The 55,804-nt window shown below is 62.1% G+C and carries 55 protein-coding genes (2 of these 55 running past the window's edge); 25 read left to right on the forward strand and 30 right to left on the reverse strand.

All coding sequences use genetic code 11. The features are described 5' to 3' along the window. Together uvrC and VH564_RS03665 are read right to left on the reverse strand one after the other, a co-directional pair. Nucleotides 1–1,807, reverse strand: the 5' portion of a protein-coding gene (gene uvrC, locus VH564_RS03660) for an excinuclease ABC subunit UvrC (RefSeq protein WP_423338439.1). It extends 233 nt beyond the left edge of the window; the window shows 1,807 of its 2,040 coding nt (coding positions 1–1,807); the start codon lies at nucleotides 1,805–1,807; the stop codon falls past the left edge of the window. Continuing rightward, complete coding sequence (locus tag VH564_RS03665) at nucleotides 1,804–2,571, reverse strand: SDR family oxidoreductase (RefSeq protein ID WP_423338440.1); 768 nt, start codon at nucleotides 2,569–2,571, stop codon at nucleotides 1,804–1,806. The genes uvrC and VH564_RS03665 overlap by 4 nt, the downstream gene beginning before the upstream one ends. Before the next feature lie 364 nt (nucleotides 2,572–2,935). Between VH564_RS03665 and VH564_RS03670 the strand changes: the two genes are divergently transcribed. Further along, the gene (locus VH564_RS03670) at nucleotides 2,936–3,568 is read left to right on the forward strand and encodes an outer membrane protein (protein WP_423338441.1); all 633 of its coding nucleotides are present in this window, start codon (nucleotides 2,936–2,938) and stop codon (nucleotides 3,566–3,568) included. Nucleotides 3,569–3,759: 191 nt separating this feature from the next. On the opposite strand, the gene VH564_RS03675 is transcribed toward VH564_RS03670, so the two are convergent. Both VH564_RS03675 and VH564_RS03680 read right to left on the reverse strand, forming a co-directional pair. Next, the gene (locus VH564_RS03675; RefSeq protein WP_423338442.1) at nucleotides 3,760–4,353 is read right to left on the reverse strand and encodes a glutathione S-transferase family protein; all 594 of its coding nucleotides are present in this window, start codon (nucleotides 4,351–4,353) and stop codon (nucleotides 3,760–3,762) included. Nucleotides 4,354–4,384: 31 nt separating this feature from the next. Then, a complete protein-coding gene (locus tag VH564_RS03680; protein WP_423338443.1) occupies nucleotides 4,385–5,269 on the reverse strand; it encodes a 23S rRNA (adenine(2030)-N(6))-methyltransferase RlmJ in 885 nt (294 codons plus the stop codon). A 21-nt stretch (nucleotides 5,270–5,290) separates the two neighbouring features. Here VH564_RS03680 and VH564_RS03685 point away from each other — a divergent pair, with 21 nt between their 5' ends. From VH564_RS03685 to VH564_RS03695, 3 genes are all read left to right on the forward strand, one after another. Continuing rightward, nucleotides 5,291–7,474, forward strand: coding sequence for a molybdopterin-containing oxidoreductase family protein (locus VH564_RS03685; protein ID WP_423338444.1), 2,184 nt, complete (start codon nucleotides 5,291–5,293; stop codon nucleotides 7,472–7,474). Continuing rightward, on the forward strand, nucleotides 7,471–8,064 hold the full coding sequence (locus tag VH564_RS03690) for an NUDIX domain-containing protein (protein ID WP_423338445.1): 594 nt from the start codon (nucleotides 7,471–7,473) through the stop codon (nucleotides 8,062–8,064). The genes VH564_RS03685 and VH564_RS03690 overlap by 4 nt, the downstream gene beginning before the upstream one ends. Nucleotides 8,065–8,168: 104 nt before the next feature. After that, entirely contained in the window at nucleotides 8,169–9,347 is a 1,179-nt protein-coding gene (locus VH564_RS03695; RefSeq protein ID WP_423338446.1) for an alpha-D-ribose 1-methylphosphonate 5-triphosphate diphosphatase, read from the forward strand. Here the strand turns inward: VH564_RS03695 and purN are convergent, their stop codons facing one another. Both purN and purM read right to left on the reverse strand, forming a co-directional pair. Next, nucleotides 9,348–10,037 (reverse strand): phosphoribosylglycinamide formyltransferase, encoded by a 690-nt coding sequence (purN, locus tag VH564_RS03700; RefSeq protein WP_423338447.1) that lies wholly within the window; start codon nucleotides 10,035–10,037, stop codon nucleotides 9,348–9,350. Beyond that, entirely contained in the window at nucleotides 10,034–11,107 is a 1,074-nt protein-coding gene (gene purM / locus VH564_RS03705) for a phosphoribosylformylglycinamidine cyclo-ligase (protein ID WP_423338448.1), read from the reverse strand. The genes purN and purM overlap by 4 nt, the downstream gene beginning before the upstream one ends. Nucleotides 11,108–11,326: 219 nt before the next feature. On the opposite strand from purM, the gene VH564_RS03710 reads away from it, so the two are divergent. From VH564_RS03710 to ppx, 4 genes are all read left to right on the forward strand, one after another. Further along, the gene (locus VH564_RS03710) at nucleotides 11,327–12,454 is read left to right on the forward strand and encodes an AI-2E family transporter (protein WP_423338449.1); all 1,128 of its coding nucleotides are present in this window, start codon (nucleotides 11,327–11,329) and stop codon (nucleotides 12,452–12,454) included. Between the two features lie 7 nt (nucleotides 12,455–12,461). After that, nucleotides 12,462–13,175, forward strand: a complete 714-nt coding sequence (hdaA, locus tag VH564_RS03715) for a DnaA regulatory inactivator HdaA (RefSeq protein ID WP_423338450.1) — start codon at nucleotides 12,462–12,464, stop codon at nucleotides 13,173–13,175. 61 nt (nucleotides 13,176–13,236) lie between these two features. After that, complete coding sequence (locus VH564_RS03720) at nucleotides 13,237–15,438, forward strand: RNA degradosome polyphosphate kinase (protein WP_423338451.1); 2,202 nt, start codon at nucleotides 13,237–13,239, stop codon at nucleotides 15,436–15,438. Between the two features lie 10 nt (nucleotides 15,439–15,448). After that, entirely contained in the window at nucleotides 15,449–16,969 is a 1,521-nt protein-coding gene (gene ppx, locus VH564_RS03725) for an exopolyphosphatase (RefSeq protein ID WP_423338452.1), read from the forward strand. 150 nt (nucleotides 16,970–17,119) lie between these two features. Here the strand turns inward: ppx and VH564_RS03730 are convergent, their stop codons facing one another. The 5 genes from VH564_RS03730 to VH564_RS03750 all read right to left on the reverse strand — a co-directional run bounded on the left by VH564_RS03730 (nucleotide 17,120) and on the right by VH564_RS03750 (nucleotide 23,710). After that, a complete protein-coding gene (locus VH564_RS03730) occupies nucleotides 17,120–18,478 on the reverse strand; it encodes an esterase-like activity of phytase family protein (protein ID WP_423338453.1) in 1,359 nt (452 codons plus the stop codon). A 111-nt stretch (nucleotides 18,479–18,589) separates the two neighbouring features. After that, entirely contained in the window at nucleotides 18,590–19,657 is a 1,068-nt protein-coding gene (locus tag VH564_RS03735) for an adenylate/guanylate cyclase domain-containing protein (RefSeq protein ID WP_423338454.1), read from the reverse strand. A 97-nt stretch (nucleotides 19,658–19,754) separates the two neighbouring features. Further along, the gene (gene rnd, locus VH564_RS03740; RefSeq protein ID WP_423338455.1) at nucleotides 19,755–20,906 is read right to left on the reverse strand and encodes a ribonuclease D; all 1,152 of its coding nucleotides are present in this window, start codon (nucleotides 20,904–20,906) and stop codon (nucleotides 19,755–19,757) included. Between the two features lie 84 nt (nucleotides 20,907–20,990). Further along, a complete protein-coding gene (locus tag VH564_RS03745; protein WP_423338456.1) occupies nucleotides 20,991–22,382 on the reverse strand; it encodes a multicopper oxidase family protein in 1,392 nt (463 codons plus the stop codon). Nucleotides 22,383–22,471: 89 nt separating this feature from the next. Beyond that, nucleotides 22,472–23,710, reverse strand: coding sequence for an MFS transporter (locus VH564_RS03750; RefSeq protein WP_423338457.1), 1,239 nt, complete (start codon nucleotides 23,708–23,710; stop codon nucleotides 22,472–22,474). 226 nt (nucleotides 23,711–23,936) lie between these two features. Here VH564_RS03750 and aspS point away from each other — a divergent pair, with 226 nt between their 5' ends. After that, entirely contained in the window at nucleotides 23,937–25,727 is a 1,791-nt protein-coding gene (gene aspS, locus VH564_RS03755; RefSeq protein WP_423338458.1) for an aspartate--tRNA ligase, read from the forward strand. Between the two features lie 163 nt (nucleotides 25,728–25,890). Here aspS and VH564_RS03760 read toward each other — a convergent pair whose 3' ends face one another. Together VH564_RS03760 and VH564_RS03765 are read right to left on the reverse strand one after the other, a co-directional pair. Next, entirely contained in the window at nucleotides 25,891–26,112 is a 222-nt protein-coding gene (locus VH564_RS03760) for a hypothetical protein (protein ID WP_423338459.1), read from the reverse strand. 126 nt (nucleotides 26,113–26,238) lie between these two features. After that, the gene (locus VH564_RS03765; RefSeq protein WP_423338460.1) at nucleotides 26,239–27,429 is read right to left on the reverse strand and encodes a hypothetical protein; all 1,191 of its coding nucleotides are present in this window, start codon (nucleotides 27,427–27,429) and stop codon (nucleotides 26,239–26,241) included. 228 nt (nucleotides 27,430–27,657) lie between these two features. Here VH564_RS03765 and parC point away from each other — a divergent pair, with 228 nt between their 5' ends. Next, entirely contained in the window at nucleotides 27,658–29,937 is a 2,280-nt protein-coding gene (parC, locus tag VH564_RS03770; RefSeq protein WP_423338461.1) for a DNA topoisomerase IV subunit A, read from the forward strand. A 19-nt stretch (nucleotides 29,938–29,956) separates the two neighbouring features. On the opposite strand, the gene VH564_RS03775 is transcribed toward parC, so the two are convergent. From VH564_RS03775 to hemB, 6 genes are all read right to left on the reverse strand, one after another. Continuing rightward, nucleotides 29,957–30,349, reverse strand: a complete 393-nt coding sequence (locus VH564_RS03775) for a type II toxin-antitoxin system death-on-curing family toxin (protein WP_423338462.1) — start codon at nucleotides 30,347–30,349, stop codon at nucleotides 29,957–29,959. Next, a complete protein-coding gene (locus VH564_RS03780; protein ID WP_423338463.1) occupies nucleotides 30,346–30,567 on the reverse strand; it encodes an AbrB/MazE/SpoVT family DNA-binding domain-containing protein in 222 nt (73 codons plus the stop codon). The genes VH564_RS03775 and VH564_RS03780 overlap by 4 nt, the downstream gene beginning before the upstream one ends. 65 nt (nucleotides 30,568–30,632) lie before the next feature. Beyond that, a complete protein-coding gene (locus VH564_RS03785; protein ID WP_423338464.1) occupies nucleotides 30,633–31,520 on the reverse strand; it encodes a DMT family transporter in 888 nt (295 codons plus the stop codon). Continuing rightward, nucleotides 31,521–32,294, reverse strand: a complete 774-nt coding sequence (locus tag VH564_RS03790; protein WP_423338465.1) for an arginyltransferase — start codon at nucleotides 32,292–32,294, stop codon at nucleotides 31,521–31,523. A 163-nt stretch (nucleotides 32,295–32,457) separates the two neighbouring features. Further along, entirely contained in the window at nucleotides 32,458–32,916 is a 459-nt protein-coding gene (locus VH564_RS03795) for an RDD family protein (protein WP_423338466.1), read from the reverse strand. Between the two features lie 435 nt (nucleotides 32,917–33,351). Next, nucleotides 33,352–34,365, reverse strand: a complete 1,014-nt coding sequence (gene hemB / locus VH564_RS03800) for a porphobilinogen synthase (RefSeq protein WP_423338467.1) — start codon at nucleotides 34,363–34,365, stop codon at nucleotides 33,352–33,354. Between the two features lie 132 nt (nucleotides 34,366–34,497). Between hemB and VH564_RS03805 the strand changes: the two genes are divergently transcribed. The 3 genes from VH564_RS03805 (at nucleotide 34,498) to VH564_RS03815 (ending at nucleotide 36,066) form a co-directional block, all read left to right on the forward strand. Then, the gene (locus tag VH564_RS03805; protein ID WP_423338468.1) at nucleotides 34,498–34,935 is read left to right on the forward strand and encodes a DUF6163 family protein; all 438 of its coding nucleotides are present in this window, start codon (nucleotides 34,498–34,500) and stop codon (nucleotides 34,933–34,935) included. A gap of 130 nt (nucleotides 34,936–35,065) precedes the next feature. Beyond that, on the forward strand, nucleotides 35,066–35,581 hold the full coding sequence (gene ldtR / locus VH564_RS03810; RefSeq protein ID WP_423338469.1) for a transcriptional regulator LdtR: 516 nt from the start codon (nucleotides 35,066–35,068) through the stop codon (nucleotides 35,579–35,581). Between the two features lie 212 nt (nucleotides 35,582–35,793). Next, entirely contained in the window at nucleotides 35,794–36,066 is a 273-nt protein-coding gene (locus VH564_RS03815) for a hypothetical protein (RefSeq protein WP_423338470.1), read from the forward strand. A gap of 317 nt (nucleotides 36,067–36,383) precedes the next feature. Here the strand turns inward: VH564_RS03815 and VH564_RS03820 are convergent, their stop codons facing one another. Continuing rightward, on the reverse strand, nucleotides 36,384–36,626 hold the full coding sequence (locus VH564_RS03820) for a hypothetical protein (protein WP_423338471.1): 243 nt from the start codon (nucleotides 36,624–36,626) through the stop codon (nucleotides 36,384–36,386). Nucleotides 36,627–36,772: 146 nt separating this feature from the next. Further along, nucleotides 36,773–37,150: a winged helix-turn-helix transcriptional regulator gene (locus VH564_RS03825; protein ID WP_423338472.1), complete on the reverse strand. Its 378-nt coding sequence runs from the start codon at nucleotides 37,148–37,150 to the stop codon at nucleotides 36,773–36,775. A gap of 93 nt (nucleotides 37,151–37,243) precedes the next feature. On the opposite strand from VH564_RS03825, the gene VH564_RS03830 reads away from it, so the two are divergent. Then, complete coding sequence (locus VH564_RS03830; RefSeq protein ID WP_423338473.1) at nucleotides 37,244–38,308, forward strand: SDR family oxidoreductase; 1,065 nt, start codon at nucleotides 37,244–37,246, stop codon at nucleotides 38,306–38,308. A 238-nt stretch (nucleotides 38,309–38,546) separates the two neighbouring features. Here the strand turns inward: VH564_RS03830 and pqqE are convergent, their stop codons facing one another. The 6 genes from pqqE to VH564_RS03860 all read right to left on the reverse strand — a co-directional run bounded on the left by pqqE (nucleotide 38,547) and on the right by VH564_RS03860 (nucleotide 42,992). Next, entirely contained in the window at nucleotides 38,547–39,665 is a 1,119-nt protein-coding gene (gene pqqE / locus VH564_RS03835) for a pyrroloquinoline quinone biosynthesis protein PqqE (RefSeq protein WP_423338738.1), read from the reverse strand. Nucleotides 39,666–39,670: 5 nt separating this feature from the next. After that, a complete protein-coding gene (pqqD, locus tag VH564_RS03840; protein WP_423338474.1) occupies nucleotides 39,671–39,970 on the reverse strand; it encodes a pyrroloquinoline quinone biosynthesis peptide chaperone PqqD in 300 nt (99 codons plus the stop codon). After that, the gene (pqqC, locus tag VH564_RS03845) at nucleotides 39,967–40,770 is read right to left on the reverse strand and encodes a pyrroloquinoline-quinone synthase PqqC (RefSeq protein ID WP_423338475.1); all 804 of its coding nucleotides are present in this window, start codon (nucleotides 40,768–40,770) and stop codon (nucleotides 39,967–39,969) included. Before pqqC ends, pqqD begins: the two co-directional genes overlap by 4 nt. Next, nucleotides 40,733–41,638: a pyrroloquinoline quinone biosynthesis protein PqqB gene (gene pqqB / locus VH564_RS03850; RefSeq protein WP_423338739.1), complete on the reverse strand. Its 906-nt coding sequence runs from the start codon at nucleotides 41,636–41,638 to the stop codon at nucleotides 40,733–40,735. The genes pqqC and pqqB overlap by 38 nt, the downstream gene beginning before the upstream one ends. Nucleotides 41,639–41,669: 31 nt before the next feature. Further along, entirely contained in the window at nucleotides 41,670–41,765 is a 96-nt protein-coding gene (gene pqqA / locus VH564_RS03855; RefSeq protein ID WP_423338476.1) for a pyrroloquinoline quinone precursor peptide PqqA, read from the reverse strand. 309 nt (nucleotides 41,766–42,074) lie between these two features. Beyond that, the gene (locus tag VH564_RS03860; RefSeq protein WP_423338477.1) at nucleotides 42,075–42,992 is read right to left on the reverse strand and encodes a DUF1003 domain-containing protein; all 918 of its coding nucleotides are present in this window, start codon (nucleotides 42,990–42,992) and stop codon (nucleotides 42,075–42,077) included. A 566-nt stretch (nucleotides 42,993–43,558) separates the two neighbouring features. Between VH564_RS03860 and VH564_RS03865 the strand changes: the two genes are divergently transcribed. The 6 genes from VH564_RS03865 to VH564_RS03890 all read left to right on the forward strand — a co-directional run bounded on the left by VH564_RS03865 (nucleotide 43,559) and on the right by VH564_RS03890 (nucleotide 49,293). Then, nucleotides 43,559–44,863, forward strand: coding sequence for a L,D-transpeptidase family protein (locus tag VH564_RS03865; protein ID WP_423338478.1), 1,305 nt, complete (start codon nucleotides 43,559–43,561; stop codon nucleotides 44,861–44,863). A gap of 161 nt (nucleotides 44,864–45,024) precedes the next feature. Then, nucleotides 45,025–46,323 (forward strand): serine hydroxymethyltransferase, encoded by a 1,299-nt coding sequence (gene glyA / locus VH564_RS03870; protein ID WP_423338479.1) that lies wholly within the window; start codon nucleotides 45,025–45,027, stop codon nucleotides 46,321–46,323. A 9-nt stretch (nucleotides 46,324–46,332) separates the two neighbouring features. Next, nucleotides 46,333–46,809: a transcriptional regulator NrdR gene (gene nrdR, locus VH564_RS03875; RefSeq protein ID WP_111220512.1), complete on the forward strand. Its 477-nt coding sequence runs from the start codon at nucleotides 46,333–46,335 to the stop codon at nucleotides 46,807–46,809. Between the two features lie 3 nt (nucleotides 46,810–46,812). After that, entirely contained in the window at nucleotides 46,813–47,892 is a 1,080-nt protein-coding gene (ribD, locus tag VH564_RS03880; protein ID WP_423338480.1) for a bifunctional diaminohydroxyphosphoribosylaminopyrimidine deaminase/5-amino-6-(5-phosphoribosylamino)uracil reductase RibD, read from the forward strand. Next, the gene (locus VH564_RS03885) at nucleotides 47,892–48,512 is read left to right on the forward strand and encodes a riboflavin synthase (protein WP_423338481.1); all 621 of its coding nucleotides are present in this window, start codon (nucleotides 47,892–47,894) and stop codon (nucleotides 48,510–48,512) included. The genes ribD and VH564_RS03885 overlap by 1 nt, the downstream gene beginning before the upstream one ends. A 211-nt stretch (nucleotides 48,513–48,723) precedes the next feature. Further along, nucleotides 48,724–49,293, forward strand: coding sequence for a cytochrome b (locus VH564_RS03890; protein WP_423338482.1), 570 nt, complete (start codon nucleotides 48,724–48,726; stop codon nucleotides 49,291–49,293). Nucleotides 49,294–49,303: 10 nt separating this feature from the next. Here VH564_RS03890 and VH564_RS03895 read toward each other — a convergent pair whose 3' ends face one another. Together VH564_RS03895 and VH564_RS03900 are read right to left on the reverse strand one after the other, a co-directional pair. Then, nucleotides 49,304–49,852, reverse strand: a complete 549-nt coding sequence (locus tag VH564_RS03895; protein WP_423338483.1) for a GNAT family N-acetyltransferase — start codon at nucleotides 49,850–49,852, stop codon at nucleotides 49,304–49,306. After that, nucleotides 49,849–50,352, reverse strand: coding sequence for a cupin domain-containing protein (locus VH564_RS03900; RefSeq protein ID WP_423338484.1), 504 nt, complete (start codon nucleotides 50,350–50,352; stop codon nucleotides 49,849–49,851). The genes VH564_RS03895 and VH564_RS03900 overlap by 4 nt, the downstream gene beginning before the upstream one ends. 183 nt (nucleotides 50,353–50,535) lie before the next feature. On the opposite strand from VH564_RS03900, the gene ribH reads away from it, so the two are divergent. The 3 genes from ribH (at nucleotide 50,536) to VH564_RS03915 (ending at nucleotide 53,920) form a co-directional block, all read left to right on the forward strand. Continuing rightward, on the forward strand, nucleotides 50,536–50,991 hold the full coding sequence (ribH, locus tag VH564_RS03905; protein WP_423338485.1) for a 6,7-dimethyl-8-ribityllumazine synthase: 456 nt from the start codon (nucleotides 50,536–50,538) through the stop codon (nucleotides 50,989–50,991). Nucleotides 50,992–50,994: 3 nt separating this feature from the next. Beyond that, complete coding sequence (gene nusB / locus VH564_RS03910; protein WP_423338486.1) at nucleotides 50,995–51,477, forward strand: transcription antitermination factor NusB; 483 nt, start codon at nucleotides 50,995–50,997, stop codon at nucleotides 51,475–51,477. 298 nt (nucleotides 51,478–51,775) lie between these two features. Next, entirely contained in the window at nucleotides 51,776–53,920 is a 2,145-nt protein-coding gene (locus VH564_RS03915) for a sodium-translocating pyrophosphatase (protein ID WP_423338487.1), read from the forward strand. Between the two features lie 54 nt (nucleotides 53,921–53,974). Here the strand turns inward: VH564_RS03915 and VH564_RS03920 are convergent, their stop codons facing one another. Next, a complete protein-coding gene (locus VH564_RS03920) occupies nucleotides 53,975–54,484 on the reverse strand; it encodes an outer membrane protein assembly factor BamE (protein ID WP_423338488.1) in 510 nt (169 codons plus the stop codon). Nucleotides 54,485–54,695: 211 nt separating this feature from the next. On the opposite strand from VH564_RS03920, the gene VH564_RS03925 reads away from it, so the two are divergent. Together VH564_RS03925 and VH564_RS03930 are read left to right on the forward strand one after the other, a co-directional pair. Then, a complete protein-coding gene (locus VH564_RS03925) occupies nucleotides 54,696–55,289 on the forward strand; it encodes a ubiquinol-cytochrome C chaperone family protein (RefSeq protein ID WP_423338489.1) in 594 nt (197 codons plus the stop codon). Between the two features lie 9 nt (nucleotides 55,290–55,298). Beyond that, nucleotides 55,299–55,804: the 5' portion of a YceD family protein gene (locus VH564_RS03930; protein ID WP_423338490.1), read on the forward strand. The gene runs 55 nt beyond the window's last position; 506 of the gene's 561 nt are visible here — the first part of the coding sequence; its start codon is at nucleotides 55,299–55,301; the stop codon falls past the right edge of the window.

Below are 55,804 nucleotides of genomic sequence, written 5' to 3' on the forward strand. Positions count from 1 at the left end.
GCGCCTCGTCGCGCATCCGCTGGATGAAATAGAGCACCGGATCGCGCGGCGGCAGGGTGAAGTTGTCGCCGGATGGCGGGAAAAATCGCTCGCGGCCTGCCTCGCGGTCGACACCCTTGGCGACGCCGATGGCGATGACGCTGTCGGTGATCCCGAGTTCGTCGAGAATGGCGCGCACGGCGGTCATCTGTCCCTGGCCACCATCGATCAGGATGATGTCCGGCCAGGCCGGGAAGGGGGCGTCGGTCTGGTCCTCGCTCTGCACCTTGGTCCGGTCCGGGAGGCCTTCCTCCTTCAGCAGGCGTGAGAAACGCCTCATCATCACTTCGCGCATCATGCCGAAGTCGTCTCCGGGCGTGATCTCCGTCGATTTGATGTTAAACTTGCGGTACTGGCTTTTGACGAAGCCTTCGGGCCCGGCAACCACCATGCCGCCGACGGCATTGGTGCCCATGATGTGCGAGTTGTCGTAGATCTCGATCCGCTGCGGCACGTAGGGGAGCTTGAAGGTCTCCTTGAATCCTTCGAGCAGCCGCGACTGCGAGGCGGTCTCAGCCAGCTTGCGGCCGTGCGCCTCGCGGGCATTGCCGACGACATGGTCGACCAGGTCCTTCTTCTCGCCGCGCTGCGGTACGAGGATGGCAATCTTGTAGCCCGCTTTTTCCGACAGCGCGGCGGCCATCAGATCGAGCTCCTCGATCGTCTCCGACAACAGGATCTGCCGCGGCACCGGCTTGTCGTCGTAAAACTGCGCCAGGAACGAGTTCAGCACCTCGGCCCCGGTCAAGGCCGGATCGGCACGCGGAAAATAGGCGCGGTTTCCCCAGTTCTGGCCGGTGCGGAAGAAGAACACCTGGATGCAGGAAATGCCGCCCTCGTGATGGATGGCGAAGATGTCCGCTTCCTCGACGCCGGCCGGATTGATTCCCTGGTGGCTCTGGACATGCGACAGTGCCGAAAGGCGGTCGCGGTAGACGGCGGCGCTCTCGAAATCGAGATTTTCGGCAGCCGCGTTCATCTCCTCGGCAATGTGGGATTTGACGTTCTGGCTCTTGCCGGAAAGAAAATCCTGGGCTTCCTTCACCAACTCGCCATAGCCCTCATCGCTGACCTCATGGGTGCAGGGGGCGGAGCAGCGTTTGATCTGGTGCAACAGGCAGGGGCGGGTGCGGGTCTCGAAAACGCTGTCGGTGCAGGTCCGCAGCAAAAAGGCGCGCTGCAGCGAGTTGATGGTCCGGCCAACGGCGCCGGCAGACGCAAAGGGGCCGAAATAGGCGCCCTTGCGGCTGCGCGCACCGCGATGCTTGAAGATCGCCGGAGCGCGGTGGTCGCCAGTGATGAGGATATAGGGAAACGACTTGTCGTCTCGCAGCAGCACGTTGTAGCGCGGCCGTAGCCGCTTGATCAGATTGGCTTCCAGCAGCAGCGCTTCGGTTTCCGTGCGGGTGGTGACGAACTCCATGTTCGCCGTCTCGCGGATCATCTTGCCGATGCGGTTGGAATGGCCACGCCCGAGCGCGTAGTTGCTGACGCGCTTCTTCAGGCTGCGGGCCTTGCCGACATAGAGCACGTCGCCGGCCTCGTTGAACATACGGTAGACGCCCGGCGCATTCGGCAGGCGCTTGACGAATTCGCCGATCAGTTCGGCGCCCTTCAGGCCAGTCTCGTTCTTGCCGCCTTCATTCCAGTCGACCGCCGCCACCAGAGCAGGGAGGGCGCTATCGCCACCCTCGACCTCGACGTCTTCCTCAACGTCGTCCGATTCGTCATAGAGAACGCCGCCCTCGGGCAGCTTTCTTGCATTCATTCCGCAGTCTCCGGCACGTCAGGCGTTTCCCAAGCCAGATGCTGGCCGCCATCAAGGGCAATCATTTGGCCCGTGATCGAGGGCGTGTCAAAAAGAAAGCGGATAGTCCGGCCGAATTCCTCGAGACCGGGACCGGCCTTCATGATTAGCCCGTCGATCTGCGCCTGAAAATCCTCCGGCGACTGTCGGCTGCTCGCGAGTGTCGGGCCGGGACCGATGGCATTGACGCGGATCCGAGGCGCGAAGGATTGGGCCAGTGTCTGTGTGGCTGTCCAGAGAGCCGACTTTGACAAGGTGTAGGAATAGAATCGCGGATTGAGCGCCCAAACCCGTTGATCGATCATATTGACGATCAGGCCCTGTACGCCCTCCGGCAATTGCCTCGCGAAATCGGCCGAAAGGATGGACGGTGCCCGGACATGCACGGCGAAATGGGCGTCGAAAGCTTCGCCGTCAAAATTCGATGCGTCGTCGCGACGAAACACCGAGGCGTTGTTGATCAGCAGATCCAGGGGGCCGAGGACAGATTTCGCCTGCTCGACGAGACTCAGAACCTCCGAATTATTTTGCAGGTCGGCCTTGACCTGAATCGCCCGAATGCCGCTCTGCCGCAGTTCAGCCACCAGCGCCTCGGCTTCATCAGTCGAACGGTTCGAGTGAATGGCAATATTGAATCCATGGGATGCCAGATCGCGCGCGATTGCACTGCCTATCCGGCGGGAAGCGCCGGTGATCAGCGCGCTTCGAAGTCTGTTGTCTGCCAAAATCTTGCCTTTTCACTGCGTTGAACCAGTTAGCACTTATATAGGGTGGCGATAGACCATATCAAAAGGTCGGAATGCACGGCATCGAGCGGCAGCTCTGCTGTGTAAAACGTGATCTATAGTTGAGTAAAATTAAGTATATTCGCTTTAATGATTTGTTATGGTTAACGAATGTCCTGTGGCGCTAAAGCAACATCGAATTTCAGCCATGTCGCTGCCACAATGATTTCACATTTTAGCTCTTCCAAATCCGCAATTGCATTCCAAATTACAGTCATCCGGGAGGGACAATCCAGGAATTGCTCGGGGCGCTCGATCTCTAGGACAGTAGGCGACGCCGCGAGACTTATTAGGAGAATTAAGTATGCGTAACATCATCACGACCCTCATGGCTTCGGCTTTCGTTATCGGCGGTTTCTCTGCAGCAATGGCTGCCGACGCAGTCGAGCAGATTCCTCAGCCTCCCGTTGCTCAGGACGCCCCGGTTGTCAGCAACTGGGCCGGCTTCTACCTCGGCGCCGCTGGCACGTACAACATGGGCAAGATCCGCGGCCAGGGCGGTAGCGCTGACGCTTGGGGCGGCCAGGTTTACTCGGGCTACAACTGGCAGGACGGCCAGATCGTGTACGGTATCGAAGGTGACGTAGGCTACTCCGGTGCCGACAACACCCGCAACGGCATCACGGGCAAGCAGCAGACCAACGGCTCCGTTCGCGGCCGCCTCGGCTACGACTTCAACCCCTTCATGCTGTACGGCACCGCCGGTGTTGCTGCTGGTCAGCTGAAGATGTCCGACGGCACGTCGTCCGACAAGAACACCGCTGTCGGCTGGACGGTTGGTGCTGGTGCCGAAACCATGGTCACCAACAACATCTCGGCCCGTCTCGAATATCGCTACACCGATTTCGGCAAGAAGAACTTCGACCTCGACTCGGGCAATGTATCGCGCGGCTACGACGAGAACAGCGTCAAGGTCGGTATCGGCTACAAGTTCTAAGACTTCGATAGATACTAAGGAAGAAGCCGGGCTCGTCCCGGCTTTTTTCGTTTCTACAGTTCCGGGATTTTATCGCGGGCGAATTGCCCGGTCGGCGACAAAGCCGGAAATGCGGAGAAGGACGTGCAGCCTTGCCGGCCGGTTTCCGTGCGTCGCTTGCGGCTAAGGCGATTCGGAGTGGGCGCAGCGGTCTATTGCGGCTTCAGCTCCGCGAAGGCGGGGAAGCGCTTTTCGAAATCGCGCAGCCAGTAAACGAGCGCCTTGTTATTGTCTTCCCATTCACCGGCGAATCGCAGCTGCAGGTAGCCAAGCATGGCGGCCATGGCGAAGTGTCCGCCGTTCAGCTTGCGGCCGAGCTTCGGCGGTTCGTCGTTTAGATAGCCAAGGGTCCGCTCCACCTTGGCCCACTGGCGGTCGATCCAGGGCTGGAAGACTTTCTCTTCCGTGCGGAGTCGGCGTTCGTAGACGATCGACAGCAGGCAGTCGCAGGTGCCGTCGCAAAGCGCCTCGAGGACATCGGCCTTGGTGCGCTTTGCCTGGCTGCCGGGATAGAGCCGCTTGCCTTCCATGCGTCCGAAATAATGGTTGATGCCGCGGCTGTCGAAGACCGCGACCCCGTCGTCGGTAAGGAGCGTCGGGATCTTGCCGAGCGGGTTGTTGTCGATGAGAACGGAAGGGCCGGCGTTTGTGTCGACGCTGATTTCCGTGAGCTTGATATCGAGATAGCGAGCCGCCATCCTGACCTTGGACGAGTACGGCGATGTCGGCGAGCAGAGAAGCTTCATGGCTGTCTTTCCAATGGGGAAGGGGGAAATCTCAGATATCTTCGTCTGCCTCCGGCTTGCGGGCTGACTGTTCGCCGCGCAGCCAGAAGGCCCGGTTCGAGGAAAAACGGTCCTGCGCCAGGATTTCTTTCAGTACCGGCAACAGCGCGTGCAACTCGTCCTTCAGCGTGAAGGGCGGGTTGACGATGACGAGACCGGAGCCGGACAGTCCGGTGAAGTCGCGCTCGGTGCGAACCGCCAGCTCGGCGCAAAGCATCTTTGGAATTTCGAGCGCCTGCAGCGCCTCGTGGAAAGCCTTGATCGGCGCATCCTTCTTCAGCGGATACCAGAGGCAATAGGTGCCGCCGGGAAAGCGGCGATAGGCACGCGCCAGACCCTCGACCAGCCGGTCATATTCGCCTTCGATCTCGAAGGGTGGATCGACCAGCACGATGCCGCGCTTTTCCTTCGGCGGCAGATGGGCGCCGAGCGCCAGCCAGCCGTCGAGCTCCGTCACGCGCACCTGGTGGTCGCCCTCGAACAACCGGTGCAGGCGCTGATGGTCCTCTGGGTGAAGCTCCATCGCCGACAGGCGGTCCTGCGGCCGGAACAAGAGGCTCGCGAGCTTCGGCGAGCCGGGATAGAATTGCAGTCCGCCCTCTGGATTGAGCGTGTGGATGGCGGTGAGGTAGGGCTCGAGCAGGGCGGCTGCCTGCGGCGGCAGATCGGCGGCCATCACCCGGCCAATGCCATCGAGCCACTCGCCGGTCTTCTGCGCTTCCTCCGACGACAGGTCGTAAAGTCCGATGCCGGCGTGAGTGTCGAGCACCCGGAACGCCTTGTCCTTCGTCTGCATGTAGCGGATCAGCCGGGCGAGGACCGCATGCTTGAAGACATCGGCGAAATTGCCCGCATGGTAGATATGCCGATAGTTCATTGTCGGTGATGCCTGCATGAAATGTTGCGATGCACCGGTTTTTGTCTTTTGGCCGGCTTCGTCCTGAAATATACGTATGCGATGAACATTGCGACCCCCATTCCGGCAAAAGCCAAAATCGGCCACACGGCCTGTCCGCACGACTGTCCGTCGACCTGCGCGCTCGAGATCGAGATCTCCGAGGAGGGCCGCATCGGCCGCGTCCGCGGCGCCGGCGACCATTCCTACACGTCGGGCGTCATCTGCGCCAAGGTCGCCCGCTACGCCGAGCGGCTCTACCATCCGGATCGCCTGATGAAACCCGTCCGTCGCCTCGGCGCCAAGGGCGAGGGGCGCTGGGGGGATATCTCCTGGGACGACGCGCTCGACGAGATCGCCAACGCCTTCGTCAAGGCGGAGACGAAGGATGGAAGCGAAGCGATCTGGCCCTATTTCTACGCCGGCACGATGGGCTGGGTGCAGCGCGACTCGATCGAGCGGCTGCGCCACGCCAAGCGCTACTCCGGCTTCTTCTCGTCGATCTGCACCAATCCGGCCTGGACCGGCTTCACCATGGCGACCGGCGTGTTGCGCGGCCCCGATCCGCACGAGATGGGGCGCACCGATTGCGTTGTGATCTGGGGCACCAATGCGGTCGTCACCCAGGTCAACGTGATGACCCACGCCATCAAGTCGCGCAAGGAGCGCGGCGCCAAGATCGTCGTCATCGACATCTACGACAATCCGACGATGAAGCAGGCGGACCTCGCGCTCATCGTCAAACCGGGCACCGACGCGGCGCTCGCCTGCGCCGTCATGCACATCGCCTTCCGCGACGGCTATGCCGACCGTGCCTATATGGCCCGATACGCCGACGATCCCGCCGGCTTAGAAGCCCATCTGCAGACCCGCACGCCGGCCTGGGCCGCAGATATCACCGGCCTTTCGGTCGAGGAGATCGAGGCCTTCGGCGCGCTCGTCGGCCAGACGAAAAAGAGCTATTTCCGCCTCGGCTACGGCTTCACCCGCCAGCGCAATGGCGCAATCGCCATGCATGCGGCAGCCTCCATCGCCACCGTTCTCGGCTCCTGGCAATATGAGGGCGGCGGCGCCTTCCATTCCAACAGCGCTATCTTCCAGATGAACAGCGCCGAACTGACCGGCCGTTCGATGAAGGATGACGACGTCAGGATGATCGACCAGTCGCAGATCGGCCGGGCGCTGACCGGCGATGCCGACGCCCTGCGCCACCGCGGCCCGGTCACGGCGATGCTGATCCAGAACACCAATCCGGTCAACATCGCGCCGGAACAGCGGCTGGTGAAGCGCGGCTTTGCCCGCGACGACCTCTTCGTCGCCGTGCACGAGCAGTTCATGACCGACACCGCCGCCATGGCCGACATCGTGCTGCCGGCGACGATGTTCGTCGAGCATGACGACATCTATCGCGCCGGCGGCCAGAACCATATCCTGCTCGGCCCGAAACTGGTCGAGCCGCCGGAAACGGTGCGCACGAACCTCTTCGTCATTGAGGAACTCGCCAAGCGCCTCGGCGTCGCCGACCGGCCGGGCTTCGGCTTCACCGCCCGCGAGATGGTCGACCGCATTCTCGCCGCCAGCCACCTGCCGGACTACGACTATTTCCTCGAGCACAAATGGTTCGACCGCCAGCCGGATTTCGACAAGGCGCATTTCATCGATGGCTTTGCCCATCCGGACGGAAAATTCCGCTTCCGCCCTGACTGGAGCAATCAGCCGGCACCGAACCGCCCGCCGAAGTCGGTCGGTCTGCTCGGTCCGCATGCCGAGCTGCCCGTCTTCCCCGACCAGGTCGACGTCATCGAAACCGCTGATGCGGAACATCCCTTCCGCCTGGCAACCTCGCCGGCGCGCAATTTTCTCAACTCCAGCTTCGCCGAGACCAAGACCTCCCGCCAAAAGGAAGGGCGCCCGGAGGTGATGATCAATCCCACTGATGCCGCAGCGCATGGAATCGTTGCTGGTGATCTCGTGCGGATCGGCAATGGTCGCGGCGACATTCGCCTGCATGCGCGCATTACCACGGAGGTCAAGCCCGGCGTTCTGATTGCCGAGGGCCTTTGGCCGAACAGTGCGCATGTCGATGGCGAGGGGATTAATGTGCTGACGGGCGCCGATCCGGTCGCGCCCTATGGCGGGGCGGCGGTCCACGACAACAAGGTCTGGTTACGCAGGGATGCCCAATGACGAAATTTGAAAAGGCCGGGGTCGAGATCGTCGGCAAGACGACGCTGTCGAAAGGCTGGACCGAGCTCAGCAGCTACGACATCGACTATACCGCCTCCGACGGCCAGACCCACCGCCTTAAGCGCGAGATCTATCACCGCACGCCGGCGGCAACCATCCTGCTCTACGATGTCAAGCGAGAGACGGTGGTCCTGGTCCGCCAGTTCCGCCTTGCCGCCCATCTGAATGGCGATCCGGGCTGGATGATAGAGACGCCAGCCGGCCTGCTGGATGGCGACGAGCCGGAAGCAGCCATCCGCCGCGAGGCCATGGAGGAAACCGGCTATCGTATCCGTGATGTCAGGTTCCTGTTCAAAGCCTACATGGCGCCCGGTGCTGTCAGCGAGGTCGTCCATTTCTTCGCCGCCGCCGTCGACAGCGGGGATCGCGTCTCCGCTGGTGGGGGCCTTGCCGAGGAGCATGAAGACATCGAGGTCATGGAGGTGCCGCTGTCGGAGGCGCTGGATATGATCGCCGCCGGCGTCATCATCGATGGCAAGTCTATCATGCTGCTGCAATGGGCAGCATTGAACAGTGGCAGCCTCGCCTGAGCCGCGTAAGATTTCCTGTCTAGCGACCGAGGCTTCATGAAACGGTCATCGACCCACACTAAGGCCAGCCGGTCGATAGCCGTCGTATCCAAGGAGATTCTCTCATGTGGCTCAGCAATTTCAAGCTTGTCCTTGTTGATGAGGTTATCGAGGCCGGTGCCGTCAGGATCGAGGACGGCGTTATCGCCGAGATCAGGGCCGAGCCGGTGACCGATGCGACCTTCGAGGGCGGCGGCCGGCTGCTGATGCCCGGTTTCGTCGATTTGCATGGCGACATGATCGAGCGCGAGATCGCACCACGGCCGAATGCGATGATGCCGATCGATTTCGGCATCCACGAGCTCGACAAGAAGCTCGCCGCATCCGGCATCACCACGGCCTATGCCGCGCTGTCGTTTGCTACCGAGAGTGTCTACGGCCACATCCGCTCGCTGGAAAACACCCGCGCCATCATCGAGAGCATCCACCGCCTGAAGGATGGCCTGCTGGTCGACCACCGCGTCCACGCCCGCTACGAGATCACGAATCTTGCCGCCTCGGCCGTCCTGCAAAAACTCATCGCCGACGACCTCATCGACATGGTGTCGCTGACAGACCATACGCCCGGCCAGGGCCAGTATCACGATATCGAAGGCTACACGGGGCGGATGGCCGCGCAGCGCGGCATCTCGATCGCCGCCGCCGAGGAGGTCGTCGCCAGGCGCATTGCGCTGCGGAGCAATCCGGAGGTCGAGGCGCGGCTGCGCGAAATCACCGATCTTTCGCTGAAGCACCGGCTGTCGCTCGCCTCCCATGACGACGACAGCGTGGAGAAGGTGGTCGAGATGCACGGATTTGGAGTCACCATCAGCGAATTCCCCGTGACCATCGAAGCGGCCCGCGAAGCTTGCCGGCTTGGCCTGTGGACGCTGATGGGCGCCCCGAACGCGCTGCGCGGCCTGTCGATGATCGGCAATCTCAGCGCTCTCGATGCCGCCGGCGCCGGGCTGTTGAACATTATCGCCGCCGATTACCATCCGGCCGCCTTCCTCTCGGCGACCTTCAAGATCGCTGCGGCCATCGATGGAAACCTGGCGGCGGCGGTTGCCATGGCCAGCCGCAATCCGGCAAGGGCGGCGGGACTGATGGACAGGGGCGAAATCGCGATCGGCCAGAAAGCCGACCTGATTGCAGTCGAGCCCGGCGCCGTGCCGCGCGTGCGGACTACTTTTCGCGGCGGCCGCGTCGTCTACAGCGACGGCACGCTGCATCCGCATCGTCTGCATCCGGCGCTGGTCGCCTGATCAGACCTTGTCGGGATCGACCAGCAGCGCGATCAGCTTCTTCAGGGCTGGTGGGATCAACGTGCCGCCAGCTTCCGGGGTCGTGACCGTGACGCCCTTTTCCATCCGCACCTTGCCTTCTGAAATCAGCTTGAGCGCCAGCGGATAGAGCTGGTGCTCGACCGTCAGCACCCGCTTCGCCAAGGTCTCGGCCGTGTCGTCGACCAGGACGGCCACGGAGCCCTGGCCGATGACCGGCCCCTCATCCATGCCCTCGGTCACGAAGTGCACGGTGCAGCCGACGATCTTCATGCCGGCGTCGAGCGCCCGCTGGTGCGTGTGAAGACCCGGAAACAGCGGCAGCAGGGATGGATGGATGTTGATGATCCGCCCCTGGTAGCGTTTGATGAACGCGCCGGTGAGCAGCCGCATATAGCCTGCAAGACAGAGGATGTCGGGCTGCAGCTTGTCGAGCTCGGCAAGGATCGCAGCCTCGTGGGCTTCCTTGCTTTTGAAATCGCCGCGCGGAATGGCAATCGCCGGTATGCCCTCCGCCGTCGCCTTGGCAAGACCGCCGGCCTCGGCCCTATCGGAGATGACACCGACGATCTCGGCCGGATAATCGGGCGCCTGTGCCGCCTTGATCAGCGACATCATGTTGGAGCCGGTGCCGGAGATGAAGATGACGGCGCGCTTGCGCGTATCGCTCATAGGGCAAGGGTTCCCTGATAGACGGTGCCGGCAGCCCCTTCGGCGCGACCGATCATCCGGCCGAGAACGATGACGGCTTCGCCTTCGGCCTCGAGCGACTTGGTGACGGCATCGACATTTTCGCTGGCGACAACCACGATCATGCCGACCCCGCAGTTGAAGGTCCGCAGCATTTCATGAGCCGCGACTCCGCCCGTCCTGGCGAGCCAGGAGAAGACTGGCGGAACCTTGACGGCGGAAAGGTCGATCTCGGCTGCCAGGTGCTTGGGCAGCACGCGCGGAATGTTCTCGGGAAAGCCGCCGCCGGTGATATGGGCGAGCGCCTTCAGCGCCTTGGTCTCGCGGATCGCCTTCAGCAGCGGCTTGACATAGATGCGGGTGGGCGTCAGCAGGGCCTCGCCAAGCGTCTTGCCCTCGGCGAAGGGTGCGGGCGCATCCCAGGCGAGGCCCGAGAGGGTGACGATCTTGCGCACCAGCGAAAAGCCGTTCGAATGCACGCCCGATGAGGACAGCCCGAGGATGACGTCGCCCTCAGTGATGTCACGGGTCGGCAGCAGCTCGTGGCGCTCGGCGGCGCCGACGGCAAAGCCGGCGAGATCATAGTCGCCGTCGGAGTACATGCCCGGCATCTCGGCGGTCTCGCCGCCCAGAAGCGCGCAGCCCGCCTCGCGGCAACCGGCGGCGATGCCTGTGACGATGGCGGCGCCCTGGTCGGTATCCAGCTTGCCGGTGGCGAAATAGTCGAGGAAGAACAGCGGCTCTGCGCCCTGCACGACGAGGTCGTTGACGCACATGGCGACGAGATCGATGCCGACGGTGTCGTGATAGTTGGCGTCGATGGCGATCTTGAGCTTGGTGCCGACGCCGTCATTGGCCGCGACCAGGATGGGATCGGTAAAGCCGGCCGCCTTGAGGTCGAACAGGCCGCCGAAGCCGCCGATTTCGCCGTCCGCGCCAGGCCGGCGCGTCGAGCGCACCGCTGGCTTGATCTTCTCGACGAGGAGGTTGCCGGCATCTATGTCGACGCCCGCGTCGCTATAGGTAAGGCCGTTTTTTCCCGACTGGCTCATGCTGCGGTCTCCGGTCGGCGCTGGCGCGCCCTGGCAATAGGGTTTTGACCGGGTCGCCATTGCATGGCAAGCCTCTTTATGCAAGGCATTGGCAATCAAACCCCCGATTTTCACTGTCCGTCGCGGCATTGTCGCCATTGCTTGTTAGAGCCTTGACGCTAGTTCAGCCGCTATCCTATGTGCTAAGCAACGGCACCAGCAGCAAAGATCAGGAATATCATGGAGCAACCTTCGACCGTTATCGATCTGAAGCGGCAGGTCTTTTTCTGGCTGGTCATCCTGGCCTTCTTCATCGCCTTCCTGTTTCTGTTCTCGACCATCCTGCTGCCGTTCATCGCCGGCATGGCGATCGCCTATTTCCTCGATCCGGTCGCCGACTGGCTGGAGCGTCGCGGTCTCAGCCGGACGATGGCGACCTTGCTTATTCTCGTCGCCTTCGTGCTGGTCTTCGCCCTCGCGCTGACGATCCTGATCCCGATCATCGTCAACCAGTTCAACGACTTCCTGCAGCAGGTGCCCGGCTATGTCGAGCAATTCCAGAAGTTCATCACCAACACCCAGAACTCCATCGTGCCGCAATGGATCCGCAATCAGGCGGGAACGATCAAGGATAATTTCTCGACCATCATGTCGGACGGCGTCAGCTTCGTCGCTGGCCTGTTCGGCCAACTCTGGAGCTCGGGCAAAGCGCTGGTCAATATCGTTTCCCTGATGGTGGTGACGCCGGTCGTGGCCTTCTACATGCTTCTCGACTGGGATCGGATGATCGCCAAGGTCGATGCCTGGATCCCCCGTGAGCATGTCAGCTCCGTGCGCCAGATCGCCCGGGAGATCGACCAGGCCATCGCGGGGTTCATTCGCGGCCAGGGCTCGCTCTGCATCATTCTCGGCGTCTACTACGGCGTCGGCCTGTCGCTGGTCGGCCTCAATTTTGGCCTGCTGATCGGAATGTTTGCCGGCATGATCAGCTTCATTCCCTATGTCGGCTCGCTGGTCGGCCTGTTTCTCGCGGGGGGCGTGGCGATCGTGCAGTTCTGGCCCGACTATCCCTGGATCGCGCTGGTTCTGGCCGTGTTCTTCACGGGCCAGTTCCTCGAGGGCAACATCCTGCAACCGAAGCTGGTCGGCTCAAGTGTCGGACTGCATCCGGTCTGGCTGATGTTCGCGCTCTTTGCCTTCAGCGTCATGTTCGGTTTCGTCGGACTGCTGATCGCCGTCCCTGCTGCGGCAGCCTGCGGCGTGCTTGTCCGGTTCGCGCTTTCGCGCTATCTTGAAAGCGACCTGTACCATGGACGCAAGCTGATCCTGCCGGCCCGTAAGGTCATAGACAGCAATCCAGAGAAATAACGCTGCCATGAGCGATGTGAGGAAGGCTGATCCGAGGCGCCGTGGCGCCGAGCAGCTGCCGCTGGCATTCGTTCACGATGCCGCCAGCGGCCGTGAGGACCTGCGCGTGTCGGCGCGGTTGCAGGCAGCCGTGGCAATCGTCGACAGCTGGCCAGCCTGGCCGTCGCCGGTGGTCATCCTCGCAGGGCCCGTCGGATCGGGAAAGTCGCATCTCGCCAGCATCTGGCGCGAGCACAGCGGCGCGACCAGCATCCATCCCGTAGAGGGCAGCGACGCCGCGCTTGCAGCCGCCCGCGGCCCGGTCATCTTCGAGGATGCCGATCGGGTCGGTTTCGACGACGCCGAGCTTTTTCATGTCATCAACAGCGTCCGGGAAAACCGTACCGGCCTGATGATCACCAGCCGGCTATGGCCGATCTCCTGGCCGGTGACGCTGCCGGACCTCGCGTCGCGCCTGAAGGCCGCCACCACGGTGGAAATCGGCGAGCCGGACGAGGAGTTGCTGTCGCAGGTCATCGTCAAGCTGTTTGCCGATCGTCAGCTCTACATAGAAGACAAACTCGTCCTCTATATCGTCGGCAGGATGGAGCGGTCGCTGGGTGCCGCCCAGACCATCGTCGAGCGGTTGGATCGGCTGGCGCTCTCGCGCGGCACGCGAATTACGCGAGCTCTTGCGGCTGAGGTCTTGAATGAATTGGGTAATTTAGATTCTCTCGATTGACTGTCACAGTTACGTCGTCAAACTGATATAAATCGCGGGCAAATGAGAGAGGGCAGGTGGAATGGACACGTCAGTCGCGGAACTTCCGGAAGAGGGACAGCCGGAGATCGTTGCGAAGCCGCCGATCAGCGAGCTCATGAACAGCCCGGAGCGTTTCGTCAATCGAGAGTTTTCCTGGCTGCAGTTCAATCGCCGTGTCCTTGAGGAAACGCTGAACACCGCCCATCCGCTGCTCGAGCGCGTCCGTTTCCTGTCCATCTCGGCTGCGAACCTCGACGAGTTCTTCATGGTCCGCGTCGCCGGCCTCGAGGGTCAGGTGCGCCAGAACATCGTCGTGCGCAGCCCCGACGGCAAGACGCCGGCCGAGCAGCTGAACGACATTCTCATCGAGATCGACAACCTGCAGATGGAGCAGCAGGCGTCGCTGGCTGTGCTGCAACAGTATCTTGCAAAGGAAGATATCCTGATCGTCCGCCCGGCGGCACTGTCGGAGGCCGATCGCCAATGGCTGGCGACTGAGTTCGACCAGTCGATCTTCCCAGTGCTGACACCGCTGTCGATCGATCCGGCCCATCCGTTCCCCTTCATCCCCAACCTCGGCTTCTCGATCGCCCTGCAGCTGAACAGCATGCGCGGCCACGAGGCGATGACCGCGCTGCTCCGCCTGCCGCCGGCGCTGGACCGCTTCATTCGTCTGCCAGATGCCAATGGGGCGATCCGCTACATCACGCTCGAGGATGTGGTGAATATTTTTATCCACCGGCTTTATCCCGGCTACGAAGTGCAGGGCTCGGGAACCTTCCGCCTGATCCGCGACAGCGACATTGAAGTCGAGGAAGAAGCGGAAGATCTCGTGCGCTTCTTCGAGACGGCGCTGAAGCGCCGCCGTCGCGGCTCCGTGATCCGCATCGAGACGGATTCGGAAATGCCGGCCTCGCTGCGCCAGTTCGTCGTCACCGCATTGGCTGTGCCGGACAACAGGGTTGCCGTGCTCCCCGGGCTGCTGGCGCTGAACACGCTGTCCGAGATCACCAAGGCGCCGCGCGAAGACCTGCGCTATCAGCCTTACAACGCCCGCTTCCCTGAGCGCGTGCGCGAGCATGCCGGCGATTGCTTCGCCGCCATCCGCGAGAAGGACATGGTGGTCCATCACCCCTATGAATCCTTCGATGTCGTCGTGCAGTTCCTGATCCAGGCGGCCCGGGATCCCGACGTGCTGGCGATCAAGCAGACGCTCTATCGCACCTCCAACGACAGCCCGATTGTCCGCGCGCTGATCGACGCGGCCGAAATGGGCAAGTCGGTGACCGCGCTGGTCGAGCTCAAGGCCCGCTTCGACGAAGAGGCGAACATCCGCTGGGCGCGCGACCTTGAACGGGCCGGCGTCCAGGTGGTGTTCGGCTTCATCGAATTGAAGACCCATTCCAAGATGTCGCTGGTCGTGCGCCGCGAAGAGGGCAGGCTGCGCAGCTACTGCCATCTCGGCACCGGCAACTACCATCCGATCACCGCCAAAATCTATACCGACCTGTCCTACTTCACCTGCAATCCGAAGATCGCCCACGACATGGCGAACATCTTCAACTTCATCACCGGCTATGGCGAACCGGCCGAGAGCATGGAGATCGCCGTCTCGCCCTATACGCTGCGCTCGCGCATCCTGAAGCACATCGAGCAGGAGATCGTGCACGCGGCAGAAGGCCGGCCGGCCGCGATCTGGATGAAGATGAATTCGCTGGTCGATCCCGAGATCATCGATGCGCTCTATCGCGCCAGCTATGCCGGCGTCGAGATCGACCTCGTCATCCGCGGCATCTGCTGCCTTCGCCCGCAGGTGGCGGGTCTGTCCGAAAATATCCGCGTCAAATCGATCGTCGGCCGCTTCCTCGAACACAGCCGCATCTTCTGCTTCGGCAATGGCCACCGCCTGCCGTCCGACAAGGCGCTGGTCTATATCGGCTCGGCCGACATGATGCAGCGAAACCTCGATCGGCGTGTCGAAACGCTGGTGCCGCTGCTCAATCCGACGGTACACGAGCAGGTTTTGTCCCAGATCATGCTCGGCAACCTGATTGACAATCAGCAGAGCTACGAGATATTGCCCGACGGTACCTCCAGGCGCATGGAAGTGCGCAAGGGGAAAGAGCCGTTCAACGCGCAGCAGTACTTCATGACCAACCCGAGCCTGTCCGGGCGCGGCGAGGCCTTGAAGTCCAGTGCGCCGAAACTCATTGCCGGCCTGTTGTCTCGCCGGAAGTCATAGCTGGAATTGCATGGTGGAATCTGAAGCTCAGGGGCGCCTTCCCGGAATTGCCCCCGTTTCCGTCGTCGACATCGGCTCGAACTCCGTGCGGCTTGTGGTCTATGAAGGCCTGTCGCGCTCGCCGACGATCCTGTTCAACGAGAAGGTCCTCTGCGGTCTCGGCAAGGGCCTTGCGCTGACGGGCAAGATGGATGAGCAGAGCGTGCTGCGCGCACTTGCTGCATTGCATCGGTTTCGCGCGCTGTCGGATCAGGCCCGCGCCCGCACCATGTACGTGCTGGCGACTGCGGCCGCGCGCGAAGCCAGCAACGGCCCCAATTTCATCCACCAGGCGGAAACCATCCTCGGCCGCAAGGTGCGGGTGCTTTCGGGCGAGGAAGAGGCGCGCTTTTCGGCCTATGGCATCATCAGCGGGTTCCACGATCCCGACGGCATCGCCGGCGATCTCGGCGGCGGATCGCTGGAACTGATCGACATCAAGGGAACGGCCTTCGGACAGGGCATCACCTTGCCGCTCGGTGGCCTCAGATTGTCGGAATATGCCGATGGTTCGCTCGCCAAGGCCCATAGTTTTGCGCGCAAGCATGTCCGTACCGCCAAGCTTCTGGCCAGCGGCGAGGGGCGCACCTTCTACGCCGTCGGCGGCACCTGGCGAAACATTGCCAAGCTGCACATGGAATTCGGCAAATATCCTCTGCACATGATGCAGGGCTACGAGCTGCCGGTCGACGAGATGTTGCGCTTCCTCGACCAGGTTGCTGTCGCCAAGGACAGCAAGGACCCGATCTTCCAGTCCGTCTCGAAATTCCGCCGCTCGCTGCTTCCCTACGGCGCCATCGCCATGCAGGAGGTGCTGCTGGCGGCGAAGCCGGCTCGTGTCTCCTTCTCGTCCCAGGGCGTACGCGAGGGCTATCTCTATTCGCTGCTGAACGAGCACGAGCGCCGGGCCGACCCGCTGCTCGAGGCGGCCGGCGAACTGGCCATTCTGCGCGCCCGCTCGCCAGAGCACGCCCGCGAACTTGCCGCATGGACCGGCCGGATGATGCCTTTTTTCGGTGTCAACGAGACGGAGGAGGAGAGCCGCTACCGCCAGGCGGCCTGCCTTCTGGCCGACATCAGCTGGCGCGCCCATCCGGATTATCGTGGCCTGCAAGCGCTCAACGTGATTGCCAACTCCTCCTTCGTCGGCATCACCCATGCCGGCCGTGCCTTCCTCGCGCTGGCGAGCTACTACCGCTACGAGGGCCTGAATGACGACAGCGCCACGGAGCCTCTGGCAACGATCGCGACGCCGCTTCTGATCGAGCGCGCCAAGCTGCTCGGCGGCTTGCTACGCGTCGTCTACCTGTTTTCGGCCTCGATGCCTGGCGTCGTGCGCAATCTTGCCTTCCAGCGTTCGCGCAATCCGGATCTCGACCTTGAATTCGTCGTGCCGCCGGAATATCGCGATTTTGCCGGCGAACGCCTCGAAGGCCGCCTGCAGCAGCTGGGCAAGCTAACCGGCAAGCGCCTGGCCTTCCGCTTCGAATAGTCCGCAGTTTCTGCCTTCTCCCCATCGGGGAGAAGTGCCGAGCGAATGCGAGGCGATGAGGGGGAGCGGCAACTTCGGAGCCAGCCCCCTCATCTGTCCTTCGGACATCTTCTCCCCGGCGGGGAGAAGACAGGCTCAGCGCCAGGCCGGCTACTTGGCGTTCAGGAAATCGCCCACTTCGAGCAGCACGAACTCGTTGTCGTCGGCCTTGCCGAGCGAACGACCCGACGAGAACGGCAGGTTGTTGTCGTTGCCGACGATGATGTGGGTGGCGTCGACCCGATCGACGTTCTCGATCGTCACGAACGGCATGTCGTAATAGCCGTCGCCGCCGCCCTGGCGCTTCTTGTTGTTGGGATCGGAGATATGCATGAGATCGATATAGCCGATCTTGCGCACGGCCTTGCCGACGTTTTCTTCCGTCATCTCGATCTTGTAGACGCGCTTGTGCTTGGCAGCCACGGCAAAGCAGTCGGGCTTCGGCGCCTTCGGATCGGCACAGACCTTGTCGCCGGTGCCGGCCCCGTTGTCGCGCTCGAGTACCAGGCCGGTGGTTGCATCCAGCATGTTGAAATCGCCGATCGATTCGCCGCCGGGCGAGAAGGGATAGAGCCACGAGCGGCCGGTCCAGGCCTTCGAGGCGACGTCGAGTTCGATGATCCGCACGGCCGTCTGGCCATCGACCTTCTCGACGGTGCCATCATCCTGGTAAAGCGCGCCTTCGAGCAGGCCATAGAGCTTCGACCCGTCCGATGACATGGCAAGGCCTTCGAAGCCGCCCGAGCGCCTGATGTTGAAAGCTGGCAGTTTGAGGCTCGGGTTGGCAGGCAGTGAGAGCGTCGGATTGTCCGGCGACTTGACTGGCTTGCCGTTGACGACGGTCGATACGACGTCCGTCAGGCGGCCTTCCGTGTCGAAATGGAGGATGTAGGGGCCGAACTCCTCGCCCGTCCAGAAGCCGTCGGCGACAGGCTGGATCGATTCGACATCGAAATCGGCGCCCGTGAGGTAGCGCTTCTCGGCGCCTTCAAGAACGATCGGGAAGGGCGCTTTTTTGTCTGGGTCGGAGAGGAAGACCGTCTTCAGTACCTCGACCTTGCCGCTATCCCAGTTGAATTTGAGGTGGTGATACATCAGCGCCGCGTCGGTGGAATTGGCCTTGGTGCCGAAGCCATTGTCGGAAAGGCTCCAGAACGTGCCGTCCGGCATCGTCTTGATGCCTGAAAAGCCTTGCACGGCCTGGCCGTCGAACGGCAGCGACAGATCCGTCTTCACAAGGCCGTCCATGCCGGGAACGCTGCCGAGGGTGGTGGCGCGCTTGCGGTCGGCAGTGGTGAACTTGCCGGCCGTCTTCAGGTAGTCGGGAGCGTCTGCCGGAGCGGCGATGATCGTGTTGGCGGGCAGGATGGCCTGGGCAGTCAGGGTAGCCGGAAAGGCCTTCTCTTCGGCAAGAGCCTGGGTCGACATCAAAAGGCAGAGCGCCACGGAGGCATAAAGGATTTTGGTCATGTGTTCCACGCTTACTGGTCGGAATTGACAACCGAGGACTTACGGCGGGAACGTGTCTGGTAAATTATACCCGGATTAAGTTTTGATGACAGCCTGGCGCAACTTCTGGCACTAGCTGCCGAGGTTCAGCGACAGCTGCGACGGTCGGCGGAGCCTGGTCTCACCGATATCCCTCAGGGCGACCACGCCCACCTCCCGGCCGCGTCCCTTGACGGCGTGGGTGCCGAGATATTCGGCGTCGATTCCATCGGGCATCGTCATCAGATCGGCCAGGTCGGACGAGATCAAGACGCCTCTGCCGAGGGTCTTGGACAGTCCCTCCAATCGCGCGGTCGTGTTCACCGTATCGCCGAAGTAGGTGATCTTGTGCCGATCGACGCCAATCTCAGCCGTAATCACCGGCCCCCCGTGCAGGGCTGCCCGGACCCGCGGCACCTGGCCATAGACTTTGCGCCAGACGTCGCTGTTGGCTTCGATGTTCGACAGGATATCGAAAATGCAGCGCACGCAGCAGGCGTCCTTGATGCCGCGATTGAGCGGCCAGGTGATGATGGCCGCGTCGCCGATATAGTCGTCGATGGCACCGTTGTGCCGGCGGATCTGCTCGGCAAAGGTTCCGAACAGCGAGCCGAGGTATTGCTGTGTCCTCAGGTCGCCGTACTCCTCGGCAAAGGCCGTGGAGCCGACGAGATCGATGAACAGGAACACGCGCTCCTCCGGGACCGGATTGCGATAGCGCCCTGTCAGCAGGCTGATGAAAACGTCGCGGCCGAGCAGATCGCGGACGCGCAGGACGAGGACCGTCAATGCGGACACCGACAAGGCGTAGATGATGACCTCTGCCTGCGGGATCGTCGCGTCCAGCCAGCTCCCCTGGGTCAGCCCGATCATTCTCAACAGGTTGCCGGCTACGGCAAAGCCGATGCTGATCAGCGCCGCATCGATGAGCAGGGCAATGGGGATATAGGCGGGGGTGGGCAACAGGCGAACACGGCTATGGAGGCGCGGCATCAGCAAGCCTCGCTCGAAAGCGAGCAGCGGCATGCCGCAGAAGAGCGCGAAGATCGCACCGATGTACTTTGGGGATTCGGGATAGAAAGCAACGCCATAGGCGACGCCGGACAGAGCGACGAAGGTCGCGATAGCAAGCCAGTTCAACGCCGAGGGCAGTGTTCGCATGGTTGCTTCCGACAAGCTGAAGGCAGACGGTTGTGATCCCGCCTGGTCGCAGGGTCAAGCCTTTTCGCGGGCGGAAACCCTCCCGCAAAGGTAACAATCACACCGGGAGGGCGACGGTCTCCACCTTCTTGTCGACGAAGCGCAACGCCACTTCACCCTTGATCAGCTTGAGCGCCGTATCGCCGAACAGCTCGCGCCGCCACCCCGTCAGCGCCGTCACATCGGCCTTCTCGCCTTCCGCAGCGATTTTCTCGATGTCCTCGCTGTTGGCGATGACCTTAGGCGCGACACCGTTCTTCTCGGCGATCAGCTTCAGCAGCACTTTCAGAAGTTCGGCCGCCGCTGCGGTTCCCTCGGGGGCCTGGGTGTGGCGCGGCACATGCGGCATGTCCGCCTTCGGCATGTCGAGCGCGGCGTTGATGGCCTCGAGCACGGCAGCACCCGCCGACGAGCGCTCCCAACCCTTCGGTACGGTCCGAAGCCTGCCGAAAGCCTCGATGTCGCGCGGCTGCTGCTGGGCGATCTCATAGATCGCGTCGTCCTTGAGCACACGCGAGCGCGGCACGTTGCGGCTGCGGGCTTCCCGTTCGCGCCAGGCGGCGACGTATTTCAGCACGGCCAGTTCCTGCGGCTTGCGCAGCCGCATCTTCAGCCGCTGCCAGGCGTCGTCGGGATGAAGGTCGTAGGTGTCGCGCGATTCGAGGATCGCCATCTCTTCCGACAGCCACGAAGCACGGCCCTCACGGGCGAGCTCGTCGCGCAGGAACAGGTAGACGTCGCGAAGATGGGTCACGTCGGCCAGCGCATAATCGAGCTGCTTGTCGGTCAGCGGCCGGCGCGTCCAGTCGGTGAAGCGAGAAGTCTTGTCGATCTGGATGTTCTTGATGCGGTTGACGAGCTGGTCGTAGGAAACCGAATCGCCGAAGCCGCAGACCATCGCCGCGATCTGGGTGTCGAACACCGGATGCGGGATCAGATTGCCCCGATTGTAAATGATTTCAATGTCCTGGCGCGAGGCATGAAACACCTTCAGCACGGTGGTATCCGCCATCAGCGCAAAGAATGGCGCAAGATCGATACCGGGAGCCAGCGGGTCGACGATCACTTCCGTCGTCGGGCTCGCCATCTGGATCAGGCAGAGCACCGGCCAAAAGGTGGTCTCTCGGAGAAATTCGGTATCGATCGTGATGAATTCTGACTTGGCCAGCTCTTTGCAGGCCGCCTCCAATTCGGCGGTAGTTTGGATCATTATGGACACATTCTTAGGAACTCAGTTCTTGAACCTTCCTTTCCCTTTCGCTCGCCTATGTCAATATCCCGACGCCTGCGAAGCTCAAACCACCCGCATATAGCTCGTCATCCCGGTTTTTTGATGCTCGATGATGTGGCAATGCAGCAGCCAGTCCCCAAGATTGTCGGCAACGAAGCCCAGTTGCACCTTCTCGTTCGGCTGGATCAGATAGGTGTCGGACACGAAGGGCTGGACAGTCCCGATGTTAGACGACAGCACCGTGAAGCTCATGCCGTGCAAATGGATGGGGTGGGAGTGCGGCGTCAGGTTTTCCATGTCGAGCACGTAGCTCTTGCCAAGCTTCAACTCGGCGAGCGGAGCCGTCGGATCGGGTGTATCGCCCGGCCAGGGCACCTTGTTGATCGCCCAGAAGCTGTAGCCGAGAGAGCCGCAGATGCTATCCTTGGCGGTATCTTCCGCCGTCGCGCTGAGGATGATCGGGATATGCTCGGCGGCGCCAAGGTCTGCCTGGCGTACCGGGTTAGGCTCGAGCGGCGCGAGATCGCCGATGTCCCGCTTCAACGAGGCGCCGACGGCTCTAAGCTTCGCCAGGGTCTTTGGGTTGGTCCCATGGATGTCCTCGAGCGTCACCGTAGCGCCCTCGCTGTCGGGCATGCGGATCGCCAGCTCCAGCCGCTGGCCGGGCCCGAGCTGCAGCACGTCGAGCGCGAATCGCTTCGGCACCGGATTGCCGTCGATGGCGATCACCGTGGCAGCGGCGCCTTCGACCCTGAAGGAGAAGATCCGGGTGACGTCGGTGATTGCCAGCCGCAGCCGTACCAGCCCGCCCGTCGGCGCATCATATTGCGGCTCGACCTGCCAGTTGGCGGAGCGGACTGTCCCGTAGGTGCCCGACCGCGCCGCATCGCGCGGCTTGTACTGCGCGATGAACTGTCCATCGCCGCCCAGCCGCCAGTCCCGCAGGTTGACGACGATGTCGGCATCAAACGTGGGATCCCTCGGATTGTCGACGACGATGACGCCGGTCATGCCGTGCCCCATCTGGATCAGCGTATTGCAATGCGGATGGTACCAGAAAGTGCCGGCATCGGGCGGGGTAAAGGCGTAGTCGAAGGTTTCGCCGGTGTAGACATAGGGCTGCGTCAGGAACGGCACCCCGTCCATGGCGTTCGGAATGCGCATGCCGTGCCAATGAATGGTGGTCGGCTCGTCGATCCCGTTGATCAGCTTTGCCGCGAAAGGCTCGCCCTGGCGCATGCGCAGGACCGGCGGCATGCCGTCGTTGCCGTAGGTGAGCACGTCGCGGGTCACGTCTGTGCCGGTGATATTGGCCTGGATCTTGTTGCTCTTGAGGATGAGTGGCTCGGGCGCTGCATGGGCCGCGGTAAACCTGCCGGCAAGCGCCATCCCGGCGCCATAAACGCCGGCCACGGCCGAAGCCTTGATAAGATTGCGACGGGTAAGGACGGCCATGCGAAGCTCCGACGGAAGTTGCCTGTCCCGTTTAAAGTTGAGTGGCTTTTTCAGCAATAGTGCAAGGCCGGGCAAACTGCCGCAGTCACCTATTGTTTATCGCGCTCGCCGGGCGGAGTGGCCAGTTTGTTGAAGTAGGTCGAGGTGCGCAGCAGGTTGCGAAAGCGCATGCTGCGCCGCGCCGTCGGCACCCCCTCGCGCACCGTCATGCGCTGCAGCGTGTAGAGCATGAACAGGAACAGGATAGACGCCATGTAGATGAACAATATCCGCGGACCGAACCTGTCGAGCATGAAGGCCGCAAACATCGGCCCGACGATGGCGCCCACCGACCAGAAGAACAGCGTGCCGGCCGAGACCAGCGCATGCTGGCCATTGGCGGCATGGTCGTTGGCATGGGCAGAGCAGAGCGAATAAAGCGGCATGCAGAAGGCGCCGAAGACGAAGATGCCGACAAAATTGCGCCATTCGCTGCTGCCGGCGACAAGCGCCAGAAACAGGCAGCCGGCAAGCCCGCCGATGGACGAGACGAGAATGATCAGCCGTCTATCCAGGCGGTCGGAATAGGCGCCGAGCGGATATTGCAGCACGATGCCGGCAAAGATCCCGACGCTCATGAAGGTGGCGATGCCGGTGACCGAAAGGCCGATGCCTTGCGCGTAAACGGGCCCGAGCGAACGGAACACCGAGTTGGTCAGCCCGACGACGATGCATCCGACGGTCGCCAGCGGCGAGATCCGCCACAGCGTCTTGATGTCGAAGCGGATCGCCTCCGGTGCGCCCGGGCTGGAACGGTCCGCAAAGGAGATCGGCACCAGCGACAGGCTGAGGGCCATCGAGATGATGGCAAACAGCTGGAAACCATCGATGCCGACGGACGGTATCAGATATTGCGCCAGCGTCACCGATCCGAGATCGACGAAACGGTAGACCGACAGCGTCCGCGCCCGGTTGGAATTGGTGACGCGGGCATTGAGCCAGCTCTCGACGACGGCGAACAGGCCGGCAAAGCAGAGGCCCTGCATCAGCCGCATGCTGAACCAGAACCATGGCACGATCAGCAGCACCATGGCGATCGAGGCCGCCGAGGCGATGGCGGCCAGCGCCGAGAAGGCGCGGATATGGCCGATGGCGCGGATGATGCGGGTGACGTAGATGCAGCCGATGGCAAAGCCGATATTGTAGCCAGTGCCGACAAGGCCGATGGTCGAGGCCGAAAACCCCTCGTGCAACGCGCGCAGCGAAATGAACGTCGCCTGCAGTCCGTTGCCGCCGATCAGGATGCCGGCCGTGACGAGCAGGGGGATAAGAGGGCGGATCTGGCTCATCGGCGAAGGCCTGCAAACGAATCGAGCCGGGGCCGCAACCGGCCCGGCAACATGACTGTCTTTCTAGGCGGGGTTTCGCTATAAAGACAACCTCAAACGCGACAGGGCGCCGCCAAGTCTTGACAAATGAGGCGGGCCATGCGCTTTTCCGCCCGATTTTCTCGACGGGGAGATTGCGGCATTTCGACCGCCTCTGCCACCGTCCGCCAAGTCCAGGAATGATAAAATGCATCGCTATCGCAGCCACACTTGCGCCGCTCTCAGCAAGTCCGACGTCGGGTCGACCGTACGCATCTCCGGCTGGGTTCACCGCGTCCGCGACCATGGCGGCCTGCTGTTCATCGACCTTCGCGACCATTACGGCATGACGCAGATCGTCGTCGATCCGGATTCACCGGCCTTCAAGCAGGCTGAACAGGTCCGCGGCGAGTGGGTCATCCGCGTCGACGGCCTGGTCAAGGCGCGCACCGAGGACACCGTCAACAAGACGATGCCGACAGGCGAGATCGAGCTTTACGCCCAGGAGATCGAGATCCTCTCGGTCGCCAAGGAACTGCCGCTGCCGGTTTTCGGCGAGCCGGACTATCCGGAAGACGTGCGCCTGAAGTATCGCTTCCTCGACCTGCGCCGCGAGACGCTGCACAAGAACATCGTCAAGCGCAGCCAGATCATTTCCGACATCCGCAACCGGATGACGTCGGCCGGCTTCGGCGAATACACCACGCCGATCCTGACGGCCTCGTCGCCGGAAGGCGCGCGCGACTTCCTGGTGCCGTCGCGCATCCATCCCGGCACCTTCTTCGCGCTGCCGCAGGCGCCGCAGCAGTACAAGCAGCTCCTGATGGTGGCCGGCTTCGACCGCTACTTCCAGATCGCGCCCTGCTTCCGCGACGAAGACCCGCGCGCCGACCGCCTGCCGGGCGAATTCTACCAGCTCGACATGGAAATGAGCTTCGTCACCCAGGAAGACGTCTGGGACACGATGGCACCGATCATGACATCGGTCTTCGAGCAGTTTGCCGAAGGCAAGCCGGTCACCAAGGACTGGCCGCGCATTCCCTATGACGTGTCGATCCGCAAGTATGGTTCCGACAAGCCGGACCTGCGCAACCCGATCGAGATGCAGGCCGTCACCGAACATTTTGCCGGCTCCGGCTTCAAGGTGTTTGCCGGCATGATTGCCTCCAACCCCAAGGTTGAAGTCTGGGCGATCCCGGCCAAGACCGGCGGCTCGCGCGCATTCTGCGACCGCATGAACGCATGGGCTCAAGGCCTCGGCCAGCCGGGCCTCGGTTACATCTTCTGGAAGGAAGAAGACGGCAAGATCGTCGGCTCCGGCCCGCTCGCCAAGAACATCGGCGAAGAACGCACCGAAGCGCTGCGCGTCCAGCTCGGCCTGGAGGCAGGCGACGCCAGCTTCTTCGTAGCAGGCGAACCGGCCAAGTTCTACAAGTTCGCAGGCGAAGCGCGCACCAAGGCCGGCGAAGATCTGAACCTCGTCGACCGCGATCGCTTCGAGCTGTGCTGGATCATCGACTTCCCGTTCTACGAATGGAGCGAGGAAGACAAGAAGGTCGACTTCGCGCACAACCCGTTCTCGATGCCGCAGGGTGGCCTCGAGGCGCTGAACACGCAGGATCCGCTGTCGCTGAAGGCCTATCAGTACGACGCCGTCTGCAACGGCTTCGAGATTGCCTCGGGCTCGATCCGTAACCAGTCGCCGGAAGCTATGGTCAAGGCCTTCGAGCTGGTCGGCCTCAGCCAGTCGGATGTCGAGGAACGGTTCGGCGGCATGTATCGTGCATTCCAGTACGGCGCGCCTCCGCACGGTGGCTGCGCCTTCGGCATCGACCGCGTCGTCATGCTGCTGCTCGGCGCCAAGAACCTGCGCGAAATCACGCTGTTCCCGATGAACCAGCAGGCGCAGGATCTCTTGATGAACGCGCCATCGCCGGCGGCACCGAAGCAACTGATGGAACTGTCGCTGCGCGTCATGCCGCAGCTGAAGAAGGACTGATCGAGGTCTGTTTGCAGGTTCTGAAACTTTTGAACCCGGTGGCTGAGGCCGCCGGGTTTTTGCGTTCAGTTCAGGTCGTGGTGATTGACGTAATAGAGAGCCGCCAGGGCAAAGACGATCGCCGAAGCTGGCATTAGCAGCAACGAAACTATTTCCATCACGCTCATGGTTTCATCCTCTGAAGCACCCGGCTTCCCGAATAATGTAGGCCGAATGCCGTGAAAAAACAAATTCCGCTGATCACCATCACGGATGGTTTCACCTGATCGGCCCCGGATAGCATCGCGAACAACGGCGACAAGCCTCCCACGGCAAACACGGCAACGCCGACGCTATTGAGAAACGTTGCCAGTAGCTTGATGCGCTCGTTGTGGATGAGATCCATTGCCTGACCGACTGCTTGTCCGTTCTTTCTGTGATTGCAATCTATGCGGGCAATGTGAAAATTGCAATAAAAAAGGCCTGGCGATTGGATCGCCAGGCCGGTCGGTGAAATGCGGTGTCCGGTCGGTTAGTCGTTCGCCGTGACCTTCAGTCCGATGACCTTCGGGATGGTGTTCGGCGCACCCATGGCAGCGCCGATGATCATCGGGAGGGGCACTGGCTGCTCGGGCGAGGCATTCAGCGTGAAGCTCTTCGGATTGTCGAGATAGCTGTTGATCGCGGCGGAGACCGTGTTCTGCAGCTCGGGTATGTTGAGCTGCGCCAGCATGATCGGGGCGAGGCCCTTCAGCGTATTGGCCATCTGTTCGCCGGACACCTTCTGCGTCGAGCCTGCGTAGTCGAGCAGGCGCTTGGTGATCGAGGCGTCCTGGAAATGGATTTCGGCGTGGTTGAGCGTCAGCTGCTGCAGTAGACCCATCATCGCAAGGCCGGTGGCCTGCTGGGCCGCCTGCTTGTCCGGGTTGGCTTCGGCAGCCTTGGCCGCAGCCTGCAGCGACTTGATGAAGTCCATCGTATAGCCGGAAATCCCGAGTGCCAGGTCGAGGCGGCCGACATTGGTCAGGTCCAGGCCAAGGTCGCTGATATCAACGGTGCCGGGCTTGATGTCCCAGCTGCCCTTCATCGTGAAGGCGCCTTCGACATGCTGCAGGGCGAGCTTGTTGATGGTGTCCTGCGAGGCCGGGTCCTTGACGTCGGAGAGATCGGCCTTGATGGCATTGATGTTGCCGCTGAATTCAAAGCCGGCGTCGTCATGGGTAGGGGTCATGGAGAAATCCATGTCCTTCAGCGAAGCCACTTCCTTGCCGTCCTTGGAAATGCTGATCGGGCCGGTATGGGCGTTGGAGTAAAGCAGCAATCCGTCGATGCCTTCGGCATTGGCATCGGCAGGCACGGTTAGGCCGCCGAGCGACATGTCGCTGGCAGTGAAAGTCACGCCTTCGTTGGTGACAGAGATATCCGGAAACGTCACCTTGTCGATGGTGTAGCCGCCGTCGTCTTCCTCGGTGACTCCGGTCATGGTCACCTTGCCAAGCGGCACGCCCTGGCCGCCGGCCAGCGGCTTGAACGAAGCGCCCTTCAGCGTGACAGTGGTATCGTCGACATCGACGCCTTCGGTGGCAAGCACGCCGCCCTGAATCGCATAGGCAGCGTTCAACTTCTGCAGAAGATCGGCGCTATCGAGAGCGAAGGCAGATCCCGCGAACGAAAGTATGGCGGCGCTGGACAGCATCAGCCGGGTTGTCCGGTAAAAACTCATGAAGGCTTTTCCTCATTGGCCAAGGGATAAATCGATACAAACTGTAATAGGCTATGCATGCAGTTTGTACCGCTGTGTTTAAAATTATGATGAATTGCAGTGATGCAATGCACGCTAAGTCTACCCATTGTGGCAATGCGGTCAATCTGGCTCGCGTTGAAAGGTAATCCACAGGCTGGTGGCCCTGCATTCCTTGCCCGACCTTCGCTTCTCGGTTAGGCAAAGCCTATGGGACAAGAGATTTTGCCGCCTGCTGGCGGGGGCGATGACAGTATTCTGCCAATTGATCTGAAGGCGGCGCTCGAGGAGCGTTATCTCGCCTATGCGCTGTCGACGATCATGCACCGGGCGCTGCCCGACGTGCGCGATGGCCTGAAGCCGGTTCACCGCCGCATCATCCACGCGATGAGCGAGATGGGCATCCGCGCCAATTCGTCGTTCAAGAAGAGCGCCCGCATCGTCGGCGACGTCATCGGTAAGTTCCATCCGCATGGCGACCAGTCCGTCTATGACGCGCTCGTCCGTCTCGCCCAGGATTTCTCGCAGCGCTATCCGATCGTCGACGGCCAGGGTAACTTCGGCAACATCGACGGCGACAGCGCCGCCGCCTATCGATACACCGAAGCCCGCATGACCGACGTGGCGACGCTGCTTCTCGAAGGCATCGACCAGGACGCCGTCGACTTCCGTCCGACCTACAACGAGGAAGACAGCGAGCCGGTCGTCATGCCGGGCGCCTTCCCGAACCTTCTGGCCAACGGCACATCCGGCATCGCCGTCGGCATGGCAACCTCGATCCCGCCGCACAATGCCCATGAGCTCTGCGACGCCGCGCTGCATCTGATCAAATTCCCGGATGCATCAGTCGAAGACCTGATGGCCGATCCGAACAATCGCGAGAAGGGCGGCATCGAAGGCCCGGACCTGCCGACCGGCGGCATCATCATCGACAGCCGCGAAAGCATCATCGAGGCCTACAAGACGGGCCGCGGCGGTTTTCGTGTCCGCGCCAAATGGGCGGTCGAGGACCTCGGCCGCGGCGGCTATCAGATCGTCGTCACCGAAATCCCCTTCCAGGTGCAGAAGTCGCGCCTGATCGAAAAGCTTGCCGAGCTGTTGAATGCCCGCCGCCTGCCACTGCTGGAAGACGTCCGCGATGAATCGGCCGAGGATGTGCGGCTGATCCTGGTGCCGAAGAGCCGCACCGTCGATCCGACGATCCTGATGGAATCGGTTTTCAAGCTGTCCGAGCTGGAAAATCGCATTCCGCTCAACATGAACGTCCTGTCCATGGGCCGCATTCCGCGGGTCATGGCGCTGAACGAAGTGCTGCTCGAATGGCTCGCCCACCGCAAGGACGTGCTGATCCGGCGCTCGAAGTTCCGCCTGGCGGCCATCGACCGGCGCCTCGAAATCCTCGGCGGCTTGCTGATCGCCTATCTCAATCTCGACGAGGTGATCAAGATCATCCGCGAGGAGGATGAGCCGAAGCCCGCGCTGATCGCCCGGTTCGGCGTCACCGATATCCAGGCCGAAGCCATTCTCAACATGCGGCTGCGCAATCTGCGCAAGCTGGAAGAATTCGAGATTCGCTCGGAGTTCGACGCCCTGTCGAAGGAGAAGGCCGAGATAGAGGCACTGCTTGCCTCCGACGAAAAACTTTGGGCGACGATTGCCTGGGAAATCGGCGAGGTCCGCAAGAAATACGCCAAGGCCACCAAGCTCGGTGCCCGCCGGACGGTATTCGCCGACGCGCCGGAGGCCGATCTCGAAGCCATCCAGCAGGCGATGATCGAGAAGGAGCCGGTCACCGTCGTCATCTCGGAAAAGGGCTGGATCCGCGCGCTCAAGGGTCATATTGCCGATACGTCGTCGCTGACCTTCAAGGAGGGAGACGCGCTCCGCCTGGCGTTCCCGGCCCAGACGACCGACAAGCTGCTGATCGTGACGACCGGCGGCAAGGCCTATACGCTCGGCGCCGACAAACTGCCCGGCGGGCGCGGCCATGGCGAGCCGCTGCGGCTGATCGTCGAGATGGAAAACGATCAGGACGTGCTGACGGCCTTCATCCACGATCCATCGCGCAAGCTGCTGATCGTCTCGACCGACGGCAACGGTTTCATCGTTCCTGAAGCGGACATGACCGCCAATACCCGCAAGGGCAAGCAGATCATGAACGTCGCGATGCCGGCCGAGACCAAGCTGCTGGTTCCGATCAAGGGCGATCATCTGGCGGTGGTCGGCGAGAACCGCAAGATGGTCGTCTTCCCGCTGGCGCAGGTCCCGGAAATGTCGCGCGGCAAGGGCGTTCGCCTGCAGCGCTACAAGGATGGCGGCATATCGGATGTGCGCGGCTTCAATCTCGCCGACGGCCTGACCTGGGCCGACAGCGCAGGCCGCAGCTTCTCCAAGTCCAAGGACGATCTGATCGAATGGCTTGGCGACCGGGGCGCTGCCGGCCGCGCCGTGCCGAAGGGCTTCCCAAGAAGCGGCAAGTTCTCAGGTTAAGCGAGGTGGCCTGCCGGATTTACTCCGGCAGCGACACGCTCATGTCGCGCAGGAAGCGTGTCGCGCCTTCCTCGTCGATTTCGCCGGCGGCGACGGCGAGGACGAATTCGATGATCATGACTTCCTCGGCGTCGATCAGATATCCGTTGATGTAGAGAAATGTGAACGCTGCCAGGAAACCGGTCCGCTTTTTTCCATCCGAGAACGGGTGGTTTCGGGTCAGGCCATAAAGGTAGGCGGCCGCCAGTACGAACAGATCCTCCTCGCCGTAGGCTGCTTTGTGTAGGGGGCGAGCCAGTGCCTCCTCCAGGGCGTTCTCGTCCTTGAGGCCGGGAAGTCCGCCGTGCTCGGCCAGTTGCTCGCTATGAATGATCTCGATAGCTTGGCGCGTAAGCCATTTCGGATCGCTCATTTTGCCAGCTCGCGCAGCGCGACGCGATATTTCTGCATGCCGATGCGTGCAGCCTTCAACTGCTCCGCCAAGTCTGCCTTTTGATGCAGCAACTCAAGGCCGTTGTCGACTTCACGCAGCTCAAGCGTATCGCCGCTTCTAAGGCCTAGCTTCTCCAAAACTTCCTTCGGGATGATAACGCCTTCGGAATTGCCGATCTTGCGGATGGTTACCTTCATGCTCATCACTCCATTGTTACAGCGGAGTTATAACATCGGCCGGCTTAGCGCTTAACGGCATGCCATCACTCCGCCAACGCCACCTTTCGTCCGTTGGTCCGAGCCTGCCAGAGCGAATGGCCGGCCAGCGCCACCGTCATGATGAAGCCGCCAAGGAGCGTCATCTGGCGCGGCGTCTCGGCGAAGATCATCCAGATCCACACCGGCGCCAGGATCGTTTCGAGGAGATAGAACATCGCGACTTCCGGGCCGGAGAGGTATCGGGGTCCGGTCGCCAGGCACCAGAAGGCAAGCGGCATCATCAAGGCGCCATCCAGTATGATCCAGAAAGGGTGATCAACGACGAAGCCAGTCGGCAGGACGTGGGAAAGCCCGAGCGCCGCCGGGATAACGGTTGCGAGCAGCGGCATGAAGCCCATGCCGCGCCGAGAACCTCTGCCGATGGTAATGGCACAGGCGGTCGCCAGTGCCGAGATGGCAGACAGCAGGTCGCCGAACCAGTGGCCGGCATCAATGCCATCGCCAACGATCAGCCCAACCCCCACGACCATGGCCAGCATTGTGAGGATTGTGGCGTTGGATGGTCGTTGCCCGGAAACGAGCCAGGAGAGCAGGGCCGTGAACATAGGATTGAAGGCGAGGATGAAAACGACGTTGGCAGCGCTGGTATAGTAGACGGCAAGGATGAAGGTGACGGTGCCAATGCCGTAGAACAGACCCACCCACAAGCCGATCCAGCCCGGCAGCAGCTGGCGCCATGGACGCCCGGCTGCCCTGAGGAGAAGGAGGAGGAGGATGGCAACGCCGAGAGTCACGACATTGCGCAAGCCGAGGATCGACCAGGCTTCGCCTTCCGACATTCTGATAAGCGGAATGTCCATCGAGAGCGCCAGCCCTCCGATGGTCGTCAGCAAAAGGCCTTTGCCGTGGTCAGATAATGCAGCAATTCCCATTCAGCCCGCTTTGCCGTCGAGTTCCGGCGCGGCGAAGCGTTCCCAGCCCCGTGGCGTCAGGTGTTCTTGCGGCTGGTAGCGGGTCTTGTAGTCCATCTTGCGCGATCCCTTGACCCAGTAGCCGAGATAGACGTGCGGCAGCCCAAGCATCTGCGCGCGGCGAATATGATCGAGGATCATGAATGTTCCGAGCGAACGCTTGTCGAGGTTCGGGTTGTAATAGGAGTAGACCATCGAAAGCCCGTCGCTCATCACGTCGCTGAGGGCTGCAGCCAGCAGTTCCCCGGTCGGACGCTCCTGCAGGCCAGAGCCTTCCTCGCGGCGACGATATTCGATGATGCGCGTGTTGACGTGCGTATCTTCGACCATGATCGCATAGTCGAGGACAGTCATGTCCGACATGCCGCCCTGTTGATGGCGATCGTCGAGGTAGCGGCGAAACAACGAATATTGCTCGCTGGAAGGCTGGGCGGGAAATTCCGTTGCGATCACGTCGCTATTGGCCGCCAGCACACGGTTCATCGAGCGGGTCGGCTCGAACTCCTGCGCAAGTATGCGGACGGAAACACAGGCGCGGCAGGCCTCGCAGGCGGGACGATAGGCGATGTTCTGCGAGCGGCGAAAGCCGCCTTGGGTCAGGATATCGTTCATCTCCGCCGCACGCGCGCCGACCAGATGCGTGAACACCTTCCGCTCCATCTCATGCGGCAGATAGGGGCAGGCAGCCGGAGCGGTCAGATAGAACTGCGGAGATGGCGTTGTCTGCGTGTTCATCAACCGTAAATCGACCTCTCGTCCGTCGTCAAAAACAATCACTCGCTGATAAGCATGGCGAAAGAATGCGAAACGTCAACAGCATCGCGCAACCCGGTCGGGTTGTTTTGTCGCTTCTTTCAAACAAGCGGTGATTTTTGTCGCAAACTTAGCCGGATTGTGTTCAGACCGTCCGTACAGTCACGGTTCCGATCAGCAAATCATGCAGCAGTCGACTGCGGTCGGTGAAAAGCCCGACCAGCAGCACCAGCGGCGTCAGCACCGAATTGAGGATCCAGAACAGGACGAGATGGACGATGGCCGTCATGAAATCGATACGTTGACCGTCAATGCGGCGCATCGCGATGCCGACGGAGCGCATGCCGAGCGACGCCTGCGCTGGTCCGCCGACCGTCATGCCGAAGTAAAGTCCCGCAACGATGACGAAGAGCGGCGGGTAGAGAAAGAAGAAGAGCCCCAGCGTGGCCACGGAGACGAAGAACAGCACGATGCCGGCTGGGATGCACAGGAGGGCAACGATGAAATAGTCGAGGATGAAGGCGAACACGCGACAGCTGAGCACGCCGCTATAGGTGCGCCAGTCGTCCTGTACGGCGGGAATTGGGCTGGGGTTCAGCGACATCATCGTGCTCCAAGTTGGCGTCCCCGAAAATATGGTGTGGACGCGGGAAAATCGCAAGAGCGAGGGCGAGAGGCGGTGCTTGCGTCAAGGAGGCGGCCTGCCAAAACCTATGTCCGTGGTGTTGACGCCCTCACGGCATATTTGTCGATGGGCCGGGACTCACCCCATCCCTCATGCCTGCGCCTGTCAGAGGCATCCAGCCGTCGCGCGTCTGCGCGGCAAGAGGACAGCATGTGTCGCGAAGTGGTCTCCGGCCCCGCAGACGCGGCGCACTGGATCCCGCCACAAGAGCGATGGTGAGGGGAGGAGGGTGGCGCGCCAGGAACAAAGTCGCCAATGGAGTAAAAAGCATGCCAGCCAACAGCAGCGCAGCCAACAGCTGCGGACCCGCAACCGTGCCCTCGCAACACTCCCCAGCCCACACTCACACCACGCTTAGCCCTTGGCCAGCGCTTTGGCCACGTCGACCGCAAAATACGTCAGGATGCCGTCGCAGCCGGCGCGCTTGAAGGCCAGCAAGGTTTCCATCATGGCGCGGTCGCCGTCGATCCAGCCGTTCATCGCCGCCGCCTTGATCTGCGAATACTCGCCAGACACCTGGTAGGCATAGGTCGGCAGGCCGAAGGCCTCCTTCAGCCGCCAACAGATATCGAGATAGGGCAGGCCCGGCTTGACCATCAGCATGTCGGCGCCTTCCTCGACGTCCATGGCTGCCTCCCGAACCGCTTCGGTGCCGTTGGCAGGATCGACGTAATAGCTCTTCTTGTCGCCCTTCAGCAGCCCGCCGGTATTGATTGCCTCGCGGTAGGGCCCATAGAAGGCGGAAGCGAACTTCGTCGCATAGGACATGATGCCGACCATCTGGTGCCCATGCGCATCGAGCCCGCGCCTTATGGCACCGATGCGACCGTCCATCATTTCAGAGGGGGAGATGATATCGGCGCCGGCATCGGCCTGCAGGATTGCGGCCGCAACGATCTGGTCGACCGTCTCGTCATTGACGATCTCGCCATCGCGCAGGATGCCGTCATGGCCATGGCTGGTGAAGGGGTCGAGCGCCACGTCGGTGATGACACCGATGTTGGGCACCGCCTTCTTGATGGCTGACGTGGCGCGGTTGATCAGGTTGTTGGCGTTGAGGCTCTCCGAGCCGGTCTGGTCGCGCAGCGCCATCTCGACATCGGGAAAGGTCGCCAGCGCCGGGATGCCGAGATCGGCCGCCATCTTGGCGGCTTCCACGGCCTTGTCGACGGTCATCCTGTTGACCCCCGGCATGGCCTTGATCGGATCGACGATGCCCGTGCCGGGAATGAGGAAGATCGGCCAGATCAGGTCGTCGACCGTCACCCGGTTCTCCTGCACCATGCGGCGCGTCCAGTCCGCCTTGCGATTGCGACGCATGCGCCGGTGGCTGGTAATTTGATCGACCAGATGGGTCTTGTCCGACATGTCAGTCGTCCTTTGTCTCTATAGGTGCATGCCGCGCTTGTTAGCATGCCGCCGCCATGAAACAAAACCAGACGAAAGGCCGCAGCCATCAAGCCGCTGGCGAGGCGAGGATTGCCCCCCTATGATTTGCCCATGAAACATGATTCTTCCGCCATCCCGAAGCGCAGCCTGCTGGACATCCTGTTCATCGTCTTCCTGCGGCTGATCGCCATTTCCTGCCTGTGGTTCGGCCTTCAGTACTGGTCGATGCTGGTCGGCTATTCGCTGGAAGGGAAGGCCCGCTTCGATCTCCTTAACCTGCCCTGGAAGGTGGCGGGGGCGGGACTTGCCGTCGTTTTCCCCGTCGCCGCCCTCGGGCTCTGGCTGACGGTATCCTGGGGGCCGGTCATCTGGCTTTGCGCGGCCGGCGGCCAGGCGCTGATGTATGGGGTCTGGCCACAGGTCTTCGGTAGCAATCCGCTGATCATGATCCTCAATGCCGGCGTCGCCATTCTCTACTGCATCTTTCGCGTCCTCCTTCACCTGGAGAAGCGCCACCGCCGCGAAAGTGTAATGGTTGATTTACCCTGAGACACATCTGTCTTTTGGTAAGGTGCTGTTAAGCCTGCAGTTTAAGTAGAATTTTATGTGTATTCGATAGTGTCTGTCTCAAGGCGGGAAGAAAACCAACACCGCCAAACAAAACAGTGAGGCAGTCATCATGAACACGAAAATCAAGCCGCAGGCCGTGTCTCCCGCCCAGGACCAGAAGGTCGAAGCCATCCGCGATCTCTACATGGAATCGCTGCATCTGGTCGAGCGTCTCCACCGCCGTCTCCTCGATGTCATCAAGGACGAGTTCGACCGCCAGGGCCGCAGCGACGTCAACGCCATCCAGGCACTGCTGCTCTTCAACATCGGCAACTCGGAACTGACCGCCGGCGAACTTCGCTCACGCGGCTATTATCTGGGCTCGAACGTTTCCTATAACGTTAAGAAGCTGGTCGACCTCGGCTTCATCAATCACCAGCGCTCGCGCATCGACCGTCGCTCGGTCCGCATCAGCCTGACCGACAGCGGCCAGGACATCGCGGAAACCGTCGCCAAGCTCTACGAGCGCCACATCGGCTCGATCGACAAGGTCGGCGGGATCGGCACCGACGAATTCACCCAGATGAACAAGCTCCTGCAGCGCCTCGACCGCTTCTGGAACGATAGCATCATGTACCGCCTGTAAAATTCGCTAGGGCCGTTATCCCAGATGGCCCGACCGAGACCTCCAGTTGGTGCTTGACGGCGCGATCGTGCGGTAACGCATGGTCGCGCCCGTTTGCGTCGGGCCTGCGGGGAATCGTGGACGAAACAGAGGTAGCCGTGGCGTCTCCCCTCACAACCTTGTTTATTCGGAGGTGAACGGTAGTTAAGCGATACAACACAAGGGGGTTAGCCGTGGGATTGATGAAGTGGCTGGGCTGGGTGCCGCTTAGCGAATACAATTCCATCGCGGATCGTCAGCAGGATCTGTTGGATACGATCAGCAGACAGTCCGATGAAGTCGCCCGACTGAAGGCCGATCTGGCGGTGACGGCCGAGCATCACGACGAGGTAGCTGTAATGTTGAACGAAGCGATGGAAACCGCGACAAATGCCGTCGGTTTCGTTGCCATACTTGACGCTGCGAAAAAGAAGCTCGAGCGCCGGCTGGCAGTTGAAGTCGATTGAAGTCACCGACCGGTGAAAAGACCGATTGACGTATTTGACGGCCGGTAATCGGGCAATTGCCCGTCATTTTGCCAAATTGTTCGCCAATCCCAAACGCTGCGTTCCCTGCTGCACTGCACAATCGTCACAGAAATGCAATAAAAACAATGCTATCCCACGCCCGGACAGATCATGTGCCATCTGCAAATTCTGCCGGGCCGTTATCCCAGATAACCCGGCGGAGACCTCCAGCTGGTGCCTGAAGGGCGCGACGGTGCAGAAGACGCACGGTTGCGCCCGCTTGCGTTGTCGCGCGGCACTTAAGGACTGAAAGCCGGTTAGCGGCTGATCTTGGTCATCAGCGCGCGGCCGGCATTGCGGATGGTCAGGGCCGAATCTGCCATCGGCGCAACGAGGCCGGCAGCGATGGCGGACAATAGTGCCTCGGCATAGTCTTCGCCTTCGAGGCCATGCTTCTTCGAATGATTGAGGACAGCGCCGCGGGTCGAGGTCGGCGAGGCGCCGAAGCGGTTGTTCTGGAAAGCGTTGACGATGATCAGGTATTTTTCGTCCAGGGTCATGATAGCTCCAATACGGGTTGCGCTGGTGCTAGCAGTAAGCGGTGTCAGTAGATACAAGCGTTACGCCCAAGCGGTCGATTTCGCGACGAATTCGTGACGGATGGCGTTTTTCTCTGTCGTTACGTGCCTTCGAGCCATTCCCGCAGCTAGCCGCGCCGCCGCGATGTCGGCCTTGATCCCAGTTGGTCCAAGGCCGCCGCATGGGATTTGCCCCATGCATAGAGCATCTCGATCGGCTCGACGAATTCGACGCCAAGCGGCGTCAGGCTGTATTCGACGCGCGGCGGCACGACATCGAAGACCTGGCGCGTCACCAGCCCGTCGCGTTCCATTTCCCGTAAGGTCTGGGTCAGCATCTTCTTGCTGATACCCGGGAGGCTTCGCTGCAGGATGCCGGTCCGGCAGGTGCCGCCGTGCAGGGTGTGCAGCGCATGCAGCACCATGCTCGTCCATTTGACGCTGAAAAGTTCCAGCACCCGGCGCGGCGCACAGTCCTCTTCATGCGTCTCGATCTCGGCTTTCATGGGTACCTCCTGGTGACTATGGCACTGAACGGTGCCTTCTAGCAGAGGCGGCATGCCTTGCCTATTTCCTGCTCCTTGCAAAGGAGTTTCCCCATGACGAAATCAGCCCTCATCATCGGCGCCACTGGCATCGTCGGCAACAATCTCGCCCGCCACCTCATTGAAAAGGGTTTCGAGGTCTCTGGCCTTGCCCGCAATCCGGCCAGCGACATCGCCGCCCTACGTCCGATCGCAGCAAACCTGCTCGAGCCCGACAGCCTCGCCGCGGCGCTGCGCGACGTCAAGCCGACCCACGTCTTCTTCAGCACCTGGTCGCGCCAGGCGACGGAAGCGGAAAATATTCGCGTCAACGGCGCGATGGTGAAGAACCTTCTGGATGCGCTGCGGCCGCACCAGTCGGTCGAGCACGTGGCGCTGGTCACCGGCCTCAAGCATTATCTCGGTCCCTTCGAGGCCTATGGCAAGGGCGTGCTGCCGGCGACCCCGTTTCGAGAGGAGCAGGGCCGCCTGGATGTCGATAATTTCTACTATGCCCAGGAAGACGAGGTCTTTGCCGCCGCCAAAACCGATGGCTTCTCTTGGAGCGTCCACCGTCCGCACACGATCATTGGCTATGCGCTCGGCAATGCCATGAACATGGGCGTGACGCTCGCCGTCTACGCCTCGATCTGCAAGGCGACCGGTCGCCCCTTCATCTTCCCAGGCTCGCCGATGCAGTGGAACGGCCTGTCGGACGTTACCGACGCGCGACTGCTCGCCCGCCATCTGGAATGGGCGTCGACCACGGATGCGGCCAGGAATCATGATTTCAACGTCGTCAACGGCGATGTCTTCCGTTGGAGCTGGATGTGGCAGCGCATTGCCGCCTGGTTCGACATCGAGCCGCAGCCGCTGCCATCGGAGACGACGCCGCTGGAAGGCCAGCTCGCCGATGCCGGGCCGATCTGGGCCGAGATCGCAACCAAGAACAGTCTCGCCGAAGCTGATATCGGCAAGCTCGCCTCCGCCTGGCACACCGACGCCGACCTCGGCCGTCCCATCGAGGTCATGACCGACATGGGCAAAAGTCGCAAGCTCGGCTTCCTGGACTACCAGGCGACAGACGACAGTTTTACGGATCTGTTCACCCGACTGCGGGATGCGCGCATCATTCCGTGACATGGTTGACGCTGGTGCAACACGCGCGCCGGCGCTCCGCCGACACAACGCAGTCTCCGTCATCCTCGGCCTTGTGCCGAGGATCTACTGCGCCAGCGATTTTAACCGCTTGCAGATCCTCGGGACAAGCCCGAGGATGACGACGGACGGAGTGTCAAGCCGCAAGATGGCTGGATTGCTGCGACCAGTGCGGCAACGAGTATTGTTGGCAATCAGCGACGGTCAGTGGATGCGCCACCTATCGTCCGCGATAGACAAACGACGGCGGTACCGCCAGCGAGTCGGCCATGGCCTGCGCGGTAAGCCCTTTCCGCAGCGGCGAGAATACGCAGACCGGGTCGGTGGCGGCGGGGTCGCCGGCAAGGGCCATGGCCTGGCAGCGGCAGCCGCCGAAATCGATGTGCTTGCGGTCGCAGGAGCGGCAGGGTTCCTGCATCCAGTCATCGCCGCGATAGGCGTTGAAGGCAGCGCCGTCGTACCAGATCTCCTCAAGCGGACGTTCCGTCGCATTGTCGAATGCCAGGCCGACGATGGTCTCGGCCGCGTGGCAGGGCAGAACCTTGCCCGACGGCGTGACGTTGAGCCCGATGCGTGCCCAGCCGCCCATGCAGGCTTTTGGAAAGCGCGCATGGTGATCGGCGGGCACATAGTCTATGACAAGCGTGCCTTCCAGCCGCTTGCGGGCTGCCTCGACGAAGGCGTTGGTTTCCTCGACCTGTTCCAGCGTCGGCATCAGCGCCTGCCGGTTGCGATCCGCCCAGCCGTGGAACTGCACGGTGGCGATTTCGATCCGCCGAGCGCCCAGCGCAATGGCGAGATCGAGCATCGCGCCGATCTCCTCCATGTTCTGCTTGTGGCAGACGGCATTGACGGTAAGCGGAATACCCGCCGCCCGCGTCCATTCGGCGACAGCCATTTTCCGCGCATAGCCGCCCTTGTAGCCGCCGACATGGTCGGCCTTTTCAGGCGTGACGCCCTGGATCGACAGTTGCAGGTGATCGAGCCCGGCGTCGGCGAGTTCGGCTATTCGCGCCTCGTTCAGCCCGACGCCCGAGGTGATGAGGTTGGTATAGAGACCGAAGCCTGCAGCGGCCCGCGTCAGTTCGACGAGGTCGCGGCGCGACGCCGGCTCGCCGCCAGACAGGTGCAGGTGCAGCACGCCCATGGCCGCGGCCTGGCGAAAGATCTCGATCCATTGCTCGGTGGAAAGCTCGGCATTGGCCCGCACCAGTTCAAGCGGATTGGAGCAATAGGGACAGGCGAGGGGGCAGCGGTGCGTGAGCTCCGCCAGTAGCGCCATGGGCGGCGGCGCGGCGATGCGGCGGGCTTCCGCCATCCGCGCTTCCGTCTTGACGATGACGTTCACTTGACGATCTCCAGCATCCGGCGGTTGGCGAACTCCTGCGCGAAGGTGACGATGTCCGCAAGGATCTCATCCTTCGGCGCGCCGAAGTCGAGCGCAAATGCCTCGGCGATGGCGTCGAGGCTGCGCACGCCGTCGAGGGCGCGCACGATCGTCACCGCGATTTCATCCAGCGCCAGTGCCCGCTCCGGCGCCAGCAGCACCATCTGCTTGCGGACCGGGTCCTCATGAAGACGCACGCCGCGCGGCAGCTTGATGATCGTTGCGCCGGTAATGGTCACGGTCTGCTGTTCGCTCATGGGTTCGGTCCTTTCGGGATGTCGTCGTCGGGCAGGAAGCGGGTGACCGCCTCGCGGCCATCCCAACCGCCCGGCGGAATGCGCCCCGGCGTCACATAAGCTGAGAAGAGGGCGTCGAGCTGCGACCAGAGGACATCGGTCTTGAAGGTCAGAGCTGCGGCGGCCGCGTCCTGCTTCTCCAGCGTGTCGGCATGGTCAAGCACATAGCCGAGACCGAACTCGACCTCCTCGGGTGCCTCGTTCAAGCGCTGGCGGAAATAGGCGAGCGCCCGGTCGTCGGCGAAGGCGTAATGCTTCAATAGCCCGGCAATGCGGTCGGCATGGATTTTCGGCGCGAACATCTCGGTCAGCGACGAGGCGACGGCTTCGAGCATGGGCTTATCGCGTACGAAATGCACATAGGCGTCGACGGCAAAGCGGGTGCCGGCCAGCACGCCCCTGGTCGAGGCGACATAATCCGGATCGAGCCCGACGGCTTCGGCGAGCTTCAGCCAGCGGCGGATGCCGCCGCCTTCTTCGACGCCGCCGTCGTGATCCTCGATCCGCCGGCGCCAGGCGCGGCGCAGATCGGGATCCTCCGACCGCGACATGAAGGCCGCATCCTTCATCGGGATGCGGCTCTGGTAATAGTAGCGGTTGATCACCCAGGCCCGCACCTGCGTCAGGCTGCACTCGCCGCCATGCAGCATCACGTGGAAGGGGTGCTTGTCATGATAGCGCTCGGCGCCGATCGCCCGCAGGCGGCTCTCGAATGTCTGTCTGTCAGGGGTCTCGGGCAAGGCTGATCTCCATGCCGTCATGGCCGACCTCGAAACCCGCATTGAAGACCTTGTCGCGGGCCGGGCCTTGTCGCCAGATCGGATTGGTGTTGTTGATGTGGACATAGATCTTGCGCTTTATCGACAGGCTGGACAGCGCCTCGAGGCTGCCGCCGGCGCCGTCGATCGGCATGTGCCCCATGCGCCTGCCTGTCTTTTGGCCGGTGCCGCTCACCAGCATCTCGTCATCGGTAAACAGCGTTCCATCGAAGAGCAGCAGATCGGCGCCGTCTATACGCGCCGAAAGCGTCTCGGTGAGGGCGGCGCAGCCCGGTATGTAATAGGCTCGGCGATCGCCGGCGGTCAGCTCGATGCCGATGGTCTGCTCGCCCTCGATGCCGATCTCGGGTTCGGCGCCCTCGAGAAACAGCGGCACCTTTCCAGGCACTGCGAAGAGCTTTGCGTCGAGCCCCGGCAGCAACGGGAAGGCGCTGTCCAAGGCGATGGTCCGTCGCGCCACGAACGCTGGGTCGAGCGCGTCGAAGACCGGATTGTCCTCGATGATCGCGGCCAGCGCCTCGGTCATGAAAAGCTCGAAAGCCTGCTTCTCGCGCAGCACCAGCAGGCCGGAAATATGGTCGATATCGCCATTGGTGACGACCACGCTGCGGATGGGCGAATGGCGTAGCGCGCGCGGGTGAAGCTGGCGGTTGTCGCCGATCTGCTGGCGGATATCCGGAGAGGCATTGAGGATAGCCCAGTTCTCGCCGTCTACACTGACGGCAATCGACGACTGGGTCTGGGGAGAAAGTCCGGATCCTTCGACCCGGGCCATCCTGCAATTGTCACAGCCGCAATTCCATTGCGGCAATCCGCCGCCGGCGGCCGTCCCGAGCACGAGAAAGTGCATGATTGTCAAACCCGTGCTCCGCTTGCCGAACCTAGAACAGGATCGGTTCGCTGCCGTCAGCCGGTGCGTAACGGTTGATTTCCATGCCGCAGCTGACTTCGATGAACTTCGGTGCGTGCCATTTCATGATGGATCTCCTGGTCGTTGGTTGGAAGGGAGCAACGCGCTCCAGCCCCTTAACTTCGGTTCGCCCGAATACGTTCCTCGGATCGATACGAATGTCGCGGATCGCTCGCGCCGCTGGCCGAAGCCGGGACACGAGGTGAAGGCTGTTGCAACGCCCGTTGCCTTGCTAACGGTATCTGGCGCTTGGTTTCAGGTCTTCAAGACTGTCTGAACGGCAGGGAGGCGCCTTTACCGCTGCTTGTTCTCAACATCCCGTGATCGGATGCGACTGCCTACGCCGGCGTCGGCGATGTGCTTTGCAGTTACCGCCTTATTCGACAAGGCCTTCCGGCGGTAACGGGGCAATGACCTTCTTGGGCGCAGCCTTCTTGCGCACCGTCTTTGCCTTGGTGGCCTTGCTGACCTTCAGGGCTCGACCTGCGGCCTTCGCCTGCTCGAGCATCATCTCGATCTGGATCTGCTGAATTTCCGTCAGTCGCTCCCACTGCCGATTGAGCAGGTGATCGACCTTTTCGTGCAGATGACGAATTTCCAGTTCCGCCTTCAGGTTGACCTTGTAGTCGTTCAAGGCCCGCAGCCGGTCCTTGGCCTCCTGCCGACGCTGGCTCATCATGATTACGGGCGCCTGCAGGGCGGCGATGGTCGACAGGATGAGATTTAAGAGGATGAAGGGGTAGGCATCGAAGGCGGCCGTTGCGCCCATGATGATGTTGATGACCATCCAGATGCCCAGGAAGGCGCAGAAGGAGATGATGAAGGTCCAGCTGCCGCCAAACGACGCGACCACGTCCGACATGCGGTCGCCGATCGAGCGGTGGTCCTCGTAATCTTCTTCGATGTTTTCGGCCAGCGTGTCGTGGGTCTTCAGGCTCTCGACCACTTCGTCTTCCAGGGTCGACAGTTCGCCGCGCTCGTCCTTGAGCAGTTCGGCGATATACTGCCCACGATACTCGTCCATCACCTTGCGACTGAGATAATCGTCGGACCGAATGCCCGGATGTTTTTGCCGGACGAACTCCGCCAGCGACGGCCGGAGGTCGTCGAAGTGAACGGCATCTTTCTTCTTCAGCGCCGCCCCGGTGATCGCGTCGATCAGCTTGACCGATTTCGCCTTCGCCTGGGCCAGGCTGCGGGTGTAGTCGTCCATCTCGACGGTCGCGGCTTCGCCTTGCCCGGAGTCGAAATCGACCATGCCTTCTTCCGTCGCGATCATCTCTTCTTCGGCCATGGGGTTCTCCGTTTGGTGTTTGGTCCAGCTGCAGATCGGACAGGCGTTCATTTGGCTAGGATCGACCTATGTCGATTCGCTTTTACAGGGCTGATCTCAAGAGGAAACAGACCGGGTATGAGCATATTCAATTACCGGCACCCTGTGGATTTTCTGCCACGGAGGCAACCTTGTTTGCAGTGCAACCATGACGGACGATTTTCCTGATTGACGACCCCAGCGCATACATTATGAGCAGGTCCAGACGGATGTTCGTCAAAGCGAACCCACGACTGCATCGACGGGGCGCCCGAAGGTCCGGCTTGGCTACGGCCAAGATCCCTGCTGGGCGACACGAATCGGCCATATTGGTATGACAGCGGAAATGCTGAAAAAGCGCGCGCGGGGTCGCTGGGATCCTTTGGTTTGCAGGGCGTTTGCCTCGCAACATTGTGATTGCCACACCCCTGTTTTTAACTGGCGTCGGCGCAACGGTTAGCGCGTTCGGGCGTTAGGTTCGTGAATTGCCGAGGGCTTTCGGTTATGGCCGCGGACGATCATCGTCGCCGGCGTTGAATGGTAGGGTTATGTCGAAGAAAAACGGAATTGTAGACTTCTCGCGCCGCGCCTTCCTGCGATCTGCAGCAACCGTCGGCGCCATCGCCGCAGCTGGGCCGGTTTTCGCGCAGTCGGCGCTCGATGATATTATCAATGCACCGAGCCGTGGGTCCTGGGACGATCAGTTCGACGCAAAATCTGCCTCCCGCACGGCGGCTGCGATGGTGTCGAACACGCCGATCCTGAGCCCTGATTCGGTTGCCAACATCCAGCAGGCCATCTCGCAGTATCAGGCAATCGCTTCGAACGGCGGCTGGCCGCAGATCAATGTCGGCGACAGCAAGTTGCAGCTCGGCGTCACGGACCCGATGGTGGAAACCCTCCGCCAGCGCCTCGCGATCACAGGCGATCTGCCACGCGAAGCCGGCATGTCGCCTGCGTTCGACTCCTATGTCGACGGTGCGGTCAAGCGCTTCCAGGCCCGTCACGGCCTTCCCGCCGATGGTCGCCTCGGCGAGTACACGGTCAAGGCGTTGAACGTGACGGCCAACGTCCGCCTGCAGCAGTTGAACACGAACCTCATCCGCCTGCAGACCTTCCCGGCCGATCTCGGTCGCCGCCACGTGATGGTCAATATTCCGGCGACCTATGTCGAGGCGGTGCAGGACGGCCAGGTGGCATTGCGCCACATGGCGATCGTCGGCCGCATGGCGCGCCCGACCCACATCATCAATTCGAAGATCTTCGAGGTCATCCTCAATCCCTACTGGACCTCGCCGCGCTCGATCGTCGAAAAAGACATCATGCCGATCATGCGCAAGGATCCCACCTACCTTGCCAAGAACAACATCCGCCTGTTCGACCCCAAGGGCACCGAAGTGGCGCCTGAGTCGGTCGACTGGAATGCCGACAAGGCACCGAACCTGATGTTCCGCCAGGACCCGGGCAAGAACAACGCCATGGCATCCGCGAAGATCAACTTCTACAACCCGAACAACGAATACATGCACGACACGCCGGAGCAGGGCCTGTTCAATAAGCTGATGCGCTTTGACAGCTCCGGCTGCGTTCGCGTCCAGAACGTACGCGACCTCGTCGTCTGGCTGCTTGGCGAGACGCCGGGTTGGCCGCGCCAGCATATCGAGAGCGTCATCGCCAGCCGCGTCAACACGCCGATCAAGCTGCCCGAGGAAATCCCGGTCTATTTCGCCTACATCTCCGCCTGGGGTGCCGGCAATGGCGTCGTGCAGTTCCGCGACGACATCTATCAGCTCGACGGAAATGCCCAGCTGGCGCTGGACACGACGCAGGGCATGGAAAAGCCGGTTCAGTAAACCCAGCCACCGGATAGTTATCGAAAGCCGCGCCTTCTGCGCGGCTTTCGTGTTTTCGAGCCCCCCACACCGCGGTTGGCCCAGCAAATGTCGCGGATCGTCTTGCCCTCGCACAGTCGCAACGCTAAGACGTCATGCATTCCAGATCCGGAGATTTGACGATGACCAATCCTTCAACCGAACCCTTCTTCAATCGCCCGCTTGCCGAGGCCGATCCTGAAATCTTCGGCGCGATCACCAAGGAACTGGGTCGTCAGCGACACGAGATCGAGCTGATCGCCTCCGAGAACATCGTCTCGCGCGCCGTATTGGAAGCGCAGGGCTCGATCATGACCAACAAGTATGCCGAGGGATATCCGGGCAAGCGCTACTACGGCGGCTGCCAGTTCGTTGATATCGCCGAGGAACTGGCCATCTCGCGCGCCAAGCAGCTGTTCGGTGTCGAGTTTGCCAACGTCCAGCCGAATTCGGGCAGCCAGATGAACCAGGCCGTCTTCCTGGCGCTGCTGCAGCCGGGCGACACCTTCATGGGCCTCGATCTCAATTCGGGCGGTCACCTGACGCACGGTTCGCCCGTCAACATGTCCGGCAAGTGGTTCAACGTCGTTTCCTACGGCGTGCGCGAAGGCGACAACCTGCTCGACATGGAAGAAGTCGCCCGCAAGGCCGAGGAAACCAAGCCGAAGCTGATCATCGCCGGCGGCACCGCCTATTCGCGCACCTGGGACTGGAAGCGTTTCCGCGAGATCGCCGATAGCGTCGGCGCCTACCTGATGGTCGACATGGCCCACATCGCCGGCCTCGTTGCCGGTGGCCAGCATCCGTCGCCGTTCCCCCATTGCCACGTCGCCACGACCACGACCCACAAGTCGCTGCGCGGCCCGCGCGGTGGCATGATCCTCACCAATGACGAGGGTCTGGCCAAGAAGTTCAACTCGGCCGTCTTCCCAGGTCTCCAGGGCGGCCCGCTGATGCACGTCATCGCCGCCAAGGCCGTGGCCTTCGGCGAAGCGCTGAAGCCGGAATTCAAGGAATATGCCGCCCAGGTCGTGAAGAACGCCAAGACGTTGGCCGAAACGCTGATGGCCGGCGGTGTCGACGTCGTCTCCGGCGGCACGGACAACCACCTGCTGCTCGTCGACCTGCGCAAGAAGAATGCCACCGGCAAGCGCGCCGAGGCGGCGCTCGGCCGCGCCTACATCACCTGCAACAAGAACGGCATTCCCTTCGACCCTGAAAAGCCCTTCGTCACCTCGGGCGTTCGCCTGGGCACACCGGCCGGCACGACGCGCGGCTTCAAGGAAGCCGAGTTCAAGGAAATCGGCAACGTCATCATCGAAGTCCTCGATGGCCTGAAGGTCGCCAACTCCGACGAAGGCAATGCCGCCGTCGAAGCCGCCGTGCGTGAAAAGGTCTTGAACCTGACCAATCGCTTCCCGATGTACGACTACATCGGCTGAGGGATTTAAATGCGCTGCCCATATTGCGGGACGGAAGACACCCAGGTGAAGGATTCGCGTCCGGCGGAGGATAACACCTCCATCCGCCGGCGGCGCATCTGTCCTGAATGCGGCGGTCGGTTCACGACTTTCGAGCGCGTGCAACTGCGCGAACTCATGGTCACCAAGAAGACCGGGCGCAAGGTGCTGTTCGATCGCAACAAGCTGGTGCGCTCTTTCGAGATCGCCCTGCGCAAGCGTCCCGTAGACCGCGACCGCATCGAACGGGCCGTCTCGGGCATCGTCCGTCGGCTGGAAAGCTCCGGTGAGACCGAGATCAGTTCAGAGCAGATCGGGCTTCAGGTTCTGGAAGCACTGAAGACGTTGGATGATGTCGCCTTCGTCCGCTACGCCTCCGTCTATCGGGATTTTTCCCATGCCGAGGATTTTGAGAAGGTCATTGCCGAGATCAACGCCAAGATCGCCCGCGATCCGCTGGACGGCTGAGCGATGACAGCGGTCACTGTCGATGACGAAGGGTTCATGGCGCAGGCCATCGCCGTCGCGCGCCGTCATCTCGGCCAGACCAGCACCAATCCGTCTGTCGGCTGCGTCATCGTCCGGGACGGTGCCGTCGTCGGCAGCGCCGTAACCGCCATTGGCGGTCGCCCGCATGCCGAGCCACAGGCGCTCGCCGAAGCCGGTGAGGCAGCGCGCGGCGCCACCGCCTACGTGACGCTCGAACCCTGTTCCCATTACGGCCGCACGCCGCCCTGCGCCAATGCGCTGATCGCGGCGGGCGTCGGCCGCGTCGTCGTCAGCGTCACCGATCCCGATGCGCGCGTCGCCGGCCGCGGGCTGGCCATGCTGCGCGCCGGCGGGATTACCGTTGATACCGGCGTGCTCGAGAAGGAGGGCGCCCGGTCGCTGGCCGGCTATCTCATGCGCCAGACGCAGGGACGCCCCCATGTCACGCTAAAGATTGCCGTTTCCGCCGATGGCATGATCGGCAGATTGGGCGACGGGCAGGTGGCAATTACCGGTGCCGAAGCCAGGGCTGAAGTGCAGCAACTGCGGGCCGAGAGCGACGCCATTCTTGTCGGCATCGGCACTGCCATCGCCGACGATCCGCTGCTGACGTGCCGGGAGCCTGGGCTGGAACAGCGCTCGCCGATCCGTGTCGTGCTCGACCGCCGGCTGGAATTGCCGCTTGGCTCCAAACTGGCGATGACCGCGCGGGATGTGCCGGTGATCGACGTCGGTCTCCCGCATGGAGAGAAATCCGCCGCGCTCCGGGCCCTCGGCATCGAGGTGCTCGAACAGGACCCCGCCGACCTCGCGACCCTGCTGTCGACGCTGGGCGGTCGTGGTATTTCCTCGCTGCTGGTCGAAGGCGGCGCCCGAACCGCCCGCAGCTTCCTCGATGCCGGGCTCGTCGATCGCATCCTGTTGTTCCAGGCACCGATCTCGATCGGTGCGGGTGGTCTTGCATCGCCCGTGACAAGCACCAATATCCCTGCCACGTTCAAACTTATCAGCACCGCACACTTTGGGCGCGACCGCTGCGACACCTACGAAAGAGACGTCTGATGTTCACCGGAATTGTCACCGATATCGGCACTGTCGAAACCGTCTCGCCGATGAAGGAAGGCATCAAGCTGCGCGTTGCCACCGTCTATGATCCCGAAACCATCGCCATGGGCGCGTCGATCTCCCATTCCGGCATCTGCCTGACGGTGACCGGCCTGCCGGAAAGCGGCAGCAACGACCGCTGGTTCGAGGTCGAGGCCTGGGAAGAAGCACTGCGCCTGACCACGATCGGCACCTGGACAGCCGGAACGCACATCAACCTCGAGCGCTCGCTGAAGATCGGCGACGAACTCGGCGGCCACATCGTGTCTGGTCATATCGACGGCAAGGCCGAGATCCTGTCGGTCACGGAAGAGGGCGACGCCACCCGCTATCGGCTGCGCGCGCCCGAGCATCTGGCGAAATTCGTGGCGCCGAAGGGCTCGATCGCGCTCGATGGCACCTCGCTTACCGTCAACGCCGTCGCTGGCACCGACTTCGACGTGCTTCTGATCCGCCACACGCTTGAGGTCACCACCTGGGGCGAGCGCAAGGCCGGCGATTTCGTCAATTTCGAAGTCGACACGATGGCCCGCTATGCAGCACGGCTGGCCGAATTTCCCGCTGCGCAGGCGGGTTGACGCGCAGCCAGCGTCCCTGCCGAACGTCATCTGTCCAGCCGAAATTGCCCGATCGTTTCTTCGCTTTAACCCTGGCGTCAGGAAAGGGCGATAGTCGGAGCTTGCGCGGCCTCAATGCAGGCCGCTGGAAACCGAGGCACGACAGGTCTGCCTCGAGTGCGTGGATTGCATGGGGCATCGCCCAGCATTCACGAAGCAGCAGGAACTCCCAATGTCCATCGAAGTCATGTCGCCTCGGCCCGCCGACGTCAGTCCCCGCTACGATCGCTGGACGATCTGTCTGCACTGGCTCTCCGCGTTGCTGGTCATCGCCCTGTTCGCGTCCGCCTATGTGTGGGACGACCTGCCGAGGGGCACGCCGCTGCGCAAGACGCTGCAGTCCGTGCATATCTCGATGGGCATCCTGTTTTCCGTGGTGTTCGTCGTCCGGATATTCTGGCGCAGCACGGGTGGGCGCAAGCTCGCCGCGCTGGAGACGGGTCTCCAGCGTATCCTGTCGAAAAGCCTCCATCACCTGTTGTACCTGCTGCTCGCCGCGCAGGTCGTGCTCGGCTATATCTTCCGCTGGACCCAGGGTGAGCCCTTCATGTTCTTCGGCCTGTTTTCGATCCCCAACCCGCTGGAAACAAACAAGGACCTGTCGCACTGGTTCGGCTGGCTGCACAATTATGCTGGTTGGACGATCATCATCCTCGCCTTCGGCCATGCGGTCGCAGCACTCGGCCATCATTATTGGCTGCGCGATGGCGTTCTGCGGCGGATGCTGCCGGCCGGCCGCTGAGGCGCGGCCTTCAGCCGCGGGCAGGGCGCTCGAGCAGCATGACTTCCGAATTGAGGTAGATCGTTTTCATCACCGCCTCGAACCCGAGCCTCGCCGCCACGCGCAGCGATGCCAGGTGCTCGGTGGCAATGATGCAGGTCATCCTTCGGTCCGGAAAATGCAGTTCGCCCCAGCCGATCATCGCCGCCAGGGCCTCCGTGGCATAGCCCTTGCCCTGGGCGGACGGGCTCAGCACCCAGCCCGTTTCCAGCGTCCCCTCGATCGACGGCGTCATCGCCCGGCGGCCTTCGAGGAACCCTGCCTCGCCGATGAAGGTGCCACTCAGCCGCTCCTCCATAGCCCAGAAACCGAAGCCGAGCATGTGCCAGCTGCCGCTGTAGCGCAGCAGCCGTCCCCAGCTCTGTTCGCGCGTCGACGGGACGCCGCCGATGAACCGCACGACCTCGGGATCGGCCCAGAGGGCCGCACAGGCCTCGAAGTCGGCGACGCGATGCGGACGCAGGATCAGGCGCTCGGTTATAACAGTCGGGATGGCGTCGGCCGGCGCTTGTCCGCTCACGCGCCGGGCTCCCCGCTCCAGTAATCGACGGCGCTGTCCTCCCGTCCGACAAAGCTGAAGCGCTTGACCATTTCAGCGCCGACCCGCGTCTTGGCCATGAACTTCCCGGAATCCGGATATTCGCAGATCTCCGTCTTCGCCATCGTCGACAGGGCGACATAGACGAGCGGCGCGTCGCCGGTGTTGATCAACTGGTGCGCCGTCTCCGGCCCGCCTGCGGGTGCGCCGAGGACATCCCCGGCCTTGACCTTCATGCGGCGATCGCCGAAGCGGTAGTCGCCACTGCCCGACAGGATGATGAAGGCCTCGTCCTCGACATGGTGGTTGTGGAACGGGCAGCCGGATTTTCCGGGTTGCACGATATTGTAGCTGAGGCCCAGCTGGCTGAGCCCGATCATGGCGCCGAACGATACGTCGCTGCCGCCGAAAAATTCTCCCTGCTGCCAGTCGTCGCGCTGCAGCGCGTCGAGGCTGACGACAACCCTGTCTCTGTCTGTCATCGGTCACTCCCTTGCTGCGGCCAGCCTAGCCGACCCCGACGGAGGCGGGAAGTCCTGTTCTGCGGCCTTGTGAAGGCCGCAATTGGCCGACCACGACCGAAAAACACTTGCCAACGGCGATACGGCATGGTTTGACGCCCGCCATATCAGGCGTTCGCGCCAACTCCCAGATCCAGGTGTCGTATGTCCAGTTCATCCAATGCGCATATTCTGATTATCGAAGCCCGCTTCTATGACGATATGGCCGATGCGCTTCTCGACGGGGCCAAGACAGCGCTCGAAGAAGCCGGTGCGACCTACGACATCATCACCGTCCCCGGTGCCCTCGAAATCCCGGCGACGATCGCCATGGCCCTCGATGGCGCCGACAATGGCGGCACGGTCTATGACGGCTTCGTTGCCCTCGGCATGGTCATCCGCGGCGAAACCTATCATTTCGACATCGTTTCCAACGAATCCTCCCGCGCGCTGATGGATCTGTCCGTCAGCGAGTCGCTGGCCATCGGCAATGGCATCCTGACGGTCGAGAATGACGAGCAGGCCTGGAGCCGCGCCCGTCGCAGCGACAAGGACAAGGGTGGCTTTGCCGCCCGCGCTGCGCTGACGATGATATCAGTCAAGCAAAAGCTGGGTGCCTGAGCGATGAGCAACGAGGAAACCGAACGCCCGGTCAAGACTGCCAACCAGCGGGGCGCGGCCCGTCTGGCTGCCGTGCAGGCGCTTTACCAGATGGATATCGGCGGCAGCGGCGTGCTTGAAGTCGTGGCTGAATACGAGACCCATCGCCTTGGCCAGGAAGTCGACGGCGAAACCTACCTGAAGGCCGACGCCGCCTGGTTCCGCTCGATCGTCTCGGGCGTGGTGCGCGAGCAAACGCATCTAGACCCCTTGATCGGCCAGGCCCTGCAGGACGACTGGGCCCTGTCGCGCCTCGACAGCACCGTCCGCGCCATTCTTCGCGCCGGCACCTTCGAGATCGTCGATCGCAAGGACGTGCCGGTCGCGGTTATCGTCACCGAATATGTCGAAATCGCCCAGGCCTTCTTCAGCGACGATGAGCCGAAGCTCGTCAACGCCGTGCTCGACCGCATCGCCAAGCAGGTGCGTGTCGAAACGAAGAAATAGGCAAGACTGAGTCGGGCGGATTATCGTCGTCCGCCCATCGACAACACCAGTACGCGACCTCTTTTTCGCTTCCAGCAATGCCGAATGAGCTACGACGGCAGCATCTTTGGCCTTCTTTCCCTTTCCGACCATAGTTTTGAGCCGACGGGTCTTTTTGCCTGCCGGCTGTCTTGACGCCGCCTTGTCCCACACGCAATCTCGCCTTCCGCAGAGGCCGCCACCCTTGGAGGAGGATGGCCGCCGATGTCGTTTCTGGCCGGGGGGAGACAAGCGCCGGCTTTTTGGGAGGAAAGATCGTATGCTTATACTGTTTGGCGTCGTCGTCTGCGGCGCGCTGTCTCTACTCTATGCGGCCTGGGCCACGCGGTCGGTGCTCTCGGCCGACCAGGGCAATGCCCGCATGCAGGAAATCGCCGGCTATATCCGCGAAGGCGCGCAGGCCTATCTGACGCGCCAGTATAAAACCATTGCCATCGTCGGCCTCGTTGTCTTCTTCGCCGCCTGGTGGCTGCTGTCGGCGGAGGCTGCCATCGGCTTCCTGATCGGCGCGGTGCTCTCGGGCGCTGCCGGTTTCATCGGCATGCATGTCTCGGTGCGCGCCAATGTCCGCACGGCCCAGGCCTCGTCCGTCAGCCTGTCGGCGGGTCTCGATATCGCCTTCAAGTCCGGCGCCATCACCGGCATGCTGGTGGCCGGTCTCGCGCTGCTCGGCGTCTCCGTCTATTACGGCGTCCTCACCGGCATCCTCGGTCATGACCCAGGCTCGCGCGACGTCGTCGATGCGCTGGTGGCATTGGGCTTCGGCGCCTCGCTGATCTCGATCTTCGCCCGCCTCGGCGGCGGTATCTTCACCAAGGGCGCCGATGTCGGCGGTGATCTGGTCGGCAAGGTCGAGGCCGGTATTCCGGAGGACGACCCGCGCAATCCGGCGACGATTGCCGATAACGTCGGCGACAACGTCGGCGATTGCGCCGGCATGGCGGCCGACCTGTTCGAAACCTACGCCGTCTCCGTCGTCGCCACCATGGTGCTGGCCTCGATCTTCTTTGCCGGCACCGCCATCCTGCCGGTGGCCATGGTCTATCCGCTGGCAATCTGCGGTACCTGCATCATCACATCGATCATCGGTACGTTTTTCGTCAAGCTCGGACCGAACGGTTCGATCATGGGTGCGCTCTACAAGGGGCTGGTCGCGACCGGCCTTCTGTCGATCGTCGGGCTGGCGGTCGCAACTTCGGTGACCATCGGCTGGGGCTCGATTGGCGCCGTCGGCGGCGTCGATGTCACCGGGCTCAACCTGTTCTACTGCGGCCTGGTCGGCCTGCTGGTGACCGCTCTGATCGTCGTCATCACCGAATACTACACGGCGACCGGTAAGCGCCCGGTTGTCTCGATCGCCCAAGCGTCGGTTACCGGCCACGGCACGAATGTCATCCAGGGTTTGGCTGTCTCGCTCGAATCGACGGCGCTGCCGGCCATTGTAATCATCGGTGGCATCCTGGCCACCTACCAACTCGGTGGCCTGTTCGGCACCGGGATCGCGGTGACCGCAATGCTCGGGCTTGCCGGCATGATCGTCGCGCTCGACGCCTTCGGGCCGGTGACAGACAACGCCGGCGGCATCGCCGAGATGGCCCACCTGCCGCCGGAAGTGCGCAAATCGACCGATGCGCTCGATGCGGTCGGCAACACCACCAAGGCGGTCACCAAGGGCTATGCGATCGGCTCCGCCGGTCTCGGCGCGCTGGTGCTGTTTGCTGCCTATTCCAACGACCTGAAATATTTTGCCGCGCACGGCGATCTGTTTCCCTACTTCGCCAACATGGAGGCCATATCCTTCGACCTCGCCAATCCCTACGTTGTCGCAGGCCTGCTGTTCGGCGGGCTGATTCCCTACCTGTTCGGCGGTATCGCCATGACAGCGGTCGGTCGGGCGGCGGGTGCCATTGTCGAGGAGGTCCGCCGGCAGTTCCGCGACAAGCCGGGCATCATGCTGGGCACCGAACGGCCGGACTATGGCCGCGCAGTCGACATCCTGACCAAAGCGGCGATCCGCGAAATGATCGTTCCCTCGCTGCTGCCGGTACTTGCGCCGATTGTCGTCTATTTCGGGGTGCTGCTGATATCGGGCTCCAAGGCCTCGGCCTTCGCGGCGCTGGGTGCGTCGCTGCTCGGCGTCATCATCAACGGCCTTTTCGTCGCCATCTCGATGACCTCGGGCGGTGGCGCCTGGGACAATGCCAAGAAATCGTTCGAGGATGGTTTCGTCGACAAGGACGGCGTGCGGCACATGAAGGGCTCGGATGCCCATATGGCCTCGGTGACCGGCGATACCGTCGGCGATCCCTACAAGGATACGGCGGGCCCGGCGGTCAATCCGGCGATCAAGATCACCAACATCGTCGCACTGCTGCTGCTCGCGGTTCTCGCCCGCTCGGCCTGACAAGCAAAAACCCGCGATGCCAGCGCATCGCGGGTTTCAACGATCGAGATCCGGTTATTGGCCCGGATTGACGGTGTTCAGCAGGTTCTTGGCGCCGTTTGCACCTGTGCCGCTGCCCATGAGGACCTGTTGCAGGAAGGTCATGTCCCTGCCGCCTGTCGGGGTCGTGCGCGAGATCATGTCGAACGGCTTGCCATCCTTGAGGGCGTAGTTGGCGCGCTGCTTGACCACGCCATCCTTGTCGAAATAGATCGCCAGGATCGACTGGTCGACCAGCTTCGGCTTCATGAAGGCGGCCGAGCGCGTCCGCTTTTGGGAAATGTAGTAGAAGACCTCGCCGTCGAAGGTGGCCGTCGTCGAGGGCGTTCCCAGCGACAACAGCACCTGCTCGCGGCTGGAGCCGACCGGCACCAGATCCAGCGATTGCTGGTCGAAGATATAGCCGCCGTTCATGACGTCGCCGGTCTGGCAGCCCGTGAGCCCTGCGGTTGCAATCAGCAGGGCGATGGTTGCGCCCTTCATGAATGTTCTGTCCGACTTGAAATCCCGTCGCGTCAACGACATCTCCCTATATATCCGATCCCGTGGCTCACCGCCCGGAACACTTGCTGCGCACATCATTATGGCGTTTCCGCGATATGCGGAAAGCCGGCGATGATCGAACGGCGTTGTGTCGACTGTCGCCGCGGATGGGCTGGACAGCTCGGGTGGTTCCCGCAGGGGCACCAACGGCATTGCAATTCGCGCCTGCTTCGGTAAACCAGCTTCTTGACGGATGCAACACGGCCCAACGCGAAGCAGCGCGCCGAACGAGCCAATTCTGGGAATTTTGATGATCTTCGGGCTCTTTGGCAAAAAGAATCACAATCGGACGATCGTCGAGCGGCAATATGCGGCGCTCACCACTGCGGCGAGGCAGCCGGGTTTCTACGATGGGCTCGACGTGCCGGATACGGTGATGGGCCGCTTCGAGATGCTGTCAATTGTGATGATCCTTTTCTTTCGCCGGACGCGTTCGTCGCCGACGAGCGGCCAGGAAATTGCTCAAGAGATTGTCGATGCATTCTTCCAGGATATCGACTATTCGATCCGCGAACTTGGCATCGGCGATACCGGTGTGCCCAAGCGGATGAAGAAATTGGCCGGCATGTTTTATGGGCGCCTCGAATCCTACGCAGCCGCGATGGATGCTGGCGACCGCGAGGCACTGGCACAGGCGCTACGCCGCAATATATACCCAGAACCGCGTGACGAACCGCCAAGCATGCTGGGACTTGCCGACTGGATGATGTCGGCGGAGACCCATTTGTCCGGCGTGTCGGGCGCACAGATTGCCACCGGCTCGGCATCGCTGCCGGTACCGGCATAGGAAACTGAGATGAAGAACAAGACCGCAACCCCCGACAACCCGTTCTCCTACAATGTGAAGGTCGGCCATATCTCCCTCAATCCCGTCGAGGTGCGTCTCGAGGCCGACGAGGCCGAACGCCTTGGCCTTGGCACCCTGTGGAACGTCGTCTCCGTCGGCGAACTGAAGGCCGAGCTGAAGATTTCGCGCTGGAAGCGGGACGGCGTCCGGGTGAGGGGCACGGTCAAGGCCACGATCGTCCAGGAGTGCGTGATCTCGCTCGATCCCGTCGATACCGTCATCGACGAGGAGTTCGACCAGCTGTTCGTGCCTGAAGGTTCGAAGCTGGCGCGTATCCCCATCCAGCCTTCGGGCGAGATGGTGCTCGACCCCGAGGGCCAGGACCTGCCGGAGACCTTCGTCGGAGATGTCATCGACGCCGGCTCGATCGTCACCGAGTTCGCCGCGATGGGCATCGACCCCTATCCGCGCAAGCCGGGACTGGACTTCGAAGACCATATTGAGGACACCGCCGA

Source organism: Rhizobium sp. HT1-10 (genome assembly GCF_049472505.1).
In the GTDB taxonomy this organism is placed as follows: Bacteria; Pseudomonadota; Alphaproteobacteria; order Rhizobiales; family Rhizobiaceae; genus Rhizobium.

Excerpts from the sequence above, each read along its gene's own strand:
- ribH (WP_423338485.1), top strand. The coding sequence starts at position 50,536 with ATGTCCAGTTCATCCAATGCGCATATTCTGATTATCGAAGCCCGCTTC.
- pqqB (WP_423338739.1), bottom strand. The coding sequence starts at position 41,638 with ATGCACTTTCTCGTGCTCGGGACGGCCGCCGGCGGCGGATTGCCGCAA.
- VH564_RS03900 (WP_423338484.1), bottom strand. The coding sequence starts at position 50,352 with ATGACAGACAGAGACAGGGTTGTCGTCAGCCTCGACGCGCTGCAGCGC.
- VH564_RS03885 (WP_423338481.1), top strand. The coding sequence starts at position 47,892 with ATGTTCACCGGAATTGTCACCGATATCGGCACTGTCGAAACCGTCTCG.
- VH564_RS03780 (WP_423338463.1), bottom strand. The coding sequence starts at position 30,567 with ATGAAGGTAACCATCCGCAAGATCGGCAATTCCGAAGGCGTTATCATC.
- hdaA (WP_423338450.1), top strand. The coding sequence starts at position 12,462 with ATGAGCGATGTGAGGAAGGCTGATCCGAGGCGCCGTGGCGCCGAGCAG.
- VH564_RS03695 (WP_423338446.1), top strand. The coding sequence starts at position 8,169 with ATGTGGCTCAGCAATTTCAAGCTTGTCCTTGTTGATGAGGTTATCGAG.
- VH564_RS03915 (WP_423338487.1), top strand. The coding sequence starts at position 51,776 with ATGCTTATACTGTTTGGCGTCGTCGTCTGCGGCGCGCTGTCTCTACTC.
- rnd (WP_423338455.1), bottom strand. The coding sequence starts at position 20,906 with ATGATCCAAACTACCGCCGAATTGGAGGCGGCCTGCAAAGAGCTGGCC.
- VH564_RS03805 (WP_423338468.1), top strand. The coding sequence starts at position 34,498 with ATGAAACATGATTCTTCCGCCATCCCGAAGCGCAGCCTGCTGGACATC.
- VH564_RS03735 (WP_423338454.1), bottom strand. The coding sequence starts at position 19,657 with ATGCGAACACTGCCCTCGGCGTTGAACTGGCTTGCTATCGCGACCTTC.
- VH564_RS03745 (WP_423338456.1), bottom strand. The coding sequence starts at position 22,382 with ATGGCCGTCCTTACCCGTCGCAATCTTATCAAGGCTTCGGCCGTGGCC.
- VH564_RS03720 (WP_423338451.1), top strand. The coding sequence starts at position 13,237 with ATGGACACGTCAGTCGCGGAACTTCCGGAAGAGGGACAGCCGGAGATC.
- VH564_RS03795 (WP_423338466.1), bottom strand. The coding sequence starts at position 32,916 with ATGTCGCTGAACCCCAGCCCAATTCCCGCCGTACAGGACGACTGGCGC.
- nrdR (WP_111220512.1), top strand. The coding sequence starts at position 46,333 with ATGCGCTGCCCATATTGCGGGACGGAAGACACCCAGGTGAAGGATTCG.
- VH564_RS03750 (WP_423338457.1), bottom strand. The coding sequence starts at position 23,710 with ATGAGCCAGATCCGCCCTCTTATCCCCCTGCTCGTCACGGCCGGCATC.
- ppx (WP_423338452.1), top strand. The coding sequence starts at position 15,449 with ATGGTGGAATCTGAAGCTCAGGGGCGCCTTCCCGGAATTGCCCCCGTT.
- ribD (WP_423338480.1), top strand. The coding sequence starts at position 46,813 with ATGACAGCGGTCACTGTCGATGACGAAGGGTTCATGGCGCAGGCCATC.
- VH564_RS03685 (WP_423338444.1), top strand. The coding sequence starts at position 5,291 with ATGTTGCGATGCACCGGTTTTTGTCTTTTGGCCGGCTTCGTCCTGAAA.
- VH564_RS03760 (WP_423338459.1), bottom strand. The coding sequence starts at position 26,112 with ATGGATCTCATCCACAACGAGCGCATCAAGCTACTGGCAACGTTTCTC.
- VH564_RS03675 (WP_423338442.1), bottom strand. The coding sequence starts at position 4,353 with ATGAAGCTTCTCTGCTCGCCGACATCGCCGTACTCGTCCAAGGTCAGG.
- VH564_RS03785 (WP_423338464.1), bottom strand. The coding sequence starts at position 31,520 with ATGGGAATTGCTGCATTATCTGACCACGGCAAAGGCCTTTTGCTGACG.
- VH564_RS03925 (WP_423338489.1), top strand. The coding sequence starts at position 54,696 with ATGCAACACGGCCCAACGCGAAGCAGCGCGCCGAACGAGCCAATTCTG.
- VH564_RS03865 (WP_423338478.1), top strand. The coding sequence starts at position 43,559 with ATGTCGAAGAAAAACGGAATTGTAGACTTCTCGCGCCGCGCCTTCCTG.
- VH564_RS03920 (WP_423338488.1), bottom strand. The coding sequence starts at position 54,484 with ATGTCGTTGACGCGACGGGATTTCAAGTCGGACAGAACATTCATGAAG.
- VH564_RS03890 (WP_423338482.1), top strand. The coding sequence starts at position 48,724 with ATGTCCATCGAAGTCATGTCGCCTCGGCCCGCCGACGTCAGTCCCCGC.
- VH564_RS03820 (WP_423338471.1), bottom strand. The coding sequence starts at position 36,626 with ATGACCCTGGACGAAAAATACCTGATCATCGTCAACGCTTTCCAGAAC.
- VH564_RS03765 (WP_423338460.1), bottom strand. The coding sequence starts at position 27,429 with ATGAGTTTTTACCGGACAACCCGGCTGATGCTGTCCAGCGCCGCCATA.
- aspS (WP_423338458.1), top strand. The coding sequence starts at position 23,937 with ATGCATCGCTATCGCAGCCACACTTGCGCCGCTCTCAGCAAGTCCGAC.
- VH564_RS03710 (WP_423338449.1), top strand. The coding sequence starts at position 11,327 with ATGGAGCAACCTTCGACCGTTATCGATCTGAAGCGGCAGGTCTTTTTC.
- purM (WP_423338448.1), bottom strand. The coding sequence starts at position 11,107 with ATGAGCCAGTCGGGAAAAAACGGCCTTACCTATAGCGACGCGGGCGTC.
- VH564_RS03690 (WP_423338445.1), top strand. The coding sequence starts at position 7,471 with ATGACGAAATTTGAAAAGGCCGGGGTCGAGATCGTCGGCAAGACGACG.
- pqqC (WP_423338475.1), bottom strand. The coding sequence starts at position 40,770 with ATGACGGCATGGAGATCAGCCTTGCCCGAGACCCCTGACAGACAGACA.
- VH564_RS03830 (WP_423338473.1), top strand. The coding sequence starts at position 37,244 with ATGACGAAATCAGCCCTCATCATCGGCGCCACTGGCATCGTCGGCAAC.
- glyA (WP_423338479.1), top strand. The coding sequence starts at position 45,025 with ATGACCAATCCTTCAACCGAACCCTTCTTCAATCGCCCGCTTGCCGAG.
- pqqA (WP_423338476.1), bottom strand. The coding sequence starts at position 41,765 with ATGAAATGGCACGCACCGAAGTTCATCGAAGTCAGCTGCGGCATGGAA.
- VH564_RS03730 (WP_423338453.1), bottom strand. The coding sequence starts at position 18,478 with ATGACCAAAATCCTTTATGCCTCCGTGGCGCTCTGCCTTTTGATGTCG.
- nusB (WP_423338486.1), top strand. The coding sequence starts at position 50,995 with ATGAGCAACGAGGAAACCGAACGCCCGGTCAAGACTGCCAACCAGCGG.
- VH564_RS03790 (WP_423338465.1), bottom strand. The coding sequence starts at position 32,294 with ATGAACACGCAGACAACGCCATCTCCGCAGTTCTATCTGACCGCTCCG.
- VH564_RS03860 (WP_423338477.1), bottom strand. The coding sequence starts at position 42,992 with ATGGCCGAAGAAGAGATGATCGCGACGGAAGAAGGCATGGTCGATTTC.
- VH564_RS03775 (WP_423338462.1), bottom strand. The coding sequence starts at position 30,349 with ATGAGCGATCCGAAATGGCTTACGCGCCAAGCTATCGAGATCATTCAT.
- pqqD (WP_423338474.1), bottom strand. The coding sequence starts at position 39,970 with ATGAGCGAACAGCAGACCGTGACCATTACCGGCGCAACGATCATCAAG.
- purN (WP_423338447.1), bottom strand. The coding sequence starts at position 10,037 with ATGAGCGATACGCGCAAGCGCGCCGTCATCTTCATCTCCGGCACCGGC.
- VH564_RS03680 (WP_423338443.1), bottom strand. The coding sequence starts at position 5,269 with ATGAACTATCGGCATATCTACCATGCGGGCAATTTCGCCGATGTCTTC.
- VH564_RS03825 (WP_423338472.1), bottom strand. The coding sequence starts at position 37,150 with ATGAAAGCCGAGATCGAGACGCATGAAGAGGACTGTGCGCCGCGCCGG.
- VH564_RS03670 (WP_423338441.1), top strand. The coding sequence starts at position 2,936 with ATGCGTAACATCATCACGACCCTCATGGCTTCGGCTTTCGTTATCGGC.
- parC (WP_423338461.1), top strand. The coding sequence starts at position 27,658 with ATGGGACAAGAGATTTTGCCGCCTGCTGGCGGGGGCGATGACAGTATT.
- hemB (WP_423338467.1), bottom strand. The coding sequence starts at position 34,365 with ATGTCGGACAAGACCCATCTGGTCGATCAAATTACCAGCCACCGGCGC.
- ldtR (WP_423338469.1), top strand. The coding sequence starts at position 35,066 with ATGAACACGAAAATCAAGCCGCAGGCCGTGTCTCCCGCCCAGGACCAG.